The sequence below is a fragment of the Stenotrophomonas sp. genome (assembly GCF_050737075.1).
In the GTDB taxonomy this organism is placed as follows: domain Bacteria; phylum Pseudomonadota; class Gammaproteobacteria; order Xanthomonadales; family Xanthomonadaceae; genus Stenotrophomonas.
Map to the genome: position 1 here is coordinate 1 of NZ_JBOHXV010000036.1, position 42,302 is coordinate 42,302.

At 68.1% G+C, this 42,302-nt stretch carries 34 protein-coding genes; 12 read left to right on the plus strand and 22 right to left on the minus strand.

The genetic code is table 11. The features are described from left to right. Positions 1 to 745 precede the first annotated feature (745 nt). Genes ACREPD_RS10600 through ACREPD_RS10610 form a run of 3 tightly spaced genes read left to right on the plus strand, consistent with a single transcriptional unit; the run spans position 746 to position 3,411 of the window. The gene (locus ACREPD_RS10600; RefSeq protein ID WP_421569623.1) at positions 746 to 1,633 is read left to right on the plus strand and encodes a carbon-nitrogen hydrolase; all 888 of its coding nucleotides are present in this window, start codon (positions 746 to 748) and stop codon (positions 1,631 to 1,633) included. Positions 1,634 to 1,652: 19 nt separating this feature from the next. Further along, entirely contained in the window at positions 1,653 to 2,183 is a 531-nt protein-coding gene (locus tag ACREPD_RS10605) for an N-acetyltransferase family protein (RefSeq protein ID WP_431599302.1), read from the plus strand. Continuing rightward, on the plus strand, positions 2,176 to 3,411 hold the full coding sequence (locus ACREPD_RS10610) for a TraB/GumN family protein (protein WP_431599303.1): 1,236 nt from the start codon (positions 2,176 to 2,178) through the stop codon (positions 3,409 to 3,411). The genes ACREPD_RS10605 and ACREPD_RS10610 overlap by 8 nt, the downstream gene beginning before the upstream one ends. Before the next feature lie 36 nt (positions 3,412 to 3,447). On the opposite strand, the gene ACREPD_RS10615 is transcribed toward ACREPD_RS10610, so the two are convergent. Genes ACREPD_RS10615 through ACREPD_RS10625 form a run of 3 tightly spaced genes read right to left on the minus strand, consistent with a single transcriptional unit; the run spans position 3,448 to position 11,164 of the window. Beyond that, complete coding sequence (locus ACREPD_RS10615) at positions 3,448 to 6,546, minus strand: efflux RND transporter permease subunit (protein WP_431599304.1); 3,099 nt, start codon at positions 6,544 to 6,546, stop codon at positions 3,448 to 3,450. Beyond that, complete coding sequence (locus tag ACREPD_RS10620) at positions 6,543 to 10,022, minus strand: efflux RND transporter permease subunit (protein ID WP_431599305.1); 3,480 nt, start codon at positions 10,020 to 10,022, stop codon at positions 6,543 to 6,545. Before ACREPD_RS10620 ends, ACREPD_RS10615 begins: the two co-directional genes overlap by 4 nt. Next, a complete protein-coding gene (locus ACREPD_RS10625) occupies positions 10,019 to 11,164 on the minus strand; it encodes an efflux RND transporter periplasmic adaptor subunit (protein WP_431599306.1) in 1,146 nt (381 codons plus the stop codon). The genes ACREPD_RS10620 and ACREPD_RS10625 overlap by 4 nt, the downstream gene beginning before the upstream one ends. A 206-nt stretch (positions 11,165 to 11,370) precedes the next feature. Between ACREPD_RS10625 and ACREPD_RS10630 the strand changes: the two genes are divergently transcribed. Both ACREPD_RS10630 and ACREPD_RS10635 read left to right on the plus strand, forming a co-directional pair. Continuing rightward, complete coding sequence (locus tag ACREPD_RS10630) at positions 11,371 to 11,766, plus strand: c-type cytochrome (protein ID WP_431599307.1); 396 nt, start codon at positions 11,371 to 11,373, stop codon at positions 11,764 to 11,766. A gap of 8 nt (positions 11,767 to 11,774) precedes the next feature. Then, positions 11,775 to 12,236, plus strand: a complete 462-nt coding sequence (locus tag ACREPD_RS10635; protein WP_431599308.1) for a c-type cytochrome — start codon at positions 11,775 to 11,777, stop codon at positions 12,234 to 12,236. 78 nt (positions 12,237 to 12,314) lie between these two features. Here ACREPD_RS10635 and ACREPD_RS10640 read toward each other — a convergent pair whose 3' ends face one another. Both ACREPD_RS10640 and ACREPD_RS10645 read right to left on the minus strand, forming a co-directional pair. Further along, entirely contained in the window at positions 12,315 to 14,201 is a 1,887-nt protein-coding gene (locus ACREPD_RS10640; RefSeq protein WP_431599309.1) for an ATP-binding cassette domain-containing protein, read from the minus strand. Positions 14,202 to 14,237: 36 nt separating this feature from the next. Then, complete coding sequence (locus ACREPD_RS10645) at positions 14,238 to 15,140, minus strand: LysR family transcriptional regulator (protein ID WP_431599310.1); 903 nt, start codon at positions 15,138 to 15,140, stop codon at positions 14,238 to 14,240. A 105-nt stretch (positions 15,141 to 15,245) separates the two neighbouring features. Here ACREPD_RS10645 and ACREPD_RS10650 point away from each other — a divergent pair, with 105 nt between their 5' ends. Both ACREPD_RS10650 and dbpA read left to right on the plus strand, forming a co-directional pair. Continuing rightward, positions 15,246 to 16,322, plus strand: a complete 1,077-nt coding sequence (locus ACREPD_RS10650) for a YeiH family protein (protein WP_431599311.1) — start codon at positions 15,246 to 15,248, stop codon at positions 16,320 to 16,322. A 90-nt stretch (positions 16,323 to 16,412) separates the two neighbouring features. Next, the gene (dbpA, locus tag ACREPD_RS10655) at positions 16,413 to 17,789 is read left to right on the plus strand and encodes an ATP-dependent RNA helicase DbpA (RefSeq protein ID WP_421571132.1); all 1,377 of its coding nucleotides are present in this window, start codon (positions 16,413 to 16,415) and stop codon (positions 17,787 to 17,789) included. A 99-nt stretch (positions 17,790 to 17,888) separates the two neighbouring features. Here dbpA and ACREPD_RS10660 read toward each other — a convergent pair whose 3' ends face one another. Further along, on the minus strand, positions 17,889 to 18,425 hold the full coding sequence (locus ACREPD_RS10660; RefSeq protein WP_431599312.1) for an adenine phosphoribosyltransferase: 537 nt from the start codon (positions 18,423 to 18,425) through the stop codon (positions 17,889 to 17,891). A gap of 293 nt (positions 18,426 to 18,718) precedes the next feature. Here ACREPD_RS10660 and ACREPD_RS10665 point away from each other — a divergent pair, with 293 nt between their 5' ends. Both ACREPD_RS10665 and ACREPD_RS10670 read left to right on the plus strand, forming a co-directional pair. Next, the gene (locus ACREPD_RS10665; protein WP_431599313.1) at positions 18,719 to 21,142 is read left to right on the plus strand and encodes a membrane-bound PQQ-dependent dehydrogenase, glucose/quinate/shikimate family; all 2,424 of its coding nucleotides are present in this window, start codon (positions 18,719 to 18,721) and stop codon (positions 21,140 to 21,142) included. Positions 21,143 to 21,241: 99 nt separating this feature from the next. Continuing rightward, positions 21,242 to 22,096, plus strand: coding sequence for an IclR family transcriptional regulator domain-containing protein (locus ACREPD_RS10670; protein WP_431599314.1), 855 nt, complete (start codon positions 21,242 to 21,244; stop codon positions 22,094 to 22,096). A gap of 27 nt (positions 22,097 to 22,123) precedes the next feature. Here the strand turns inward: ACREPD_RS10670 and pcaC are convergent, their stop codons facing one another. From pcaC to ACREPD_RS10750, 16 genes are all read right to left on the minus strand, one after another. Further along, positions 22,124 to 22,507, minus strand: coding sequence for a 4-carboxymuconolactone decarboxylase (gene pcaC, locus ACREPD_RS10675; protein WP_431599315.1), 384 nt, complete (start codon positions 22,505 to 22,507; stop codon positions 22,124 to 22,126). Between the two features lie 18 nt (positions 22,508 to 22,525). Then, complete coding sequence (gene pcaD / locus ACREPD_RS10680) at positions 22,526 to 23,302, minus strand: 3-oxoadipate enol-lactonase (RefSeq protein WP_431599316.1); 777 nt, start codon at positions 23,300 to 23,302, stop codon at positions 22,526 to 22,528. A gap of 21 nt (positions 23,303 to 23,323) precedes the next feature. Further along, on the minus strand, positions 23,324 to 24,667 hold the full coding sequence (locus tag ACREPD_RS10685; protein WP_431599317.1) for a 3-carboxy-cis,cis-muconate cycloisomerase: 1,344 nt from the start codon (positions 24,665 to 24,667) through the stop codon (positions 23,324 to 23,326). 68 nt (positions 24,668 to 24,735) lie between these two features. After that, positions 24,736 to 25,299 carry a protocatechuate 3,4-dioxygenase subunit alpha gene (gene pcaG, locus ACREPD_RS10690; RefSeq protein ID WP_431599318.1) on the minus strand — a complete coding sequence of 188 codons (564 nt, stop codon included), beginning with the start codon at positions 25,297 to 25,299 and terminating at the stop codon, positions 24,736 to 24,738. A 4-nt stretch (positions 25,300 to 25,303) separates the two neighbouring features. Then, a complete protein-coding gene (pcaH, locus tag ACREPD_RS10695; protein WP_431599319.1) occupies positions 25,304 to 26,014 on the minus strand; it encodes a protocatechuate 3,4-dioxygenase subunit beta in 711 nt (236 codons plus the stop codon). A 100-nt stretch (positions 26,015 to 26,114) separates the two neighbouring features. Further along, complete coding sequence (gene pcaF / locus ACREPD_RS10700; RefSeq protein WP_431599332.1) at positions 26,115 to 27,323, minus strand: 3-oxoadipyl-CoA thiolase; 1,209 nt, start codon at positions 27,321 to 27,323, stop codon at positions 26,115 to 26,117. A 7-nt stretch (positions 27,324 to 27,330) separates the two neighbouring features. After that, a complete protein-coding gene (locus ACREPD_RS10705; RefSeq protein WP_431599320.1) occupies positions 27,331 to 27,978 on the minus strand; it encodes a 3-oxoacid CoA-transferase subunit B in 648 nt (215 codons plus the stop codon). Next, positions 27,975 to 28,664, minus strand: coding sequence for a 3-oxoacid CoA-transferase subunit A (locus tag ACREPD_RS10710; RefSeq protein WP_431599321.1), 690 nt, complete (start codon positions 28,662 to 28,664; stop codon positions 27,975 to 27,977). Before ACREPD_RS10710 ends, ACREPD_RS10705 begins: the two co-directional genes overlap by 4 nt. A 141-nt stretch (positions 28,665 to 28,805) precedes the next feature. Next, complete coding sequence (locus ACREPD_RS10715; RefSeq protein ID WP_431599322.1) at positions 28,806 to 30,125, minus strand: MFS transporter; 1,320 nt, start codon at positions 30,123 to 30,125, stop codon at positions 28,806 to 28,808. A 46-nt stretch (positions 30,126 to 30,171) separates the two neighbouring features. Continuing rightward, positions 30,172 to 31,062, minus strand: coding sequence for a type I 3-dehydroquinate dehydratase (gene aroD, locus ACREPD_RS10720; protein ID WP_431599323.1), 891 nt, complete (start codon positions 31,060 to 31,062; stop codon positions 30,172 to 30,174). Continuing rightward, positions 31,062 to 32,357, minus strand: a complete 1,296-nt coding sequence (locus ACREPD_RS10725; protein WP_431599324.1) for a carbohydrate porin — start codon at positions 32,355 to 32,357, stop codon at positions 31,062 to 31,064. Before ACREPD_RS10725 ends, aroD begins: the two co-directional genes overlap by 1 nt. A 22-nt stretch (positions 32,358 to 32,379) precedes the next feature. Continuing rightward, a complete protein-coding gene (locus ACREPD_RS10730) occupies positions 32,380 to 33,882 on the minus strand; it encodes a right-handed parallel beta-helix repeat-containing protein (protein WP_431599325.1) in 1,503 nt (500 codons plus the stop codon). 122 nt (positions 33,883 to 34,004) lie between these two features. Then, a complete protein-coding gene (locus ACREPD_RS10735) occupies positions 34,005 to 35,570 on the minus strand; it encodes a protein adenylyltransferase SelO (RefSeq protein WP_431599326.1) in 1,566 nt (521 codons plus the stop codon). Between the two features lie 37 nt (positions 35,571 to 35,607). Beyond that, on the minus strand, positions 35,608 to 36,300 hold the full coding sequence (locus ACREPD_RS10740; protein WP_421571126.1) for a glutathione S-transferase family protein: 693 nt from the start codon (positions 36,298 to 36,300) through the stop codon (positions 35,608 to 35,610). Between the two features lie 163 nt (positions 36,301 to 36,463). Beyond that, positions 36,464 to 36,673 (minus strand): cold-shock protein, encoded by a 210-nt coding sequence (locus ACREPD_RS10745; protein ID WP_431599327.1) that lies wholly within the window; start codon positions 36,671 to 36,673, stop codon positions 36,464 to 36,466. Between the two features lie 497 nt (positions 36,674 to 37,170). Beyond that, positions 37,171 to 38,064: a pseudouridine synthase gene (locus ACREPD_RS10750; protein ID WP_431599328.1), complete on the minus strand. Its 894-nt coding sequence runs from the start codon at positions 38,062 to 38,064 to the stop codon at positions 37,171 to 37,173. A gap of 42 nt (positions 38,065 to 38,106) precedes the next feature. Between ACREPD_RS10750 and ACREPD_RS10755 the strand changes: the two genes are divergently transcribed. From ACREPD_RS10755 to ACREPD_RS10765, 3 genes are all read left to right on the plus strand, one after another. Then, positions 38,107 to 38,661 carry a YaeQ family protein gene (locus ACREPD_RS10755; protein WP_431599329.1) on the plus strand — a complete coding sequence of 185 codons (555 nt, stop codon included), beginning with the start codon at positions 38,107 to 38,109 and terminating at the stop codon, positions 38,659 to 38,661. A 10-nt stretch (positions 38,662 to 38,671) separates the two neighbouring features. Then, entirely contained in the window at positions 38,672 to 39,856 is a 1,185-nt protein-coding gene (locus tag ACREPD_RS10760; protein WP_431599330.1) for an NAD(P)/FAD-dependent oxidoreductase, read from the plus strand. A 90-nt stretch (positions 39,857 to 39,946) separates the two neighbouring features. Then, positions 39,947 to 42,013: an EAL domain-containing protein gene (locus tag ACREPD_RS10765; protein ID WP_431599331.1), complete on the plus strand. Its 2,067-nt coding sequence runs from the start codon at positions 39,947 to 39,949 to the stop codon at positions 42,011 to 42,013. Positions 42,014 to 42,302: the final 289 nt, after the last annotated feature.

The window sequence follows — 42,302 nt, forward strand, 5'->3', positions numbered from 1 at the left end:
ATGTTTTCTACAGTCCCGCAAACCCGCCCCCGCCAACCCTCGACGGTATGTCGGTGGCCACGGTAGATCAAACGCCGGATGCGATGTTTTTCTGTGCGTTACCGGGCGTTGATTTGTTCATTGCAGTCGTCTGGGGAGCGACCCTACCGACATCAACGGCATCGCGCCTGCGGCCGACACCAACTGCATCAGCGGCGTCGCGCCTGCGGCCACGCATTGCGTGAGATATTTCTTATCCCTCGACCGACTGGGCACCCGACATTGGTAGGGTCGCTCCCCAGACGACTGCCGCTACCCGATCCACACCCGGTAACGCATGACCCCAAAACGAAGGCGCTGTGGCCGTGGCCGTTGCCTGCCCATGGCCCCCAGCCAACCGTCAAAGGCGGGTCGGGGCGGGTTTGCGGGACTGTAGAAAACATGGATGTTTTCTACAAGCCTCCATGGGTGAAGGCGCACTGCTTGCGAGGCACTGCCTCGCGTGCGACTGAACGCACAGGCGCCAGCGCCTGGGCCGGGGCCCGGAGGGCGATTCACGGCGTGTCCCGCAAACCCGCACCGTCCCGCCAAACCAGGGAAACACGGCCTCACTGGCTGTTCGCCCAAATCCATCAAAAGCCGGGCAACGCCCGGCGCCCAGCCAACCCGGCTATCAAGGGCTTCAGGAGCGCCGGTTTAACAACCAGCACGCCGTACACACCCATCCGCGATAAACTGGGTTTTTCCCCCGCAGGACATGCCCCGGATGAGCTCTCGCCACACCCTTTCCGTCGCCCTGATCCAGGAGCGCAACCACGGTGACGCGGCCGCCAACCTGGCCGTGATCGAAACGCGCGTGGCTGAAGCGGCTGCGCAGGGTGCCAAGCTGATCCTGCTGCAGGAACTGCACAATGGCGCGTACTTCTGCCAGCACGAGTCGGTGGATGAATTCGACCTGGCCGAACCGATTCCCGGGCCGAGCACCGAGCGCCTTGGCGCCTTGGCCAAAAAGCACGGCGTGGTGATCGTCGGTTCGCTGTTCGAGCGCCGCGCCGCCGGCCTGTATCACAACACCGCCGTTGTGTTCGAAAAGGACGGCACCCTGCTGGGCAAGTATCGCAAGATGCATATCCCGGACGATCCGGGCTTCTATGAGAAGTTCTACTTCACCCCGGGCGACATCGGCTTCAAGCCGATCGATACCTCCGTGGGCCGCCTCGGCGTGCTCGTGTGCTGGGACCAGTGGTATCCGGAAGCGGCGCGCCTCATGGCGCTGGCCGGCGCCGAACTGCTGCTCTACCCCACCGCCATCGGCTGGGACCCGGACGACCAGAAGGACGAACAGGGCCGCCAGCGCGATGCATGGGTGCTCAGCCACCGGGGCCATGCCGTGGCCAATGGCGTGCCCGTGCTCAGCTGCAACCGCGTCGGCCACGAAGCGTCGCCGCTGGGTGCCTCCGGCATCCAGTTCTGGGGCAACAGCCACGTGCTGGGCCCGCAGGGTGAATTCATTGCCGAGGCCGGTGGCGAACCCACCGTGCTGCTGTGCGAGGTCGACCTGCAGCGCAGCGAGCACGTGCGCCGCATCTGGCCGTTCCTGCGCGACCGCCGCATCGACGCTTACGGCGACCTGCTCAAGCGCTACATCGACTGATCCCACAGGAACCTGCCCCGTGACCGTGCTGCTGCGCGACGCTACCGATGCCGATATCACGGCCATCACCGCCATCTATGCGGTGGAAGTGACCGACTTCGTCAACACCTACGAATACGACGTACCGGATGCGACCGAGATGCAGCGGCGCATGCACGACATCGTGGCGCGGGGCTTTCCGTACATCGTGGCCGAAGTCGACGGCCAGGTCGCCGGCTACGCCTACGCCAATACCTACCGCGGTCGCATCGCGTACCAGTGGACCGTGGAGAACTCCGTCTATGTCGACGCGGCCTTCCAGGGCCGTGGCGTCGGCACCGCCCTCATGCAGGGCCTGATCGACGCCTGCGTCGCGCGCGGCTACCGGCAGATGGTGGCGGTGATCGGCGAACCATCCAATACCGCCTCCATCAAACTGCACGAACGCTTCGGCTTCCATCTGGTCGGCATTTTCCGTGGCCTGGGCCGCAAGCATGGCCGCTGGCTGGATACCGTGCAGATGCAGCGCGCGCTTGGCGACGGTGTCGATGGCGCCCCCTCGAATGAATGAAGAAATGACTGACAACCCGATAGACGATAGCGGCGACACCCTGTTCGCCGGCCAGCCCGTGCGCGTGGTCGAACGCGACGGCGTGCGCTACACCCTGCTGGGGACCGCGCACGTCTCGCAGGCCAGCGTGGAAGTGGTGGAGCGCGCCATCAACAGCGGCCGCTTCGATGCCGTCGCCGTCGAGCTGGACCCGCAGCGCCTGCAGGCGCTGACCAATCCCGACGCGCTCGCCAAGCTGGACCTGGTCGAGGTGATCCGCAAGGGGCGCGTGGCACTGTTCGCCGCGAACCTGGCGTTGGCCGCGTATCAGCGCCGCCTGGCCGAGCAGCTGGGGATCGAGCCCGGTGCCGAGCTCAAGCGCGCCGTGGCACTGGCCAACGAACACAACCTGCCGGTGCACCTGATCGACCGCGAGGTGGGCCTGACCTTCCGGCGTGCGTCGCAGCGGCTGGGCTTCTTCGGCAAGATCAAGCTGGTCATGGGCCTTGGCGCCGGCCTGTTCGCGTCGGAAGACGTCGGCGAAGACGAAATCGAGAAGCTCAAGCAGGGCGACATGCTCGAGGCCAGCTTCGGCGAGTTCGCCAGCGAAAGCCCGGCACTGTACGAGACCATCATCGGCGAGCGCGACCGCTACATGGCCACCCGCCTGCGCGAGGTGCATGATCCGGCCCAGCACGAAGTGCTGGCCGTCGTGGGCGCCGGCCATCTGGCGGGCCTGGCGAAGTACCTGGAAACCGACACCGAGGCGGCCGGTCCGCTGCGCGAGTCGCTGGAAGCGGTGCCGAAGAAGCGCAACATTCCGTGGATCACGCTGATCATCCTGGCGGTCGTGCTGACCGGTATCGCGGTGGGGTTCTACCGTGGCGGCCTGGGCGTGGGTGGCGAACTGCTGCTGACCTGGGCGATGTACACCGGCGGCCTGGCGGGCCTGGGCTGCCTGCTGGCCGGCAGCCATCCGCTGAGCATCCTGACCGCGATCGTGGTGGCCCCGTTCAAGCCGTTCCGGTTGAGCATCCCTACCGGGGCATTCGCCGCGCTGGTGGAAACCCGCCTGCGCAAACCGGCCTACGAGGACTTCCTGAAGCTGCGCGATGACGCGCAGAGCGTGCGCGGTTGGTACCGCAACCGCGTCACCCGGGTGGTGCTGACCTTCATGCTGACCAATCTGGGCAGCATGCTTGGGTTGTGGCTGACAGGCTTCCAGGTCTGGCATAAGGTCGGGGGCTGATACGAAAAGGGCCACGCATTGCGTGGCCCTTTTCATTTACGCCGGTTCGATCACCGCGTCGCTGCCCTTCGGTGGCAGGCCCCTCGCCCGCCGCACGATGCGGGCCACGTTGATGCTCATGTCGTCGAGCATGGCGTAGATGGTGGGCAGGAACAGCAGGCTCACCACGGTGGAGAACGCCAGCCCGCCGGCAATGGCACGCGCCATCGGGTAGTACGGCGGGCCGTCGCCGAGCAGTTGCGTGTCGGTCAGCGAGATCGGCACCATCGCCAAGATCGCCGTGCCCATGGTCATCATGATCGGCCGCAGGCGCTCGCGCGAGCCTTCCACGAGCGCCTGGGTGCGGGCCATGCCGCGGCGGCGCAGGTTGTTGATGTGCTCGATCATCACGATGCCGTTGTTCACCACCACACCCATCAGTACCAGGATCCCGATGAAGGACATGATGCCGAACGAGGTGCCGGTGAGCCAGAACAGCCAGAACACGCCGAAGATCGAGAACAGCACGCCGCTCATGATCGCCGCCGGGAACAGCAGCGACTCGAACACCGCCGCCATCACCACATAGATCATCACCAGCGCGATCAGCAGGTTGAACATCATCTGCTGCATGGCCTCGTTGTCATCGCCGTAGTCGCCACCGTCGAAGGTGAAGGTGTAGCCGGCGGGGAAGCTCATCGGCTTGAGCGTCTCCTCCATCGCCTTGCGGCCTTCGGGTGCGGTGACCTTCTCGGCCAGGTTGGCCTTGATGGTCAGCGTGGTCTGGCGATTGGTGCGCCCAACGCGGGTAGCCGACGGCTTGATGCTCACGTCCACCAGGCTCAGCAGCGGTACCGAACGACCGTCGCCGGTACGCACAGTGAAGCTGGCCAGATCTTCCGGACTGCTCTGTTCGGCCCCGGCGAAGCGAACCCAGACCGGCACCTCGCTGTCGCCGCGACGGAACTCGCGCAGCGGCGCGCCACGCAATGCCAGGCCGACGAAGCTGGCGACCTGCTCGGCATTGAAGCCGAACGCGGCGGCACGCTCGCGGTCGACGTGGATGGACAGCTCGCTGCCCTTCTCGCCGTTGTCGATGCGCACATCGCGCAGCTCCTTGCGCTGGGCCAGCAGCGGCACCACGTCTTCGCCGATCTCCTGCAGCATCTGGGTCGAGTCGCCGATCAACTGCACCTCCACGCCCTTGTTGCCACCACCGCCGCCACCGCCATCGCCGCCCTGGTTGCCGACGATGTAGTCGGCGCGGGCCGAGCGCGGCAGGCCCTTGCGCAGCGATTCCTGCACCGCGGCCATGTTGCCGGCATGCTTTGCATCCAGGGTGACAATGGTGCTGCTGCCCTCCTGTTCGCTGTACCAGGAATACACCTGGGTGATGTGCAGCTTTTCCCGGTTCTGCTCCAGGTACTGCTCGACGCGCGCGACTTCGTCGGACATCTGCTCACGCGTGTAGGCGCCCTTCCAGTTGTAGCCGACGAACACATCGGTACCGCCTTCGCCGCCGAACATGTCGATCTTGGTGAGCTTCATCGGCACCAGGCTGATCAGCACCACCATGATGATGCCGAACACGCTCCAGCCACGGTGCTCAAGCGTCCACTGCAACAGCTTCGCGTAACGCCGCTGCAGGCGCGCGATCACGCCGGACTGCGAGTGCACCAGCTTCGGGGTCTGCATGCGCGCGGACAGCATCGGAATCAGGCTGACCGCCACCAGCCACGAGGCCATCAGCGAGACCGAGATGGTGATCGCGATCTGCGCCATGAAGATGCTGATGTTGTTGGTCTCGCCGAACAGGTTCGGAACGAACACGATGCAATGGCACAGGGTGCCGGCGCTGAGCGCGATGGCCACGTTGCGGGTGCCGATGATCGAGGCCTGCACCGGCTGGTCGGGCATGCGCTCGCGTTCCTGGTAGATGCTCTCCACCACCACCACCGCGTTGTCCACCAGCATGCCCACCGCCAGCAGCAGGCCCATCATGGTCAGGATGTTGAGCGTGACGCCGGCGAAGTACATGAAGCCCAGCGTGATCACGAAACAGATCGGGATCGCCAGGGTCACCATCAGCGTCGACGGCCAATGGCGCAGGAAGAAGAACAGCACCGTGACCGACAGCAGCAGGCCGACCGCACCGGCTTCTGCCAGCTCCAGCAGCGAAGAGGTCACCGTCTTGCCCTGGTTGTTGATCACCTTGATGTTCACATCGCGCATCGAGGGTTGCTTGCGGATCGCCTCCACCTCGGCCAGCGCGCCACGCGACACCTCGACCAGATTGGCGCTGCGCTCCTTGTAGATGTCCAGGCCCACCGCCGGGTTGCCGTCCAGGCGCCGGCCATAGCTCATGCGCGTGGGCTTGAGCCGGATATCGGCGATGTCGCCCAGGCGCAGGCCCCGGGTGTCGATGACCAGGTCGCGCAGTTCCTGCAGGTCGGTGATTTCACCGACCGGCTGGATGCGCACCCGTTGGCCGTTGTCGTCGATCTGCCCGGCAGAGATCGAGAAATTCAACGTGCGCAGCCGCTCGCTGAGCTCATTGATGCTCAGGTTGTGCGCGGTGAGCCGGTCGGCGTCGATCGCGATTTCCACTTCATTGGGCGGGGCGCCGGAGATTTCGACCCGTGCCACCCCCGGAATGCGCTCGATCCGCCGCTTGAACTCGCGGTCGAGCATGTCATAGGCGCCGGTCAGGTCGGTGGCGCTGGCCAGCCGAACCTTCAGCACCGGTTCGTCACTGCTGGACCACTTGAACACGTTGTAGCGCTGCAGGTCATCGGGCAGATCGGTGCGGATCGCATCGATGCGCTCGCGTGCGTCCGACGCGGCGATGGCGATGTCACGGTCCCAGTCGCTGAACTCGATGAAGATGCTGGCACCTTCGGCGGTGGCCTGGGAGCGCATGCGCTTGATCCCGGTCATCGTCGCCAGCGCTTCCTCGGTGGGGCGGATGATGGTGCGCTCCACCTCTTCCGGGGTCGAACCGGTGTACGGCACCTGCACGAACAGGAACGGCGCGGAGATGTCCGGCAGCGCCTCCAGCGGTAGCCGGAACGCGGCGATCAGCCCCACCACCACCAGTGAAACGAAGCACATGATGGTGGTGATGGGACGGCGGATGGAGAACTCGGCAATGCTCATGCCGGCTCCTGTGCCGCGTCACCGGCGGCGCCGGCTGCGGCGGCAGCGCCGCGATGGTGCTGGCGGCCGCGCTCGCGGTAGTAGGCATCGCCACGACGATCCAGCAGGTCGTAGACCACCGGGATCACCAGCAGCGTGAGCAGCGTGGACACCAGCAGGCCACCGATCACGGTGATCGCCATCGGCGCGCGCACTTCTGCCCCCTCGCCCATCGCCACCGCCAGCGGCAGAAAGCCGAACAGCGTGCACAGCGTGGTCATGATGATCGGGCGCAGGCGCGAGCGCGCACCTTCGACCAGCGCTTCCTGCTTGGCTACTCCGGCCTCGCGCAGCTGGTTGACCTTGTCGATCAGGATGATCGCGTTCTTCGTTACCAGTCCAACCAGCAGGATCAGGCCGATGAAGACCACCACCGAGATCGGCTTGCCGGTAAGCATCAGGGCCAGGATCGCACCGACCAGCGCCAGCGGAATGGTGAACAGGATGACGAACGGGTGCAGCAGCGATTCGAACTGCGAGGCCATCACCAGGTAAACCAGGAAGATGGCCAGGCCGAAGGCGAAGATCAGCGAGCGTGCCGATTCGGCCAGCTCCTCGCCCTGCCCGCCGATGTGCATGCCCACGCCGGCACCCAGCGGCTCCTTGGCCACCATGTCCTGCACCTCGCGCACCGCGCCGCCCAGGTCGATGTCGCGCAGGTTGGCCGAGACCACGGCCACGCGGGTCTGGTCGGCGCGATGGATTTCGCTGGGGCCGTTGGTGGCCACCACGTCGGCCACCGCATCCAGCGTCACCGGCCGCGTGCTGCCCGGGTTGACGATCAAGCGGCGGATGCTCTCCACGCTGGCGCGGTCGCCTTCCTGGGCGCGCACCAGCACGTCGATCTTGCGGTCGCGGAAGCTGTAGCGCGTGGCCACGTCGCCACGCACCTTCTTGACCACCACATCGGCGATCTGCCGCGTGGTCAGGCCCAGCGCACCGGCGCGTTCCTGGTCGAAGCGGATCTGGATCTCGGGAAAGCCCTCTTCCACGGTCGACTTCACGTCGGCGTAGTGCGGGTTGCCACGCAGGCGTGCGGCCAGCGCCTGACCGGCACGTTCCAGCGTGGCCATGTCCTGGCCGCGCAGTTCCACTTCCAGCGGGGTCGAGAAGCTGAACAATGCCGGCCGTGCGAAATCGACCTGCACGCCCGGGTGCCCGCGCATTGAATCGCGCAGGCGCTCGGTGATCTCCGCCTCGGTGCGCGCACTGCCGCCGCCCGCCATGACCACGGTGAGCTTGCCGATGTTCTCGCCGCTTTCGGTGGGGCTCGCATCCAGCCGCGTGCCGCTGCCGCTGACGCCATACAGCGAGGCGATGCTCTCGTCCTTGGCGTGCGCCAGCTGCACCTCACGCACCAGCGCGTCGGTCTGCTTCAACGGGGTACCGGCCGGCAGCTTGGCGGTCATCTCGAAGCGGTCCTGGGCCAGTTGCGGAATCAGGTCCGCGCCCAGCATCGGCACCAGCGCCAGCGAGGCCACGAACGCCAGGCCGGCCAAGCCCAGCACCTTGCCCGGATGGGCCAGCGCGCCGGGCAGCAGCCGCAGGTAACCGCGTTCGGCACCGGCGTAGGGCTTCATTGCCAGGTCGCTGGCCTTGCGCATCACCGGCCCGATGACCGCCACGACCAGACGCCACACGCGCACCACCGCCCAGGCCACGCCGAAGCAGCTCCAGCGCACCAGCGCGCCGATGCCGCGGCGGCTGCCGGCCACCGGCTTCAGCCAGCGCTGCTGCGGCTGCCATGCTTCGGCGGCGGGTTCCTCCGGGAACGCCAGCGGCGGGTTGCCCTTGAGCGAGCTCAGCATCGGAATCAGCGTCATCGACACCAGCAGCGAGATCGCAATCGCGATCGCCACGGTCAGCGCCTGGTCGCGGAACAGCTGGCCGGCGATGCCGTCCACGAACACCAGCGGCAGGAACACCGCGATGGTGGTCAGGGTGGAGGCGACCACGGCCATGCTCACTTCGCGGGTGCCGGTGATGGCCGCCTGCAGGATGCCCAGCCCACGCTCGCGTGCCTTGGCAATGCTCTCCAGCACCACGATGGAATCGTCCACCACCAGGCCGGTGGCCAGCGCCAGGCCACCCAGCGACATCACGTTCAAGCTCAGGCCCAGCTGGCCCATGAAGAAGAAGGTGGTGATGATCGAGACCGGCAGCGACAGGCTGATCACGAAGGTGCTCCAGCCGTCGCGCAGGAACAGGAAGATGATCAGGATGGCCAGCAGGCCGCCGATCACCGCGTCCTTCTTGACGTCGCTGATGGCGTGTTCGATGAAGCGCGACTGATCTTCAATCGTGGTCAGTTCGGCGTCGCCGGGAATCTGCGCCTTGATCTGCTCCAGCTTCGCGCGCAGGGCCTCGGCAGTGGCTACGGTATTCGCGTCGCCTTCCTTGTAGATGGCCAGCTCCACCGCTTCGCGGCCGCCGAGGCGGATGATCGCCTCGCGTTCCTTGAAGCCCTGGCGCACGGTGGCCACGTCCTTCAGCCGCACCGGCACGCCGTTGGCGATGGTGGAGGAACTGCTGCTGGACGCGCTCTGCGCGGCCGAGGCCGCCGCGATGGCCGCGTCCGAACCGGTCGACGCGGCGATGGCGAACATCTGCTGCATGGCGGCGTCGGCCGCGCTGCCGTTGCTGCTCTGGGTGGTCACCAGCAGGTTGCGGATGTCTTCCAGATCGGCGAACTGGTTGACGGTCCGGACCAGGAAGCGCTGCGAGCCCTCTTCCAGGCGCCCGCCGGAAATGTTGATGTTCTCTTCTTTCAACCGCTTGATGACGGTGTCGATCGGCAGGTTGAGCTGCGCCAGCTTCTGCTGGTCGATGTCCACCTGGATCTCGTCTTCCAAACCGCCGCCGACCTTCACCGCCGCGACGCCGACCACCGGCTCGAGCTTCTTCTTCAGGTCTTCATCGGCATAGCGGCGCAACGCGGTCAGCTGGCGCACGGCGTCGGCGTCGCTGGTCGGGTCGCCCTTGGCGGCGATGACCAGGCGCATGATCGGCGCGGTGGACGGGTTGAAGCGCAGCAGCACCGGCGCCTTGGCCTCCAGCGGCAGGTTCAGCGCCTCCATCTTGTCGCGCACCTCCAGGCTGGCCTGGTCCATGTTGGTGCCCCACGCGAACTCCAGCACCACATCGCTCTGGCCGGTGCGCGAGATCGACTTCAGCTTGCGCAGGTTCTTCACGACGCCGACGGCCTCTTCGACCGGTTCGGTGATGAGGGTCTCGATCTCGGTCGGCGCCGCGCCGGTGTATTCGGTGCGCACGGTGAGCGTGGGATAGCTCAGGTCGGGCAGCAGGTTGACCTTGAGATTGCTGAGGGCGATCAGGCCGAACAGCACCAGCGTGATCATGCACATGAAGATGGTGACGCGGCGGCGGGTGGCGAACTCCACCAGGCCGCCGCCGTGGTCGTTGCCGGCCGAACTCATTGACGGGTCTCCGCCTTGGTCGGTGCCGCCTTGCTGGCCACGGCGGTGGCCGGCTTCTCGCCGATCACCTGCACCGCGGTGCCGTCGCGCAGGGCGACCTTGCCGGCGGTCACCACCTTGTCGCCGACCGCCAGTCCATCACGGATTTCCACCCACGGTCCTTCGGCGTAGCCCAGCTTGACCGGCACGCGCGCGACCTTGCCGTCGCGCACGCGGAACACGGCGGGTTCGCCATCGTCGAGCAGCGCCAGGCGCGGCACCACCAGCGCGTCGGCGCGCTGGTCGTAGTCGATGCGGATGCGGCCGAACATGCCCGGCTGCAGGCCGAGCGCATCGGTGCCGAAGCCGCTGACCACGCGGAACGTGCCGCTGCCGGCGTCGATCACCGGGGCGATGCGGTCCACCGTGCCGGGGAACGACTTGCCCGGCAGCGCATCGGCGACCAGCGTCACCGGCTGGCCCGGGCGCAGCGTGGCCAGCTCGCGTTCGGGCACGTTGAGGGTGGCCTCCAGCCGCGAGTTGTCGACGATGCGGAAGATCGGCGTGTTGATCTGCACGAAGTTGCCGGTCTTGATCGAGCGCGAGGCGATCACGCCGGAGATCGGCGCCACCACGGTGGTGTAGGACAGCTCCAGGGTGGCCAGGCGGTACTGGGCCCGCGCGTTCTCCAGGTCGTACTTGATCTGGTCAACATCGGCGGCGCTGACCATCTGCTGGCCAATCAACTTCTGTGCCCGCTGGTAGTTGTTCTCCAGCTTGCGCAGCTGCGCTTCGCTCTGCGCGACGGCCAGGCGTGCGCGGTCCGGATCGAGCCGCACCAGCGGCTGCCCGGCGCGTACCTGCTGGCCTTCCTCGACCAGCACGGCCAAGGCCACGCCGGAGGTCTTGGCCACCACCTGCGATTCGGCGCGTGCCTCCAGTGCGGCGGTGCCGGTGTAGCTGGCGGCGACCGCGCGGCGCGAGGCGGCGACGGCTTCCACCGGCACCGCTTCGAGGGCCTTTTCCGCCTTGGGGTCCTTCTCGGCTGCCTGGGCATCGGCGGTGCCGCCGGCGCCGCAGCCGCTCAGCAGCAGCGAGGTGGTGATGAGCAGGGCAGCGGCGCAGGTTCCGGTGCGGCCGTGCAGAAGAGAAATTCGCGACATCGTCGTGTCCCTGAAGGATGCGTGGGCAGGTGTGGTAGCAAAGTAATGCACCACGTCACGACAACACCATATCCCAAAGGTCATGGTGACCTGCAGCCGCCTATCGGCATGGCCCGGTTTCAGCTAGATGAAAACGCAGGCTATACTCGGGCCAGTTCCGTACCCCACGCCGGAACGACCAGAACCCGTATATCGGAAAGGACATCATGCGCCCGCAGCCGCTCGCCGCTTGTCTCGCTCTGGCCGTCCTCCTGCCCCTCGGGGCCGCCGCACAGGCCGCTACAGCTCCAGCCGTACCCGCTCCAGCCGCACCTGCACCTGCCGTACCTGCAGCCGCTCCGGCCGCCCTTGTTGGCAATGCCGACAATGGACGGACCCTGGCCTATACCTGCCAGGGCTGCCATGGCATCACCGGGTACAAGAACGCCTACCCCAGCTATCGGGTGCCCAAGATCGGTGGGCAGACCCAGCAGTACCTCAGCCAGGCGCTGAGCGAGTACCGCCAGGGCAAGCGCCGGCATCCCACGATGCAGGCGCAGTCCATGAGTTTCAGCGAACAGGAGATCGCCGATCTCGCTGTTTACCTGTCCACCGTCAAATAAGCGCGCTCATGACGAAAGCCACGCGATTCAAGCGTCACGCCATCGCCCTGTCCGTTGCCCTGCTGCTGGCTGCCTGTTCGCAGTCGCAGGTGGAAAACAGCGCAGATTCCGCCGCCGACCCGGGCCACGCCAGTGGCGAGCACGGGTCCGGCTCATCCGCCGGCCTTCCGGCCGGACGCATTGCCGCCGGTGAGGCCCGCGCCCAGGTCAAGGGCACGGCCACCAAGCAGAGCTGCATCGACTGCCACGGCGCTGACGGCAACCATCCGATCGACCCGACCTACCCCAAACTGGGCGGGCAGTACGGCGATTACCTGGCCCATGCCCTGCAGGCGTACCGTGCCGGCGACCGTCAGCATCCGCTGATGACGCCGCAGGCCGCCGACCTGAGCGACCAGGACATCGCCGACCTGGCCGCGTATTTCGGTTCAAGGCCGACCCAGTTGCGGGATCTGCACGGGGTGAAATGATGGTTGCGCGCTGTGCGTGATCCCACGCATTACGTGGGACACGCATGGCGTGTCGCTACGCTGAAAACGCCTTGAAAATCAGGCGTCGAGCTCTTCCCAGCGCTTGTACGCCGCATCGAGTTCGGCCTGCACCGCACCCAGCTTCTGGGTGTGGGCTGCCATGTCCGGGGCACTGCGCTGGTAGAACGCCGGGTCGTTCATCGCGGCGGTCAGGCCCTCGACGTCCTTCTCCAGCGTTTCGATCTTCAGCGGCAGCTGCTCCAGCTCGCGTGCGTCCTTGTAGCTGAGCTTGCGCTTGGGCGCCTCCGGCGCTGCCGGCGCGGCGGGTGCCGCGGCGGCCGGCCGTGCGGCAACCACCGGTGCGGCGGCGGCAGCCGTGGCCATGCGCGCGGCCTGGCGCTGCCAGTCGGTGTAGCCACCCACGTACTCGCCGACCACGCCGTTGCCTTCCATCACCATCGTGGAGGTCACCACGTTGTCGAGGAAGTCACGGTCATGGCTGACCAGCAGCAGCGTGCCGGTGTAATCGCCCAGCAGCTCTTCGAGCAGCTCCAGCGTTTCCACGTCCAGGTCGTTGGTCGGTTCGTCCATCACCAGCAGGTTGGACGGCTGTGCGAACAGCTTGGCCAGCAGCAGGCGGTTGCGCTCGCCACCGGACAGGCGGGTGATCGGTGCACGCGCGCGTTCGGGGGTGAACAGGAAGTCCTGCAGGTAGGCATGCACGTGTTTGCGCTTGCCGTTCACCTCGAGGAAATCGCGGCCTTCGGCGACGTTTTCGATCGCCGTCCAGTCTTCGCGCAGCACCGAACGGTACTGGTCGAAATAGGCGATCTGCAGGTTGGTGCCGGCGCGCACTTCGCCGCTGTCCGGGGCAAGATCGCCCAGCAACAGCTTGAGCAGCGTGGTCTTGCCGCTGCCGTTCGGGCCGATCAGGCCGATCCGGTCGCCGCGCAGGATGGTGGTGCTGAAATCCTTGACCATCGTGCGCTCGCCGAAGGCGAACGAGACGTCCTTGACGTCGATGACCTTCTTGCCGGAGTTCTGTGCCTGCGACGCTTCCATGCGGACGTTGCCGCCCAGCTCGCGGCGCTGCGAACGCTCGTTCCGCATCGCCTCCAGGCGACGCACGCGGCCCTCGTCGCGGGTACGCCGGGCCTTGATGCCCTGGCGGATCCACACTTCTTCCTGGGCCAGCATCTTGTCGAAGCGCGCGTTCTCCTGCGCCTGCGCGTTCAGGCGTTCCTCGCGGCGGCGCTCGTAGTTGGCCCAGTCGCCCGGCCAGCTGGTGACCTGGCCGCGATCGATTTCCACGATGCGGGTGGCCAGCGCGCGCAGGAAGCGACGGTCATGGGTGACGAACACCACGCTGCCGTTCCAATTCTTCAGGAACATTTCGAGCCAGTCGATGGCTTCGATGTCGAGGTGGTTGGTCGGCTCGTCCAGCAGCAGCAGGTCCGGCGCGGACACCAGCGCGCGGCCCAGCAGCACCCGGCGCTTCATGCCGCCGGACAGGCGCGCGAACTCCGCATCGCCATCCAGGTCGAGCTTGGTCAGCGTTTCACTCACGCGCTGGTCCAGGCCCCAGCCGTTGGCGGCATCGATCTTGGCCTGCACGGCCGACAACGCGTCGCCGTCGAACTCCTCGGCCACGCTCAGGTGGTGGAACTCAGCCAGCCAGTGGCCCAGCTCGCCCAGGCCTTCGGCGACCACGTCGAAGACGCTGCCGGCGGCGCCGTGCGGCACCTCCTGCTCCAGCCGGGTGATGCGCACCCCCTGCTGCACGCGCACTTCTCCGTCGTCGGGCTTGTGGTCGCCGGACAACAGCTTGAGCAGGGTGGATTTGCCGGCGCCGTTGCGGCCGATCAGGGCGATGCGCTCGCCCGGCTCGATCGACAGTTCGGCTTTTTCCAGCAACAGCGGGCCGCCGACGCTGAAGTCGACGTTTTGCAGAGTAATCAGAGGCATCCGACCATTGTACGGGCTGGCGGTACGCGGCGTCGCTCAGGCCGTGTCGAAAACCGCTGCCGGCAGCGCCAGCAATTCAGCCAGCGGCAGTGGAATCCGCTTGCCCGGGTGGCGAACCACCCACAGCTGGCGCGACAGCGGCGGCAGCGGGGTGTCCAGGATCCGCAGGCTGCCCAGCGCCACCAGGTCGGCCACGGCCAGCCGCGACAGGCAGGCGATGCCCAGCCCTGCGGCGGCGGCCTGCTTGATGGCCTCGGTGCTGCCCAGCTGCATCGACCGGGCGAAGTGATGCAGGTGCGGCAGCAGGCCCTGCTCGACCGCCTCGCGGGTGCCGGAGCCGGGTTCGCGCAGCAACCAGCGCGCGCCCGCCAGGACCGGCAGGTCCACGCGTTCCGGCAGGTCGGCGCTGGCGGCCGCGACGATCACCAGCGCGTCGCGCTGCCACGGCAGCACCTGCAGGCCGCTTTCATGGCACGGCCCTTCGATCAGCCCCAGGTCCACCTCCAGCCGCTGCACGGCGGCGACCACGTCGGCACTGTTGCCGATCCGCAGGTCCACCTCGGCCTGCGGGTTGGCCGCCAGCAGGGTCGCGATGCGCGCCGGCAGCAGGTAGTTGCCGATGGTGGTGCTGGCGCCGATCCGCAGCCGCAGCGGCAGCCGGTGGGGGTCGTGCGCCCGGCCGACGCCCGCCTGCGTCTCCAGCGCCGCGGCGGCATCCAGCAGCGCCCGGGCCGGGTCCAGCAGGGCGCGGCCGTGCGCGTTGAGCACCAGGCGGCGGCCGATACGGTCGAACAGCGGCGCGGCCACCTGGCCCTCCAGTTCATTGAGGGCCGCGCTGGTGGCCGACTGCGACAGGCCCAACCGCTGCCCGGCGGCGGCGGTGGTCCCGGCGTCGGCAATGGCGACGACCACCTGCCATTGGCGGAGTGTCAGATGCATCGGGACAATCTACCCGTAAATCAGGTTGGAATCACATAAACAATGCGTTTTACAGGTTTATGCCGGCAGCGCACCGTGTTGCTCATCTACGCATCGGAGTGAACCGTGAACGCCTCATCCCTGCCCCTGCCCTCGCCCACCGCCACCCAGCGCTGGCGCGGGCGCCTCCCCGGCCTGCTGCTGACCGCCGGCGTGGCCGCCGCGGCGATGGGCCTGGCCACGTTGCCGTGGCTGCGGGGGCACGGCATCAGTGCGCTGACCTTGGCCATCGTGCTCGGCATCGCACTGGGCAACACGCTGTATCCGCGGCTGGCGACCCACGCCGCGCCGGGCGTTGGCTACGCCAAGCAGTGGCTGCTCCGCGCCGGCATCGTGCTGTACGGCCTGCGCCTGACCTTCCAGGACATCGGGCAGGTGGGTGTGGCCGGCATGCTGATCGATGCGCTGGTGCTGTCCAGCACCTTCGCGCTGGCCTGGTGGGCTGGTACCCGCTGGTTCGGCATGGACCGCGACAGCGCGCTGCTGATCGGCGCCGGCAGCGCGATCTGTGGCGCAGCCGCGGTGATGGCCGCCGAACCGGTGGTGCGGGGTCGCGCCGAGCAGGTCACCGTGGCGGTGTCCACGGTGGTGGTGTTCGGCACGCTGGGCATGTTCCTGTACCCGGCGCTGTACCAGCTCAACCTGGCGCACGCCTGGTTGCCGATGAGCGAGCAGCTGTATGGCATGTTCACCGGCTCCACGGTGCATGAAGTGGCGCAGGTGGTCGCCGCCGGGCGCGCGGTGAGCGAGGGCGCCGCCGATACCGCGGTGATCGCCAAGATGGTGCGGGTGATGATGCTCGCCCCGTTCCTGGTGGCGCTGTCGCTGCTGCTCGCCCGCGGCCGCAGCGCCCTGCCCGGCGTGCCACGGGCGAAGATCGTGGTGCCGTGGTTCGCGTTCGGGTTCGTCGCGGTCGCCGCCATCAATTCGCTGCAGGTGCTGCCGCCGGCGCTGGTCGGCGCGGCCATCGACCTGGACACCGTGTTGCTGGCCATGGCGATGGCCGCGCTGGGCCTGACCACCCATGTATCGGCGCTGCGACAGGCGGGCATGAAGCCGCTGCTGCTGGCCCTGCTGCTGTTCGGCTGGCTGCTCGCGGGCGGGTTGATGATCAACCTGGGCGTGCACCGGCTGATCGGCTGAGCACGACCAACGGTCGTGCTCTACCGCGTGATTCCGCCTACCGTTGGTCGCGGCGGCGGCGCCGAACCGGCGCAACGGGTAGAATGTGGCATGAACGAATTCTCCGAACTGCCCCTGTCGGCCTCGCTGGCGGCGGGCATCGACGCGCTGGGCTATACCCAGATGACTCCCGTGCAGGCACAGGCGCTGCCGGCCATCCTGGCGCGCCGCGACCTGATCGCGCAGGCCCCCACCGGCAGCGGCAAGACCGCCGCCTTCGGCTTGGGCCTGCTGCAGGCACTGGATCCGGCGGTCATCCGCGCCCAGGCGCTGGTGCTGTGCCCGACCCGTGAGCTGGCCGACCAGGTCGGCAAGCAGATCCGCAAGCTGGCCACCGGCATCCCCAATCTGAAGCTGGTGGTGCTGACCGGCGGCATGCCGCTCGGCCCGCAGTTGGCGTCGCTCGAGGCACACGACCCGCACGTGGTGGTGGGCACGCCGGGGCGTATCCAGGAACTGGGGCGCAAGCGCGCCCTGAAGCTGGGCGGCGTGACCACGCTGGTGCTCGATGAAGCCGACCGCATGCTCGACATGGGGTTTGAAGAGCCGATCCGCGAGATTGCCGGGCGTACCAGCAAGGACCGCCAGACGCTGCTGTTCTCGGCCACCTACCCCGACGAGATCCGCGAGATCGCCCGGGTGCTGCTGCGCGACCCGGTCGAGGTGACCGTGGAAGGCGCCGACCACGCCCCGGCGATCCGCCACCTGTTCTGCGAGGTCGATCTGGCCAGCAAGCAGAAGGCGCTGGCCGGGCTGCTGCTCAAGTACAACCCCGAATCGACGGTGGTGTTCTGCAACACCCGCCGCGATGTCGATGATGTCGCCGTTTCGCTGCAGCAGTTCGGCTTCTCCGCGCTGCCCCTGCATGGCGAAATGGAACAGCGCGACCGCGACGAAGTGCTGGTGCGCTTCGCCAACCGCAGCTGCAACGTGCTGGTGGCCAGCGACGTGGCCGCACGCGGCCTGGACGTGCAGGACCTGGCGGCGGTGATCAACTACGAACTGCCGACCGATATCGAGACCTACGAGCACCGCGTGGGCCGTACCGGCCGTGCCGGCGCCACGGGGCTGGCGATCAGCCTGGTGACCGGGCGTGAGCGCAGCCGTGCCGACGCATTGGAAGCGGCGCAGGGCAAGCCGCTGGACTGGCAGAAGACTCCGCTCGCCACCGCGCGCCCGGCCGTGCTGCCGCAGGCGGCCATGGAAACGCTGCGCATCGATGGCGGCAAGACAGACAAGCTGCGCCCCGGCGACATCCTCGGTGCGCTGACCGGCGATGCGGGCCTGTCGGCCAAGGTGATCGGCAAGATCGACATCTACGCCACGCGTTCCTACGTGGCCATCGCCCGCGAACACGTCGGCAAGGCGATCGCACGGCTGGAAGCCGGCAAGATCAAGGGCCGGCGCTTCCGCGTGCGGCAGATGTAACCGCAGGTGCCTCGTTGCACGAGGCACCTCCGCGATCGGTATCGGCATGAACATCGGCGGCAAAGGCATTTGTGCCGTCGCAACGCTGTTCGGCCTTGATCAATACACCAGGTTGGCCAGCAGCGGCACGTCGCTGGCCCAGCGCTCGCGGCCGCCCAGGCCGGCGAGCTCGACCAGCACCGCGGCACCCACCACCTCGACCTGCAGCTGCCGCGCCAGTGACAGCGCGGCCAGCAGGGTGCCGCCGGTCGCCAGCACGTCGTCCACCACCAGCACGCGCGCGGCGGGCGGCAAGGCATCGGCATGCACCTCGATGCTGTCGGTGCGGTATTCCAGTGTGTAGTCCTGGCGCAGTACCCGGCCCGGCAGCTTGCCCGGCTTGCGGACCGGCACGAAGCCCACGCCCAGCACCCGCGCCATCGCCGCGCCGAGGATGAAGCCACGCGATTCGATGCCCATCACCGCCTGCAGGCGTGCATCGCGCCACGGCGCGACCATGGCGTCGATCGCCGCGGCGAAATCGTCGCCGTCGGCCAGCAGCGGCATGATGTCCTTGAACAGGATGCCTGGCTTGGGGAAGTCGGCGACGTCGCGCAGGCGGCCCGCCCAGGCGGGGGTGGCGGAGGAATCGGTCATGGGAAAGGCGCAACCAGAGGGTGGCATAGGGTAAACGCTCCGGCGCGGCGACGCGGTGTGCGGCCAGCGCGCCGCAGCGTTTCATGCATGACGCTCCCGACCCTCCCGTAAATCGCACATCGGTGCGATAATCGCCCCTAACAGGCCGCTCACCCCGCTCCCTGCAGGGTTCGGGGAACCCCGCAGCCGCAGCGCGGGGTCGGGATGTGCCGGCCAACGGTCCCCGCCACGCCTGGCGCGCGCGGGCCTGCCCTGCTTTTCCAGCAGGGTTTTCCTGTAGAGGTTCATGCAACGTGGACAAGAACACGAAACACCCGGCCCTGTGCCGCTTCCTCGTCATCCTGCTCGGCATCCTGGTGCTGCTGGTCGGCCTTGCCCTGCTGGTCGGCGGGTTCCGCCTGGCGCAGCTGGGCGGCAGCTGGTACTTCCTGCTGATGGGCGCGGCGACCGTCGCCGCCGGCATCCTGCTGGTGGCGCGACGCGCGCTTGGCGCGGTGCTGTACGGGGTGGCCTTCCTGGCCACGGTGGCCTGGGCGCTGGTCGATGCCGGGCTGGAATTCTGGCCGCTGGTGTCGCGCCTGGTCATGCCCGCCGTGCTGGCGCTACTGGTCGCGCTGGCATGGCCGGCGCTGCGTCGCGGCCGCGGCCAACCCGCCGGCCGGGGTGCCTACGGCGTGGCGGCCTTGTTGCTGGTTGGCCTGCTGGGCACCGCGTTCGCGGCATTCCAGCCGCGGCCCGTCGTCGCCGCCAGTGGCGCGCGTCCGGCCGTGGTGCCGGTCGCCAAGGGCAGCGAACAGCGCGACTGGATGCATTGGGGCAATACCACCGCCGGCACCCGTTTCGCCGCGCTGGACCAGATCACCCCGGCCAATGTCGAGCAGCTGCAGGTGGCCTGGACCGCGCATACCGGCGATGTGCCGGAGAGCAACGGCTTCGGGGCCGAAGACCAGAACACCCCGCTGCAGATCGGCGACACGCTGTACCTGTGCACCCCGCACAACCATGTGGTGGCGATCGACGCCGACAGCGGCCAGCAGCGCTGGGCGTTCGACCCCAAGGCCACCGCGCCGAACTGGCAGCGCTGCCGCGGCCTGGGCTACTTCGACGCCAGCCTGCCGCCGGTCGGCGTGCCGACCGTGACCGCCGCGACGCCGGCGGCAGCGGCCGCCGCCCTCGTACCCGCCGCACCGGCCGTGTGCACCAAGCGCCTGCTGATGACCTCCATCGATGCCCGCCTGTTTGCGCTCGATGCCGCCACCGGCGCGCCCTGCCCCGACTTCGGCGACAACGGCGTGGTCGACCTCAAGGTCGGCATGGGCGAGATCAAGCCGGGCTTCTTCACCCTGACCGCGGCCCCGCTGGTGGCCGGCGAACTGGTCATCGTGGGCGGCCGCGTGGCAGACAACATCGAGGTGAACGAACCCTCCGGCGTGGTGCGTGCCTACAACGTGCGCACCGGTGCACTGGCCTGGGTGTGGGACCTGTCGAAGGAAACCCCGGACGTGCCGCTGGATGCGTCGGTGCATTACACCCGCGCCACGCCGAACGTGTGGACGTCGATGGCCTACGATCCGCAGCTGGGCCTGGTCTACCTTCCCACCGGCAACACCACGCCGGACGCGTGGGCGGGCCAGCGCACGCCGCAGGATGACAAGTACAGCTCGGCGGTGGTGGCACTCGACGTGGCCACCGGCAAGGAGCGCTGGGTCTACCAGACCGTGCACCACGACCTGTGGGACTACGACCTGCCGGCGCAGCCGACCCTGACCGATGTTCCGGATGGCAAGGGCGGCACCCTGCCCGCGCTGCTGCAGGTCACCAAGGCCGGCCAGGTGTTCATGCTCAACCGCGTCACCGGCGTGCCGATTACCGAAGTGCGCGACATCAAGGCGCCGCAGGGCAGCGCGGACGGCGAACGCTATTCGCCCACCCAGCGCCTGTCGGTGGGACTGCCGCAGATCGGCGCGCAGACGCTGACCGAATCGGACATGTGGGGCGCGACGCCGATCGACCAGATGCTGTGCCGCATCCAGTTCAAGCAGATGCGCTACGACGGCATGTTCACCCCGCCGGGCGAGGATCTCGCGCTGCAGTGGCCCGGTTCGCTGGGTGGCATGAACTGGGGCAGCGCGTCGCTCGATCCCACCACCGGCTATCTGTTCGTCAACGACATGCGCCTGGGCCTGTGGACCCGGCTGATTCCACGCGCACAGATGACCGGGGGTGCCGGCGGCGTTGAAATGGGCGCCGCCTCGCAGACCGGCACGCCGTATGGCTCGCTGCGCGACCGCTTCCTGTCCAAGCTCGGCATTCCCTGCCAGAAGCCACCGTTCGGCACGCTGTCGGCGATCAACCTGGCCACCCACCAGCTGGTTTGGCAGGTGCCGGTGGGCACGGTGAAGGACACCGGGCCGCTCGGCATCAAGATGGGCCTGCCGATTCCGATCGGCATGCCGACCCTGGGCGGTTCGCTGGCCACCCAGTCCGGCCTGCTGTTCTTCGCCGGCACCCAGGATTACTACCTGCGTGCCTACGACAGCCGCAGCGGCGAAGAAGTGTGGAAGGCACGCATGCCCGTGGGCAGCCAGGGCACGCCGATCACCTACGTCTCGCCCACCACCGGCCGCCAGTACGTGGTGATCTCTGCCGGCGGCGCGCGCCAGTCGCCGGATCGCGGTGACTACGTGATCGCCTACGCGCTGCCGTCCGCGCACTGAGGCCTGACTGCGCCGCGGCCACCCGGCCGCGGCGCACCCGGTTTCGTTTCGCCGCGTGCAGCCCTTACCATGCACGATCACCGAGCACGAAACACCGCCATGTCCGCCCCACCTCCCAGCCGTCGCACCAAGCGTGCTCCTGCCCCGCCACAGGATCGCGGCCTCAGCCACGAGCTGATGCAGCTGATCCAGGACAACCAGGGCGATCCGGATTTCATGACCTCGCTCGGCCGTGGCCTGGTGGTGCTGAGCGTGTTCTCGCAGCATCCGCGCGAAGTCACCATGTCGCAGATCAGCAGCGAGACCGGTATCTCACGCGCGGCGGTGCGCCGCGTGCTCTACACGCTGGAAAAGCTGGGCTATGTGGGCGAACAGGGCCGCGGCTTCGTGCTGCTGCCGCGCGTGCTCGGCATGGGCGGGGCTTACGTGGCCTCGTCGTCGATGACCGCCGCCGCACAGCCGGTGCTCGATGCGCTGCGCGACGATGTGCACGAATCCTGCTCGCTGGGCGTGCTCGATGGCGACGACGTGCTGTACGTGGCACGCGCCGAAACCGTGCGGATCATGTCGATCGGCCTGCGCGCCGGCAGCCGCCTGCCCGCCTACTGCACCTCGATGGGGCGCATCCTGCTGGCGGCACTGCCGCACGACACGCTGGAAAACTACCTGGAACGCAACCCGCTGCGGCCGCGTACCCAGCGCACCATCACCCGCATGGACGAATTCCAGGAAACCCTGGAACGCGTGCGCCGCGAAGGCGTGGCGCTGGTCGACCAGGAGCTGGAAATCGGCCTGCGCTCGATCGCGGTGCCGGTGCGCGCGCGCAGTGGCGAGGTGGTCGCGGCGCTGAATATTGGCACACAGGCCGGGCGCATCAGCCTGGGCGCGATGCAATCGCAGTTGCTGCCGCGCCTGCGCGAGGCGGCGCAACGGCTGGGCACGCTGCTGCATTGAAGGGGCGGCGCCGGGCAACGCCCGGCCCTATTGGCCCTGCTGTTCTTCCAGAATGGGCCGTGCCAGCGCGAAGGCATGGTTGGCCGCCGGTACGCCACAGTAGATGGCTGCCTGCAGCAGCGCTTCCTTGATTTCATCCGGCGTGACCCCGTTGTTGCGGGCCGCACGGATGTGCAGCTTGAATTCCTCATCGTGGCCCAGCGCGACCATCATCACGATGGTCAACAGCGAGCGCGTGTGCCGCGGCAGGCCATCGCGGGTCCACACCGTGCCCCATGCGGTGCGGGTGATGAATTCCTGGAACTCGGTGGTGAAATCGGTGCGCGCCTGCAGCGAGCGCTCCACGTGGGCGTCGCCCAGTACCGCGCGGCGGACCGACAGGCCGGCTTCGTAACGTTCTTTCTCGTCCATGGTCGGGGACTCCGGTAATCAGCGCAGGTGCGCGACAAGCGCGGCGGTGAACGCCGCAGGGGATTCAAGGTTGCAGATGTGCCGGCCCGCAACAGTCACCGCGGTGCCGTGCGCGACACCCGCGGCAATCTGCTGCAGGTCGGCGGGCGGGCATACCGGGTCGTCGGCGCCGGCTATCGCCAGCGTAGGCACCGTGATGCGGCCCAATTGGTCACGGAAGTCCGCCGTCGCCACGGCATGGCAGCAGCCCGCATAGCCGGCGAGTGACGTTCCCTCGAAGCGTTGCAGGATGTCGTCGATGAGCGCGCCGTGGGTCGCAGCGAACGACGGCGTGAACCAGCGTTCGGCGGTGCCGACCCGCAGCGGCGCCAAGCCGTCCTGCTCGACCTGTGCGATGCGCGCCTGCCAGCTGTCGGCCGTGCCGATCTTCGCGGCGGTGGCGGCAACTGTCAGTGTCTGCAGGCGCTCACCCGCGTTGATGCCCAGCCACTGCCCGGTCAGCCCGCCGATCGACAGGCCACAGAAGTGGCTGCGCTGCACGCCCAGGTGGTCCCACAGCTTGATGACATCCCCGCCCAGCGCCGCGATATCGTAGGGCCCGGGAGGTGCCGTGGACTGGCCGTGGCCGCGGCGGTCGTAGCGCAGGATGCGGAAGTGCGCCGACAGCGCCTCGACCTGCGGCTGCCACATGCTCAGATCGGTGCCGAGCGAATTGCAGAAGGTCAGCCAGGGCGCGTCGTCCGCACCGTCGATGCGGTAATGCAGGCGATGCGACTCAAGCGCGAGGAAGGCCATGCGGTGCTCCAGAGGAAGGAATCAGCGGCGCGCCAGCACGCGGTCGATCCAGGTGTCGGTCATGCCGCGCCAGCTGTCCGGCGCGAACAACGCCTGCAGCTGCGCGGGGGAAAGCTGCGCGGTCACCTCGGGCAGGTCCTGCAGCACCTCGCGCAGGTGCCGCGACCCGGCCAGCGCCCGGCGCGACGCGGCTTCCACCAGCGCATGCGCGGCGGACTTGCCCAGCGTTTCGGCCAGGGTCACGGCCACCGCCTCGGCGTAGAGCAGGCCGCCGTGGCTGTCCAGGTGCGCCAGCATGCGTGCCCGGTCCAGCTGCAGGCCCTGCACGACCATACTGACCTGCGCCAGGCTGCCGGCACACAGGCGCACGATCTCGGGAACGGTTTCCCATTCGGCATGCCATTGCCCGGCGGCACGTTCGTGCGGCTGCGGCATCGCCGCGAACAGGGTGGAGAGCAATCCCGGAACGCGCGTGGCCGCCGCGATCGCCGCCACGCAACCCACCGGATTGCGCTTGTGCGGCATCGCCGACGAGCCGCCCTTGCCTTCCGCAGCCGGCTCGAACGCCTCGGCCACTTCGGACTGCATCAACAACACGATGTCGGTGGCGATCTTGCCCAGCGTGCCGGTCAACAGCGCGAACGCACTGCCCAGTTCGGCGATACGGTCGCGCGCGGTGTGCCAGGGCAGCGCCGGCACCGGCAGCTGCAGTTCTTCACCCAAGGCCTCGGCCACGTCCAGCCCGCGCGTCTGCAGCGAGGCCAGCGTGCCGGCAGCGCCGCCGAACTGCAGCACCAGCGTGTCGCCACGCAGCGCCTGCAGTCGCCGCTGGCTGCGCTGCAACGCGTCCAGCCAACCGGCCGCCTTCAGCCCGAAGGTCACCGGCACGGCCTGCTGCAGCAGCGTGCGCCCGGGCAGCCCGGTGCCGCGCTCGGCGTCGGCCAGGCCGGCCAGTGCGGCGCACAGCACCTGCACCCGCGCCTGCACAAGGTCCAGTGCGGCGCGCAGCTGAAGCACCGCGCCGCTGTCGATGATGTCCTGGCTGGTCGCGCCCCAATGCACCCAGCGCGCGGCGTCGGGGTCGTGCTGCCTGACTGCTGCGGTGAGTGCCTTGACCAGCGGAATGGCGGGATTGCCGGCCAGCGCGGTACCCGCGGCAAGCGCATCCATCGCATACAGCTCGGCCTTGCAGGCCGCCTCGATCGGCGCCAGCGCCGCGGCCGGGATCACCCCGCAGCGCACCTGCGCACGCGCCAGCGCGGCTTCGACATCCAGCATCGCCTGCAGCCGCGCCGCATCGGTGAACACGGCGTCCACCTGGGGATCACCGAACAGGCCACCCAGCAGGGCATGGGAATCGCGCATCAACCAGCTTCCATCCAGAGTGGGAACAGCTTACCCGCGCCCGGCGGAACCGGGCGTGGAGGCAGGCTTCAGTAGTCGAAGAAGACCGTTTCGTGGTCGCCCTGCATGTGCACGTCCCAGCGGTACTGGCCGGTGCCGGTGGCGCGCGCAACCAGCGTGTCGCGCCGCTCCGCCGGCACCCGCGCCAGGATCGGGTCGCTGGCGTTGCCGGGCGCATCACTGAAGTACAGCCGCGCACTGGCCGCACGCAGCAGGCCACGCATGAACACCAGCACCATCAGATGCGGCGCCTGCGGTTCGCCACGCGGGCCGGGCACGCTGCCGGGCTTGATGGTGGTGAAGCTGAAGCACCCTTGTGCGTCGGTCGGCACCCGCCCCCAGCCCTGGAAGGCCGGGTCGTGCTGCGCGTGCCGCGGGTCTTCGTGATGGGCGTAGATGCCCTGCGCGTCCGCCTGCCAGATCTCCAGCACGGCATCGGAAACCGGCACGCCAACGCCGTCGAACACCTGGCCGCGCACCTCGATGCGCTCGCCCTCGGCGGCGGCCGGTGCGATCTCGACGCGGTACAACGGTTCCAGGCCCAGCCGGTAGTACGGGCCCACGGTCTGCCACGGAGTGGATTGGAAACTCATCTGCTTACTCCCACACGGTCATCTTGCGACCGCGCAACACGATGTCGAAGCGGTAGCCGAGGGCGAATTCGTTGGCGGTGTTTTCCCAGTCGAACGACGACACCATGCGCGCGCGGGCCTTGGGGTCGTCCACGCAGTTGTAGATCGGGTCGTACTCCAGCAGCGGATCGCCGGGGAAATACATCTGCGTGACCAGGCGCTGGCCGATGCCGTCGCCATGCAGCGAAAAATGGATATGCGCCGGCCGCCACGCGTTGTAATGGTTGCGCCACGGGTAGGCGCCCGGCTTGATGGTGGTGAAACGGTAACGCCCCTCCTGGTCGGTGAGGACCTGGCCGGTGCCCGTGAAGTTCGGGTCGAGCGGCGCGTCGTGCTGGTCGCCCTTGTGCAGGTAACGTCCGGCGGCGTTGCACTGCCACACTTCCACGATGCTGTTGCGGACCGGGCGCCCGTTCTCGTCCAGCACCCGCCCGCTGACCACGATGCGCTCGCCCAGCGGCTGGCCGGGGAAGCCGGCGGTGAGGTCGGCCGCATGGGCCCCCAAGGTCAGCCGGTCCAGGGTGGGTCCGGTCACTTCCGACAACGTGGCCGGAATGTGGATCGGATCGCGGCTGGGACCGCGCAGCCGGGTGGACGCATACGGCAGATGGATGCGGGCCGGCTGGCTACCGGGATAGGGCCTGCGGTAACCCGGCAGGTCGGTGGGATCGCTCATGGCGTACTCCAGAAGACGGGCGGCCGTGCGGCCGCAGCGGACGTGCACCGGCACGCTGCCACGCGGGGGTGACAGCAGCCGTGAATGAAAGAACGGTGGCTCATACGCGCTCGATGGCCAGGGCCACGCCCTGCCCTACCCCGATGCACATGGTGGCCAGGCCGCGGCGACCACCACTGGCCTCCAGCTGGCGCAGCAGCGTGAGCGCGATGCGCGCGCCACTCATGCCCAGCGGGTGCCCGAGGGCGATCGCCCCGCCATTGGCGTTGACGTGCGCCGCGTCGTCGGCCAGACCGAGCTGGCGCAGGCACGCCAGTCCCTGCGAGGCGAACGCCTCGTTGAGTTCGATCGCGTCGAAGTCGTCGATCGACAGCCCCAGCCGCGCCATCAGTTTGCGGCTGGCCGGCACCGGGCCCATGCCCATCAGCCCCGGCTCGACCCCGGCACTGGCAAAGCCCAGGATGCGCGCGCGCGGGGTAAGCCCCAGCGCCTTCACCTGCGCGCCGGACGCCAGCAGCAGGGCCGCCGCGCCATCATTGATGCCCGATGCGTTGCCCGCGGTCACGGTGCCCGGATCACGGAACAACGGCTTCAACCGGGCCAAGGCCTCCAGCGTGGTGTCCGCGCGCGGATGTTCGTCGCGATCCACCGTCACGGTCTCGCCGCGTTTGCGGCCGGGCACATCGACCGCGACGAGCTCGCCGTCGAAGAACCCTCGCGCCTGCGCGGCGGCGGCACGCTGCTGGCTGCGCAGCGCGAAGGCATCCTGGTCCGCGCGGGAGATCGCGTAGCGTTCGGCCACGTTCTCCGCCGTCTGGCCCATCGTTTCCACGCCGTGCAGTTCGCGCAGCCGCGGGTTGATGAAACGCCAGCCCATGGTGGTGTCTTCCAGCAGCTGGTCGCGCGCGAACGGCGTGGCCGCCTTGCCCATGACCAGTGGCGCGCGCGACATCGACTCGACGCCACCGGCAATGGCCAGGCCGAGTTCGCCGGCGGCGATACCGCGCGCCACCGTGCCGATCGCATCCAGGCCCGAGCCGCACAGGCGGTTGACGGTGCTGCCCGGCACCGTCACCGGCAGGCCCGCCAGCAGCAGGCTCATGCGGGCCACGTTGCGGTTGTCTTCGCCGGCCTGGTTGGCACAGCCGAGGTACACCTCCTCGACCAGCGCCGGATCCAGCTGCGGGTGGCGTGCGAGCAGCGCCTTGAGCGGAACCGCGCCGAGGTCGTCGGCGCGGACGCCCGACAGCGCGCCGCCGTAGCGGCCGATCGGCGTGCGGATGCCGTCGATGAGGTACGTGTCGTGCAGGTGCATGTCAGGTTTCCTCAAGCAGCTGAAGCGGCAGGCCGGTCAGTTCGCGCAGCTGTTCCAGGGTGACGCCCTCGACCATCTCGCGCACGCGCGCACCGTCCTTGCCCAGGTCGAACACGGCCACGTCGGTGTACACGCGCGAGACGCAGCGCAGGCCGGTCAACGGGTAGCTGCATTCGGCAACGAGTTTGCTTTCGCCCTGCCGGGTCAGCAGGTCCATCATCACGAACACCTGCTTGGCGCCGATGGCCAGGTCCATCGCACCGCCCACGGCCGGAATCGCGTCGGCAGCGCCGGTACTCCAGTTGGCCAGGTCGCCGTGCGCCGAGACCTGGAAGGCGCCGAGCACGCAGATGTCGAGGTGGCCGCCGCGCATCATCGCGAACGAATCGGCGTGGTGGAAATAGCAGCCACCGGTGAGCAACGTCACCGGCTGTTTGCCGGCATTGATCAGGTCCGGGTCCTCGGCGCCGGGTGCCGGTGCCGGCCCCATGCCGAGCAGACCATTCTCCGACTGCAGGAAGATCTCCTTGTCGGCCGGCAGGAAGTTGGCCACCGTGGTCGGCAGGCCGATGCCCAGGTTCACGTAGGCACCCTCGGGGATATCGCGCGCCACCCGCGCGGCCAGCTGTTCTCTGCTGAGGCGGTTCATGCCTGCACTCCCGCAGCGGCGCCGTCGGCGAGTTCGACCACGCGCTGCACGAAGATGCCCGGGGTCACCACCGCCTCGGGATCGAGCTCGCCCAGCGCCACCACCTCGCGTACCTGCACGATCGCGCAGCGCGCGGCCATCGCCATCAGCGGGCCGAAATTGCGGGCGGTCTTGCGGTACACCAGGTTGCCCCAGCGGTCGCCGCGGTCGGCCTTGATCAGCGCGAAGTCGGCGTGCAGCGGATACTCCAGCACATAGTGGCGGCCGTCGATCTCGCGCGTTTCCTTGCCATCGGCCAGCTCGGTGCCGTAACCGGTAGGAGTGAAGATCGCACCGAGTCCCGAGCCGGCGGCATGGATGCGCGCGGCGAGGTTGCCCTGCGGCACCAGTTCCAGCTCGATCTCACCGGCGCGGTAGGCCGCATCGAAATGCTGCGAATCGGCCTGGCGCGGGAACGAACAGACGATGCGGCGTACCCGACCGTGCCGGATCAGCGCGGCCAGCCCGGCGTCACCATTGCCGGCGTTGTTGTTGATCACGGTCAGCCCGCTCGCGCCCTGCGCGATGAGGGCGTCGATCAGGGCGTCGGGCATGCCGGCGGTGCCGAACCCGCCGATCATCACCGTCGCGCCGTCGTGGATGTCGGCCACCGCGGCTTCCGCGCTGGCCACGCTCTTGTCGATCACTGCATTGCTCCTTGCCGGGCCCGGACAGCCCCGGCGACGTACATAGGAAAACCGGACCCGGCCATGGTGGGCAGCGGTCGCGTCGCGGTCAATCCGATAATCGGATATAGGTTTCGATAATCGCACGACATCTCGAATGCCTTACGTGCGCGACTGGCCGACGCCGACGCGCAGGCCCATGCACGCCCACGCCGCCAGTGCCAGGGGCAGCGCACACAGCACGTACAGCGCCGCAGGCGACCAGCCGGCGTCCACCAGCAGCCCCACGCTGAGCGGCGACAGGATGGCGCCGACCCGGCCGATGCCGATGGCCCAGCCGAGTCCGGTGGTGCGCACGTCGGCGGCGAACACCACCGGTGCGGCCGCGTACAGCCCGGCCATCCCGCCGAACAGCGCCGCGCCGATCACGAATGCCACGGGGAAGGCGATACCCAGATCCGTGTTGAAGCCGGCGAAGACGAGCATGGCCAGCATCGCCAGCAGCAGGCTGGCGCCAGTCAGCCGCGAGAGTGCCCAGCGCGAGGCGAACCAGCCGAACAGACTGCCGCCGACGATGCCGCCCAGGTTCAGCAGCACGCCGCCAGTGATGCCCTGCTGCGCCGAGACGCCGGCCGACACCAGCAGCTTCGGCGTCCAGCTCAGCACGAAATAGAACGCGAACATGTGCAGGAAGAACGCCACCGCGATCAGGATCGAGACGCGGCGCAGGTCGCCGACGAACAGCGCCGCATAGCCGCTGCGCCCGCGATCACGCACCGGCGCAGCGGGAAGTGCCTGCAGCACGGGCATATGCATGCGCCGCAGCAGCGCGTTGAGTCGTGGCAGCGCATTGCGCTGGCGCCGCGCCACCAGGAAATCCAGCGATTCGGGCAGGCATGCGAGCACCAGCGGAATGCACAGCAGCGAGGCGCCGGCACCGACCAGGAACACGCTGTGCCAGCTGAAGTGCTCCAGCATCCACGCCGCCAGCAGGCCGCCCAGCGTGGCGCCGATCGGGTAGCCGGTGGCCTGCAGTGCCACGGCGGTGCTGCGCCACTTCGCGTTGGCGTACTCGGCGGAGATCACCCCTACCCCGGCCAGCATGCCGCCGATACCGATACCGGTGAACACCCGCAGCGCACCCAGCTGCCAGGCGTTGGCCGCCAATGCGGACAGCGCCATGCCCAGCGTCAGGATCACCAGGCAGCACATGATCATGGGCCGCCGGCCCCAACGATCGGCCAGCGGCGCCAGCAGGAACGAGCCCATCGCCATGCCCACCAGCCCTGCGCTCAGCATGACCCCGAGCACCTTGCCCGACAGCGCCCAGGCGGTGGACACGTGCGGCGCGGTGAACGCCATCACCATCACGTCGAATCCATCGAGCATGTTGAGCAGCACGCAGACGGCGATCGCGGTCCATTGGAAGGGACTCATGCGTTCCAGTACGAGGGGCGAGGCGGCGGCGGAAGCGTGGCTCATGACAGGGTCCTGCGACGACGTGATGCGAAAAAGCAGCGGGGAGGTCTCAACGACCGGCCTGGCTGGAGGCATGGATGACGCCAAGCACCGACTGCAACTGCTCGACCTCGACCTGCCCCGGCGCCGACGGCGTGCCGATCATCCCGAAGGTCATCGCCTGGCCGAAGGTCTCGCCGGCCAGGCGCGAGACCACGCCGTTGCCGCCCATCGACATGGTCAGCAACGGCTTGCTGCTGCGCTGGCGCACCTGCCAGGTGGCATCAAGCAGCGTCAGTACGTCGCCGGCATCGCGTGGCATCACCGCGATCTTCAGCACGTCGGCGCCCAGCGCGTCCTGGCGCATCAGCCGTGCGACGATTTCCTCGCGCGCCGGGGTGGCGTGGAAGTCATGGCTGGACATCACCACCTTGACCCCGGCCTGGTGCGCCTGCGCGACGAGCGCTGCCACCACCGCCGGGTCGCGGAACATTTCCACATCCACCAGCTGCGCGAACCCGCCACGCAGCAGCGCCGCATTCAAGGCGCCGTAGTCGGCATCGCTGATCGCCTTGCTGCCGCCCTCCGCCTTGGTGCGGAAGGTGACGATCATCGGCTTGCCGCCCAGCGTGCGTTCGATGCGCTGGCCCAGCGCGACCAGTGCCTTGGCGTCGGTCGCGATATCCAGATAATCGATGCGCCATTCGGCCAGGTCGGTGGCCTGGCTGGCGGCGATGGCGGTGGCCTGCTGCAGCGCCTGTTCGGCGGTGGCGCCGGTGATCGGCACGATGGTGCGCGGGGCACCCTCGCCGATGCGCAACGCGCCGACCTGCAGCGGGGTCACCGGAACGGCCGGCGCGGCCTGCGCCACGGCGGCGGCACCGCCCAGTACGGCGGCGATCATGAAGGGAGTCAGCGCGCGCATGCGGTTCACCAGCGTTGGGAGAAAGGGACGGTGCATCAGAAGATCACCTTGGCCTGCACGCCGAACGCCCAGGCGTTGTCGGTGCCGGTATAGGCGAACGTGCCGGGATTGACGATGTACTGCAGGTCGGGGCGGATCATCAGCCACGGATTGACCTGCACGCTATAGGACAGTTCGAACAGCTCTTCGGCCTGGCTGAGGTGGTACAGCGGCGAATCGGCCGGTACGCCCATGCCGGCAAGATCGGCGCGGCGCGCATCGATCAACCGGCGGTTGATGTCCGCGCCGACGTAGCCCAGCGCAACGCTGTCCTGCGGGCGCGACCCGATGCCCTGGTAGACGCCGCCCAGCGCGTACCAGCGGCGGATCTGCGCGGTGTCGGTATCGGAAACCATGTACTGCGCGAAGCCGGTGAGGCCGCGCTGCGGATCGCCTGCTTCGCGGGTGAGTCGCTGTTCGGCCAGCAGGTACACGCCATGGCGACCGGTGGTCGCCGAGGTGTCGAGCCCGCGCTGGTTGACCCGCGACGTGTCGTAGTAGCCGCCGAACTTGTAGACGCCCGGGTGCGCGCCGCCCTTGTCCGGCGTCCAGGTCACTTCCAGCGGAAACAGCGAGCCGGTGGTGCCCGAGACGAACGGACGGAACGCGTTGCGTTCGATGTTGCCGCCGAGATTCGGATTGACCTGGAACCAGCCGGTGCGCACGTTCAGCGCCGGGCTGACCTGCTGGGCCACTTCGCCGCCCCAGCGCGCGGTCGGGTAGTTGTACCAGCCGCTGTTGCCGGACATCGCCAGCGGGTGCGCGCAGAACGCCGCGTTGACGAAGTGGGTCAACAGGCTGTGCAGGCCGAACTGGTTGCCCATCGCGTAGTAGCCCAGCTTGAAATACGACTGCCCGGCGTTGAACGTCTGGTCGTAGCTCAGCTCGGTGAGTCGCGTGTACTGGCCACCGTAGGCTTCCTGGATGGGGAAGCGGTTGCCGACCAGATCGACCGAGGTGCTGTTGCCACGACGGTCGTTGAGGGTGAAGTGGAAGGCGCCGCCGTCCCAGCCGGCCAACCGGCCCATGTCCAGGTCCATGCCCACGCGCACCTGCTGCGCATAGCGCGCGCCGGTCTCGCCGTAGCCGCCGTCGAGTACGCCCATCGCCTCACCCACATAGTCGCCCCGAAAGGTGACGCCGCGGTCGGCAAGATCGCTGCGGGTGCCGTTCCAGTCGCCGGTCAGGGTCTTGCCCGTGTAACGGTTGGCCTCCTGCGCGGACACAACGGCAGGCATCAGCAGCGTGCCGGCGATGATCGCGGCCAGGGAAGTGCGGTGTGGAATACCCATCGGTTCTCTCATGATCGGAAGGTCAGCGCAGCGACAGCGGTGCGCTCAGCGCTGAGGTGGCGCCCTGCGCCGACGTCGCCGTGGCGGTCACCGTGGCGATGTCGGCGGCATCGGGAAGCGCCAGGGTGAACCTGCCCTGCCCGTTTGCATCGGTGACGGCATCCACCGTGCCGAGCAGGCGTTCGGCCTCGCTGCCGTGCGCGGCGCGGTTGCCGAAGACTTCCAGCACGTAGTGCTGCGCAGGCGCGCCGCTGAAGGTCCCGCTGAGGGTGCGCGCCGCGCCGCGTCCCTGCACGGCCTGCAGGCTGGGTGCGGCCTGGCCGAGGTTGGGAGCGGGCTGGCAATCGGCGGTGTCCGCACCGACGCAGATGCGCGCACGTCTGGCCGGATCGGCATCCACCCCGCGACCGCGCGAGCCGACGAAGCTGGCGTGCTCGAGACCGGGAACGCCGAACACGATGGCACCGCGCGGCTGGCCCTGGGCGCAGGCGCCGCCGGCTTCGCAACGCTCGATCGGCAGGCCGTTGCCGCTGATCTGGTTCGCACTGAACCGGTTCGGCGCGCTGATCGGCTGCGGACGCACGGCGATGCCGATGCCGTTGCCCTGGATCGTGTTGCCATCGACGACGTTGCCGCTGCCGGTGACGCTCACGCCGATCGAATTGCCGCTGAAGGTATTGGCCCCGATGTAGTTGCGGTTGCCCCAGTTGATCTGCAGGCCATCGGAGTAGTCGAGGAAGCGGTTGCGCACCACCGTGTTGTCGTTGCCCCACAGGATCTCGATGCCCTGCGACGGCTCCGGATTGGCCGGGGTCGACTGGAACACGTTGTCGGCCACCAGGTTCCAGGCCGCGCCACGGGTCAGTTCGAGGCCATCGCCGTTGTCCAGGAACACATTGCGGACGATGCGGTTGTGGACGGTGGTGGTGGCGGTGGACTGGCCCTTGCCGTCGTCGCCGGTGAGCATGATGCCGGCGCCGCCCTTGTTGGCCACGATGCGGTTGTCGTGGATCTCGCTGTCGCGGGTGCGGTTGAGCAGCACGCCGATGCAGAAGTTGCGGATCTCGAGCCCGGCCAGTTCCACGCCATGGGTATCGCGCAGGACCAGCCCGGGCAGCGTGGTGGTACGGACGTTGGTGCCGGACTGGCCCGGTTCGGCGCCCGGGCAGGCGTCGGTACCGGTACCCGGCACATAACCGGCACCGTCGATGGCGACGAAGCGGCCTTCGCTGGCCCAGGGCGCGCCCACGAGCTGCACCGGCCCGATGATCTCCGGCAGCGGCGAGGTCGGGCGGATCACATAAGGCGCGTCGCCCACCGCGGCGATCTCGATGCGGTAGCGGCCCGGCGCCTGGTTGGCGGTGGTGATCGCCCAGCGCAGCGAGCCGGTGTTGGCGTCGTCGGCATAACGGTCCACGCGCAGCACCTGCAGCGCCTCGCGCGGCGGCTCGGCCTGATAGGCCAGCGCCAGCGATGGGAACACGGCAAGCAGGGACAGGGAAACAACGTACAGACGACAGCGCATACCAGCACTCCGCGCGAGGGAGCAACGAAAGTAGGTTTATCGCACTGCACCATTCAAGTGCGGTTATCGACTGCGCGTGCGATTATCGGACTTCGCCGTTACTACCTTGGTCGTAGGTCGCCTCAGGAACTGCAGGACAGCATCGAGCAGCCGGCCTTGTCGCGCGCCCATTCCGGCCGCTTCCCGGCGTAGTGCTCGCGACCGGGCTGTGGGTCGTACGGCCGGCGCAGCACCTCCTGCAAGGTCCGCACGCCGCTGAGGTCACCCTGTTCGGCCAGCTCGATCGCCTCCTGGGCCAGCCAGTTGCGCAGCACGTAGAGCGGGTTGGCCGCGGCCATCCGTTGCACGCGTTCAGCCGCATCCAGCGCATCGTTGCGCAACCGGGCCGCGTACTGCTGCAGCCATGCCTGCAACGCCGGCAGCACCGCATCGCGTCGCGTGGCGCTGTAGAACGCCTCGTCCAGCACCGATATGTCGGGTGCCTGCGGATCGAGCTGCATCAGCCCACGGAACGCCAGCGTCATGTCCATCTCGCCGTCCTGCAGGATCTGCAGCCACGCCGCCATCAACGCCACGTCCTCGTCCTGGCACTGCGCCAGACCGAGCTTGGCGGCGATGTCATCGCGCTCGCGCCGTGCATGCACCGCCTGGAAACGGGCCAGGCCGGCGTGCAGCGGCGCCACGTTGTCGAACAGCGGCGACAGCGCCTGCGCCAGCCGGGTGAGGTTCCAGTAGGCGACCTGCGGCTGGGTACCGAAACGGTAACGCCGGCCCTGCGCGTCGGTGGTGTTGGGGGTCCAGTCCGGATCGTAGTCGTCCACCCAGCCGTACGGGCCGTAGTCGATGGTCAGGCCGAGAATGGACAGGTTGTCGGTATTCATCACGCCATGCACGAAGCCCACCCGCATCCAGTGCGCGACCAGCACCGCCGTGCGTTCGCAGACCTGTGCGAACCACGCAGAATACCGCTCCGCACCCGCGTCGGCAAGCGCGGGGAAATCGCGCGCGATGCAGAAGTCGACCAGCTGCCGCAGCAGATCGACCTCGCCCCGCGAGGCCGGCAGCTCGAAACTGCCGAAACGCAGGAACGAGGGTGCCACCCGGCACACCACTGCGCCGGGTTCGGCCTGCGGGTGGCCGTCGTAGAACATGTCGCGCACCACCGCCTCGCCGGTCGCGACCAGGCTGAGCGCGCGCGTGGTCGGCACGCCCAGGTGGTGCATGGCTTCGCTGCACAGGAATTCGCGGATCGACGAGCGCAGCACCGCGCGGCCGTCGGCACCGCGCGAATACGGCGTGCGCCCTGCCCCCTTCAGCTGGAGCTCCCAGCGCAACCCGTCCGGGGCCAGCAGCTCACCCAGCGAAATGGCCCGCCCGTCGCCGAGCTGTCCGGCCCAGTGGCCGAACTGGTGGCCGCCGTAGTTGGCGGCCCACGGTTGCATGCCGGCATACAGGGCATTGCCGCCAAACACGCGCGGGAAGTCGGCGCTGTCCACCAGCGCCTGGTCCAGGCCCAGCTGCGCCGCCAGTTCCGGGGAATACGCCAGCAGCTGCGGGTCGGCCACCGGCGTAGGCATGACCGACGACCAGGCGGCGCCGCGCACTTCGCGCACGCGCGGCCCGGTGACTTCATCGCCGGGCAGCTCATGCAGGAATCGGTTGTCGAAACGCAGTGGTTCTGTGTTCATGACATTGAAATGGGGGCAGCGGCGCGCGGCTGCAAGCTCAGGCGGCGCCTGCACCCAGGTTCAGCGGGCCACCGCGTTCGACCGCGCGCTGGTAGGCCGGGCGCTGCTCGATGCGCTGCAGGAAGGCCTGCAGCTTCGGGTACCGCTCCATGCTGCCGGCACGCGAGGCGGCGGCCTGCAACGGGAAGCTCATCTGGATATCGGCCGCGGTGAAGCGTTCACCGGCGAACCACGGCGCGCTGCCGAGCTCGCGTTCCATCCACTCCAGGTGCAGCTTCAGCTGCGGTCCCACGAAGGTCTTCATCACCTTGTCGACGATGCCGTGCGCAATCGGCTTGGCGAAGAACGGCATCGGCGCCTTGCGGATGCGCGCGAACACCAGGCTCATCAGCAGCGGCGGCATGGCCGAGCCTTCGGCGTAGTGCATCCAGTAACGGTAGCGGACCCGTTCGGCAGCCTGTGCCGGCAGCGGCTCGGGCGAGAGCTGGCGGGCGCTGTCGTAGCGGTCGGCCAGGTATTCCAGGATCGCGCCGGACTCGGCCAGCACCAGGGCGTCGTCCTGCAGCACCGGCGATTTGCCCAGCGGGTGGATCTCACGCAATGCCGGCGGCGCCAGCCAGGTGGTCGGATCGCGCTGGTAATTGACCAGCTGGTACGGCAGGTTCAGCTCCTCCAGCATCCACAGCACGCGCTGCGAACGGGAGTGGTCCAGATGGTGCACCTTGATCATGGCGGTTCCGGCAACGGCAAACGCCCATGCTAACCGCCAGCGTGAACGGGCGCGTCATTGCGCGACCGTCGGCACAGCGCCCGGCAACAGCAGCGCCCAATAAAAAACGCCGGAAGCTTGCGCTTCCGGCGTTCATGGCTACCTTGCGGTTGCGGCGGGTCGATTAGACCGGCTGCACCTGGTCAGCCTGCATGCCCTTCTGGCCCTGCACGGCGACGAAGGTCACCTTCTGGCCTTCCTGCAGCGACTTGAAGCCGGTGCCCTGGATGGCGCGGAAATGCACGAAGAGGTCGGGACCGCTTTCCGGGGTGATGAAGCCGAAGCCCTTGGCATCGTTGAACCACTTGACGGTGCCGCTCTGACGATCAGACATGTACTAACTCCTGAAACATAAGTTGAAATAATCGCGGCCACCGGATTTCCGGAGCCGAGACTGAGTTGCAGGCGTTGGTAAAGCGGATCGATGAGCGGATCGTGAGATCAACTGCACCAGGCCACGATTCACGGTGACCCTAGCAAACACAGTGTGGGGGACGATACGCGTGTTTTACCGAAAAAGCGATAGCTGCGTTGTTCAGCCACCTCCCCCCGTCCCGCCTGACAGGACAAGGGATTGGGCAATCCTACACGAATTCGGACGCCCTATTCAGATTTTTCCAGGCTTAATTTGAGCCAAATGGCGGATCGCCCGGGACTCAGGTTCGGGAACCTTTGGCCGTAGAGCCACGCCCTGCGTGGCTGCGCGGTGTCCAACCACCCGACGTGGAGCCACCCCATGGGTGGCTGCGCACTCCTGGATCGAAGCACAGCCACCCATGGGGTGGCTCTACCGCCATGGTGCGGCGCCTTAACGCCGGGCAGAGCCCGGCTCTACCGTGGTTCCAGCTTCAGCTCGCTGGTGAACCCCCGGGGCTCGCCGGTCAGCGGATCGTCGAACGCCAGCGCCCGGGCCAGCAGTTGCAGGGGCTGGTCGCGCTCGTCCTCCCCCGCTCCGCGCAGGTCCGGGTACAGATCGTCCCCCAGGATCGGCGCCCCCAAGGCCGCCATGTGAACGCGCAACTGGTGCTTGCGCCCGGTCTCCGGCGACAGCCGATAGCGCCAATGTACGCCGTCGGCCTCGATCGCCTCGATGCGGGTGCGCGCATTCGGCTCGCCGGGCGCCTCGGCCATGCGGAAGAACGGCTCGCCCGGCACCAGCCGGCTGTGGCGCTCGTGCGGAAACGTCAGCCCGGGCAGCGCCGGGGCGATGGCCTCGTAGGTCTTGGCGATGCGCCGCTCACGAAACAGCCGCTGGTAGGCATCGCGTGTCTCAACACAGGTCGAGAACAGCACCAGCCCGGCGGTGAGCCGGTCCAGTCGGTGCAGCGGCACCAGCGCAGGGTTGCCGGTGCGGGCCACCAGACGGGCCAGCAGGGTCTGCTGGACGTATTCCCCGGCAGGCGTGACCGGCAGGAAGTGCGGCTTGTCGGCGACCAGCAGGTGGGCGTCAGCATGCAGAATCGCCTCCCGGTGCGGGATCAGCGGCTCGTCGGCCACCTCACGGAAGTACTGGATCTCCAGCCCGACCTGCCAGGGCTGCCCGGGCAACAACGCCCTGCCCTGCAGGTCGCGCACAAGGCCCCGGGCGAACCGGTCCTGCCAGCGGGCGCGGTCGATACGCGGGAAACGCGCGCACAGCCCATCGAGCAGGCAAGACCAATGACCCGGCGGAAGTTGCAGGCGGCTTGCGGCGACGTGGCCGTGAATCGGATCGGACGGGTGCATGGCCCACGCATTATCATGGCGCTCTTTGTTTACGGTACCCCCATGGCCCTCACCGCCACCATCCGCAAGGCCGAGCTGCAGATCAGCGACATGGACCGCGGCTACTACGCCACCCACGCGCTGACCCTTGCCCAGCATCCGTCGGAGACCGACGAGCGCCTGATGGTGCGGCTGCTGGCCTTCGCGCTGAATGCCGACGAGCGCCTGGAATTCGGCCGCGGGCTCAGCGTGGATGACGAGCCGGACCTGTGGCGCCGCGACTACACCGGTGAAATCGAACAGTGGATCGAGCTGGGCCAACCCGACGAGTCGCGCCTGCGCAAGGCAAGTGGCCGGGCCCGCGCGGTGCAGCTGGTGATGTACGGCAGCAGCAACCTCACCGATACCTGGTGGAAGCGCAATGGCGCCGCACTGAACAAGCTGTCCTCGCTGGAGGTCATGGACCTGCCGGGTGACTTCGTCACCGAATGGGGCGAGCAGATCGAGCGCACCATGACCTGGAGCGTGATCATCGAAGACGGGGAAGTCCAGCTGATGTCCGACAAGGCACACCTGACGGTCACCCCGAGCTGGCGCAAGAAGAAGCCGCAGGCCTGATCCCGCACCGATGAGTACGATCCGCTGCGATGTCCTGGTGATCGGCGCCGGTGCGGCCGGGCTGATGTGTGCGCTGACCGCCGGCCAGCGCGGCCGCGTCGTGCAGGTCATCGACCACGCCAACAAGGTCGGCAAGAAGATCCTGATGTCCGGCGGCGGCCGCTGCAACTTCACCAACACCGGCACCACGCCGGCCAACTTCCTCTCGGCCAACCCGCACTTCTGCAAGTCGGCGCTGGCGCGCTACACGCCGTGGGACTTCATCGGCGTGGTGGAGCGCCATGGCATCGCCTACCACGAGAAGGAACTGGGCCAGCTGTTCTGCGACGTGTCGTCCAAGCAGATCGTGCGCATGCTGGTGGACGAGTGCACGGCGGCCGGGGTGCAGATCCGGACCGACTGCGCCGTCGAGAAGGTCGAACGCGGCGCCGATGGCTTCCACGTGCAGACCGCGCAGGGCCGCTTCCATGCGGCCTCGCTGGTGGTCGCCACCGGCGGCCTGTCCATTCCCAGCTTGGGCGCCACCGGCTTCGGCTACGAGCTGGCCCGCCAGTTCGGCCATACGCTGCTGCCAACCCGCGCCGGGCTGGTGCCGTTGACCCTGAGCGGCACGCACCAGGAGCGCTTCCACGAGCTGAGCGGGGTTGCCCTGCCGGTGGCGGCCCGCTGCAACGACGTGGAGTTCCGCAATTCGATGCTGATCACCCACCGCGGCGTCAGCGGCCCGGCGATCCTGCAGATCTCCTCGTTCTGGCAGCCGGGCGATGCGCTGCGCCTGGACCTGCTGCCCGGCCAGGACGCGGAGGAATGGCTGCGCGCGATGAAGCGCGACCGGGGTGCGGCCGAGCTGCGCACGGTGCTGTCGGAGGTGCTGCCACGCCGGTTGGCGGTGCGCCTGTGCGAGCACTGGCTGCCGGACCGCCCGGTGCGCCAGATCGACGAGCGCGAGCTGCGACAGGCCGCCGCACTGCTGCAGGATTTCCCTCTGGTCGCCAGCGGCACCGAAGGTTACCGTACCGCAGAGGTCACGCTGGGAGGGGTGGACACCCGCAAGGTGTCGTCCAGCACGTTCGAATCGCAGCTGGTGCCGGGCCTGCATTTCATTGGCGAGGTGCTGGACGTCACCGGTTGGCTGGGCGGCTACAATTTCCAGTGGGCCTGGGCCAGCGGCCGTGCCGCCGGCCAGGTGGTGTAACCGCGCTCACACTCTGTGATCGGCGCCCATCGCCGGCATGGACGTAGTCACACGCATCGTGTATCAAGTTTGCAGTCTGGGGAGTAGTGAATGCAGAACGCGAATGACATCACCGTCCGCCTGTTGATCGTGGATGACAGCGGCGAGAATGCCGAAACCATCGTCAGCATGCTGCGCAACAGCGGCATCGCGGTGCGCCCGGCGCGACCGCAGAACGGCGAGGAGCTGGCACAGATCATCGGCAGCCAGCCGATCGACCTGGTGCTGGCCGCGCCCGCGCAGAGCATTCCGCTGCTCCTGGTGACCCAGCAGATCGCGGCCAGCGGCAAGGACATTCCGATGATCCTGCTGGCCGAGACGATCAACGAATCCGAATGGGTCGAGGCCGGTGCCAATGGCATCCGTGCGGTCGCGCTGCGCAACCGTCCCGAGCATCTGCTGGCAGTGGTCCGCAACGAATGGACGGACCTGCATGCCCGCCGCGGCCTGCGCCGGATCGAGGCGCAGATGCGCGAGACCGAGCGCCGCTGCGATGCGCTGATCTCGTCCTCGCGCGACCCGATCGCGTATGTCCATGAGGGGATGCACATCCGCGCCAACGAGGCCTACCTGGAGATGTTCGGGTATGAATCGTTTGAGGACGTGGAAGGCATTTCGCTGCTGGACATGGTCGCCCCGCAACATGTGGAAGGCTTCAAGCAGCTGCTGAAGTCGCTGAGCAAGGGTGAGGCGCCGCCGCCGCAGTACCAGGTGGACGCGCGCAACCAGGACGGCGCGGTGTTCGCCGCGACGATGGAATTCACGCCGGCCACGTACGAAGGCGAGAGCTGCCTGCAGGTGGTGTTCCGGCGCCGGATGGAGTTCGATCCGGAGCTGGCCCGCGAGGTCGAGGACCTGCGCCAGCGCGACCAGGTGACGGGGCTGCTCAACCGCCCGACCTTCATGCTGCATGTGGAACAGGCGGTGGCCCAGGCCGGCCGCAGCGAGGGTCGCTTCGGCCTGCTGCTGGTGGAGCCGGACCATTACGCACGCCTGCTGCCGGACATCGGGCTGGACTCGGCCGATGCGCTGATCGCCGCCCTCGCCCGGGTGCTGGCCGGTGCGGTCGGTGAAGGGGTACAGGTGGCCCGCTTCAACGAACACAGTTTCGCGGTGCTGACGGAAGGCGCGTTTGCGCAGACAGAAGCGCTGGCCGACCAGATCCGCGACGCGTTCGCGGCGCAGGTGTTCAGCATCGGCGATCGCTCGGCGACGGTGACGGTGAGCATCGGCGGTGTGCAGGTCGGCGAGAAGATCGCGAGCATCGGCCAGGTATTGGCGCGCGCGACGGAGTGCCAGCAGGCGGCATCGGAACTGGGCAATACCAGCCGCATCTTCGATCCGGCGGCGATCGACCGCGTGGAGGAAGAGCGCATCCAGCGCTGGGTGGCGCGCATCAATGAGGCGCTGTCGGGCGACGGTTTCCAGCTGCATTATCAGCCGGTGCTGAACCTGGGCGGCGAGCCGCTGGAGTTGTACGAGGCCTACCTGCGCCTGGACAACAACGGGGAGCTGGTGAGCCCCACGGCGTTCCTGGGCATCGCGGAGGAGCACGGGCTGCTGGCGGACATCAACCGCTGGGTGGTGGCACACGCGATCAATGTGCTGGGCCAGCGCGAGCGCGCGGGGCATGCAACGCACATGATGGTGAAGATCACGCCGGAGTCGTTCAACGACCCGCTGATGATCGCAACGATCCGTCGCGAACTGCAGGCGCACGGGGTACCGGGCGAGCGGCTGTGGCTGCATGCGCCGGAAGCGAAGGTGTTCACCCACCTGCGCAATGCGCAGCAGTTCCTGGCCGATGTGGCGCCGCTCGGCTGCCGGATCGGGCTGGAGCAGTTCGGTTCAGGCCTGGATTCGTTCCAGCTGCTGGCGCATTTCCAGCCGCAGTTCCTGAAGCTGGACCGCGACTTCACGAGCGATTTTGCCCGCACCCGCGAGAACAGCGAGAAGATCGGCGAGATCACGGCACGCGCGCAGGAAGCCAACATCCGCACGATCGCGGAGTTCGTGGCGGACAACGGGTCGATGAGCCTGCTGTTCAGCGCGGGTGTCGATTACGTGCAGGGTGAGTTCGTCGGCCCCGCAAGCCCGGTGATGAACTTCGATTTCTGACCGATGGAACCTGCTGGGTCGATCCGATTGGGGTCGACCCGACTGGGTCAATCCGACTGGGTCAATCCGACTGGGTCAATCCGACTGGGTCAATCCGACTGGGTCAATCCGACTGGGTAGAGCCGACTGGGTAGAGCCGACTGTTAGTCGGCTGCTCCTCCCAACGGCCAAAGCCCATGCCTGCAAATGTCACTGCTTTGGGCCGGCGGCGGTGGGTTTGCGGGACACGCCGTGAATCCATCCTTGGAGGCTTGTAGAAAACATCCATGTTTTCTACAGTCCCGCAAAC

Bases quoted from the DNA above. Each gene is read 5' to 3' on its own strand.
- dbpA (WP_421571132.1), top strand. From the start codon at position 16,413: ATGAACGAATTCTCCGAACTGCCCCTGTCGGCCTCGCTGGCGGCGGGC.
- ACREPD_RS10745 (WP_431599327.1), bottom strand. From the start codon at position 36,673: ATGTCTGATCGTCAGAGCGGCACCGTCAAGTGGTTCAACGATGCCAAG.
- ACREPD_RS10725 (WP_431599324.1), bottom strand. From the start codon at position 32,357: ATGGGTATTCCACACCGCACTTCCCTGGCCGCGATCATCGCCGGCACG.
- pcaH (WP_431599319.1), bottom strand. From the start codon at position 26,014: ATGAGCGATCCCACCGACCTGCCGGGTTACCGCAGGCCCTATCCCGGT.
- ACREPD_RS10705 (WP_431599320.1), bottom strand. From the start codon at position 27,978: ATGAACCGCCTCAGCAGAGAACAGCTGGCCGCGCGGGTGGCGCGCGAT.
- ACREPD_RS10645 (WP_431599310.1), bottom strand. From the start codon at position 15,140: ATGCATCTGACACTCCGCCAATGGCAGGTGGTCGTCGCCATTGCCGAC.
- ACREPD_RS10755 (WP_431599329.1), top strand. From the start codon at position 38,107: ATGGCCCTCACCGCCACCATCCGCAAGGCCGAGCTGCAGATCAGCGAC.
- ACREPD_RS10765 (WP_431599331.1), top strand. From the start codon at position 39,947: ATGCAGAACGCGAATGACATCACCGTCCGCCTGTTGATCGTGGATGAC.
- pcaC (WP_431599315.1), bottom strand. From the start codon at position 22,507: ATGGACGAGAAAGAACGTTACGAAGCCGGCCTGTCGGTCCGCCGCGCG.
- ACREPD_RS10685 (WP_431599317.1), bottom strand. From the start codon at position 24,667: ATGCGCGATTCCCATGCCCTGCTGGGTGGCCTGTTCGGTGATCCCCAG.
- pcaG (WP_431599318.1), bottom strand. From the start codon at position 25,299: ATGAGTTTCCAATCCACTCCGTGGCAGACCGTGGGCCCGTACTACCGG.
- ACREPD_RS10750 (WP_431599328.1), bottom strand. From the start codon at position 38,064: ATGCACCCGTCCGATCCGATTCACGGCCACGTCGCCGCAAGCCGCCTG.
- ACREPD_RS10620 (WP_431599305.1), bottom strand. From the start codon at position 10,022: ATGAGTTCGGCCGGCAACGACCACGGCGGCGGCCTGGTGGAGTTCGCC.
- ACREPD_RS10600 (WP_421569623.1), top strand. From the start codon at position 746: ATGAGCTCTCGCCACACCCTTTCCGTCGCCCTGATCCAGGAGCGCAAC.
- ACREPD_RS10630 (WP_431599307.1), top strand. From the start codon at position 11,371: ATGCGCCCGCAGCCGCTCGCCGCTTGTCTCGCTCTGGCCGTCCTCCTG.
- aroD (WP_431599323.1), bottom strand. From the start codon at position 31,062: ATGCACCGTCCCTTTCTCCCAACGCTGGTGAACCGCATGCGCGCGCTG.
- ACREPD_RS10640 (WP_431599309.1), bottom strand. From the start codon at position 14,201: ATGCCTCTGATTACTCTGCAAAACGTCGACTTCAGCGTCGGCGGCCCG.
- ACREPD_RS10635 (WP_431599308.1), top strand. From the start codon at position 11,775: ATGACGAAAGCCACGCGATTCAAGCGTCACGCCATCGCCCTGTCCGTT.
- ACREPD_RS10610 (WP_431599303.1), top strand. From the start codon at position 2,176: ATGAATGAAGAAATGACTGACAACCCGATAGACGATAGCGGCGACACC.
- ACREPD_RS10730 (WP_431599325.1), bottom strand. From the start codon at position 33,882: ATGCGCTGTCGTCTGTACGTTGTTTCCCTGTCCCTGCTTGCCGTGTTC.
- ACREPD_RS10625 (WP_431599306.1), bottom strand. From the start codon at position 11,164: ATGTCGCGAATTTCTCTTCTGCACGGCCGCACCGGAACCTGCGCCGCT.
- ACREPD_RS10660 (WP_431599312.1), bottom strand. From the start codon at position 18,425: ATGACCGATTCCTCCGCCACCCCCGCCTGGGCGGGCCGCCTGCGCGAC.
- ACREPD_RS10735 (WP_431599326.1), bottom strand. From the start codon at position 35,570: ATGAACACAGAACCACTGCGTTTCGACAACCGATTCCTGCATGAGCTG.
- ACREPD_RS10670 (WP_431599314.1), top strand. From the start codon at position 21,242: ATGTCCGCCCCACCTCCCAGCCGTCGCACCAAGCGTGCTCCTGCCCCG.
- ACREPD_RS10760 (WP_431599330.1), top strand. From the start codon at position 38,672: ATGAGTACGATCCGCTGCGATGTCCTGGTGATCGGCGCCGGTGCGGCC.
- ACREPD_RS10615 (WP_431599304.1), bottom strand. From the start codon at position 6,546: ATGAGCATTGCCGAGTTCTCCATCCGCCGTCCCATCACCACCATCATG.
- ACREPD_RS10740 (WP_421571126.1), bottom strand. From the start codon at position 36,300: ATGATCAAGGTGCACCATCTGGACCACTCCCGTTCGCAGCGCGTGCTG.
- ACREPD_RS10715 (WP_431599322.1), bottom strand. From the start codon at position 30,125: ATGAGCCACGCTTCCGCCGCCGCCTCGCCCCTCGTACTGGAACGCATG.
- pcaD (WP_431599316.1), bottom strand. From the start codon at position 23,302: ATGGCCTTCCTCGCGCTTGAGTCGCATCGCCTGCATTACCGCATCGAC.